General features: G+C 73.8%; 46 protein-coding genes and 1 pseudogene (1 of these 47 cut by a window edge). 10 read left to right on the top strand and 37 right to left on the bottom strand.

What is annotated here, in order from left to right; genetic code table 11:
- The 3 genes and pseudogenes from ACIA6B_RS18315 to ACIA6B_RS18305 form a co-directional block, all read right to left on the bottom strand.
- Nucleotides 1-8, bottom strand: a pseudogene (locus ACIA6B_RS18315) (ATP-binding cassette domain-containing protein); its annotated part reaches 70 nt to the left of the window's first position; the annotation flags it as partial.
- A gap of 54 nt (nucleotides 9-62) precedes the next feature.
- Nucleotides 63-206 carry a hypothetical protein gene (locus ACIA6B_RS18310; protein WP_396774695.1) on the bottom strand — a complete coding sequence of 48 codons (144 nt, stop codon included), beginning with the start codon at nucleotides 204-206 and terminating at the stop codon, nucleotides 63-65.
- Entirely contained in the window at nucleotides 203-1,330 is a 1,128-nt protein-coding gene (locus ACIA6B_RS18305) for an asparagine synthase-related protein (RefSeq protein ID WP_396774693.1), read from the bottom strand. Before ACIA6B_RS18305 ends, ACIA6B_RS18310 begins: the two co-directional genes overlap by 4 nt.
- A 599-nt stretch (nucleotides 1,331-1,929) precedes the next feature.
- On the opposite strand from ACIA6B_RS18305, the gene ACIA6B_RS18300 reads away from it, so the two are divergent.
- From ACIA6B_RS18300 to ACIA6B_RS18290, 3 genes are all read left to right on the top strand, one after another.
- A complete protein-coding gene (locus ACIA6B_RS18300) occupies nucleotides 1,930-2,937 on the top strand; it encodes an AraC family transcriptional regulator (RefSeq protein ID WP_396774691.1) in 1,008 nt (335 codons plus the stop codon).
- Nucleotides 2,934-3,902: an AraC family transcriptional regulator gene (locus ACIA6B_RS18295; protein ID WP_396774690.1), complete on the top strand. Its 969-nt coding sequence runs from the start codon at nucleotides 2,934-2,936 to the stop codon at nucleotides 3,900-3,902. The genes ACIA6B_RS18300 and ACIA6B_RS18295 overlap by 4 nt, the downstream gene beginning before the upstream one ends.
- Nucleotides 3,903-3,980: 78 nt before the next feature.
- Complete coding sequence (locus tag ACIA6B_RS18290; RefSeq protein ID WP_396774688.1) at nucleotides 3,981-4,946, top strand: AraC family transcriptional regulator; 966 nt, start codon at nucleotides 3,981-3,983, stop codon at nucleotides 4,944-4,946.
- A 4-nt stretch (nucleotides 4,947-4,950) separates the two neighbouring features.
- On the opposite strand, the gene ACIA6B_RS18285 is transcribed toward ACIA6B_RS18290, so the two are convergent.
- From ACIA6B_RS18285 to ACIA6B_RS18250, 8 genes are all read right to left on the bottom strand, one after another.
- Nucleotides 4,951-5,853 (bottom strand): siderophore-interacting protein, encoded by a 903-nt coding sequence (locus ACIA6B_RS18285; protein WP_396774686.1) that lies wholly within the window; start codon nucleotides 5,851-5,853, stop codon nucleotides 4,951-4,953.
- An 18-nt stretch (nucleotides 5,854-5,871) separates the two neighbouring features.
- A complete protein-coding gene (locus tag ACIA6B_RS18280) occupies nucleotides 5,872-7,971 on the bottom strand; it encodes an iron ABC transporter permease (RefSeq protein ID WP_396774684.1) in 2,100 nt (699 codons plus the stop codon).
- Between the two features lie 4 nt (nucleotides 7,972-7,975).
- Nucleotides 7,976-8,962: an ABC transporter substrate-binding protein gene (locus ACIA6B_RS18275; RefSeq protein WP_396774682.1), complete on the bottom strand. Its 987-nt coding sequence runs from the start codon at nucleotides 8,960-8,962 to the stop codon at nucleotides 7,976-7,978.
- Nucleotides 8,963-8,984: 22 nt separating this feature from the next.
- A complete protein-coding gene (locus tag ACIA6B_RS18270; protein ID WP_396775055.1) occupies nucleotides 8,985-9,785 on the bottom strand; it encodes an ABC transporter ATP-binding protein in 801 nt (266 codons plus the stop codon).
- A 137-nt stretch (nucleotides 9,786-9,922) separates the two neighbouring features.
- The gene (locus ACIA6B_RS18265) at nucleotides 9,923-11,536 is read right to left on the bottom strand and encodes a cellulose-binding domain-containing protein (protein ID WP_396774680.1); all 1,614 of its coding nucleotides are present in this window, start codon (nucleotides 11,534-11,536) and stop codon (nucleotides 9,923-9,925) included.
- A 537-nt stretch (nucleotides 11,537-12,073) separates the two neighbouring features.
- Entirely contained in the window at nucleotides 12,074-12,544 is a 471-nt protein-coding gene (locus tag ACIA6B_RS18260; RefSeq protein ID WP_396774678.1) for a hypothetical protein, read from the bottom strand.
- Between the two features lie 209 nt (nucleotides 12,545-12,753).
- Nucleotides 12,754-13,428 (bottom strand): ABC transporter ATP-binding protein, encoded by a 675-nt coding sequence (locus ACIA6B_RS18255; RefSeq protein ID WP_396774676.1) that lies wholly within the window; start codon nucleotides 13,426-13,428, stop codon nucleotides 12,754-12,756.
- Nucleotides 13,425-14,432, bottom strand: a complete 1,008-nt coding sequence (locus ACIA6B_RS18250; RefSeq protein ID WP_396774674.1) for an ABC transporter permease — start codon at nucleotides 14,430-14,432, stop codon at nucleotides 13,425-13,427. The genes ACIA6B_RS18255 and ACIA6B_RS18250 overlap by 4 nt, the downstream gene beginning before the upstream one ends.
- 219 nt (nucleotides 14,433-14,651) lie before the next feature.
- Between ACIA6B_RS18250 and ACIA6B_RS18245 the strand changes: the two genes are divergently transcribed.
- Both ACIA6B_RS18245 and ACIA6B_RS18240 read left to right on the top strand, forming a co-directional pair.
- Nucleotides 14,652-15,854 (top strand): sensor histidine kinase, encoded by a 1,203-nt coding sequence (locus ACIA6B_RS18245; RefSeq protein ID WP_396774672.1) that lies wholly within the window; start codon nucleotides 14,652-14,654, stop codon nucleotides 15,852-15,854.
- Entirely contained in the window at nucleotides 15,851-16,486 is a 636-nt protein-coding gene (locus ACIA6B_RS18240) for a response regulator (RefSeq protein WP_396774670.1), read from the top strand. Before ACIA6B_RS18245 ends, ACIA6B_RS18240 begins: the two co-directional genes overlap by 4 nt.
- A 37-nt stretch (nucleotides 16,487-16,523) precedes the next feature.
- Here ACIA6B_RS18240 and ACIA6B_RS18235 read toward each other — a convergent pair whose 3' ends face one another.
- The 4 genes from ACIA6B_RS18235 to ACIA6B_RS18220 all read right to left on the bottom strand — a co-directional run bounded on the left by ACIA6B_RS18235 (nucleotide 16,524) and on the right by ACIA6B_RS18220 (nucleotide 20,215).
- Nucleotides 16,524-17,351, bottom strand: a complete 828-nt coding sequence (locus tag ACIA6B_RS18235; RefSeq protein ID WP_396774668.1) for an ABC transporter permease subunit — start codon at nucleotides 17,349-17,351, stop codon at nucleotides 16,524-16,526.
- Nucleotides 17,348-18,268, bottom strand: a complete 921-nt coding sequence (locus ACIA6B_RS18230; protein ID WP_396774666.1) for an ABC transporter ATP-binding protein — start codon at nucleotides 18,266-18,268, stop codon at nucleotides 17,348-17,350. The genes ACIA6B_RS18235 and ACIA6B_RS18230 overlap by 4 nt, the downstream gene beginning before the upstream one ends.
- A gap of 91 nt (nucleotides 18,269-18,359) precedes the next feature.
- Entirely contained in the window at nucleotides 18,360-19,037 is a 678-nt protein-coding gene (locus ACIA6B_RS18225; RefSeq protein WP_396774665.1) for a response regulator, read from the bottom strand.
- On the bottom strand, nucleotides 19,034-20,215 hold the full coding sequence (locus ACIA6B_RS18220) for a sensor histidine kinase (protein ID WP_396774663.1): 1,182 nt from the start codon (nucleotides 20,213-20,215) through the stop codon (nucleotides 19,034-19,036). Before ACIA6B_RS18220 ends, ACIA6B_RS18225 begins: the two co-directional genes overlap by 4 nt.
- A 149-nt stretch (nucleotides 20,216-20,364) precedes the next feature.
- Here ACIA6B_RS18220 and ACIA6B_RS18215 point away from each other — a divergent pair, with 149 nt between their 5' ends.
- Nucleotides 20,365-21,258, top strand: coding sequence for an SDR family oxidoreductase (locus ACIA6B_RS18215; protein WP_396774662.1), 894 nt, complete (start codon nucleotides 20,365-20,367; stop codon nucleotides 21,256-21,258).
- Complete coding sequence (locus tag ACIA6B_RS18210; RefSeq protein ID WP_396774660.1) at nucleotides 21,255-21,824, top strand: TetR/AcrR family transcriptional regulator; 570 nt, start codon at nucleotides 21,255-21,257, stop codon at nucleotides 21,822-21,824. Before ACIA6B_RS18215 ends, ACIA6B_RS18210 begins: the two co-directional genes overlap by 4 nt.
- A gap of 8 nt (nucleotides 21,825-21,832) precedes the next feature.
- On the opposite strand, the gene ACIA6B_RS18205 is transcribed toward ACIA6B_RS18210, so the two are convergent.
- Entirely contained in the window at nucleotides 21,833-22,174 is a 342-nt protein-coding gene (locus ACIA6B_RS18205; RefSeq protein ID WP_396774658.1) for a DUF190 domain-containing protein, read from the bottom strand.
- Nucleotides 22,171-26,400 carry a putative inorganic carbon transporter subunit DabA gene (locus ACIA6B_RS18200; RefSeq protein ID WP_396774656.1) on the bottom strand — a complete coding sequence of 1,410 codons (4,230 nt, stop codon included), beginning with the start codon at nucleotides 26,398-26,400 and terminating at the stop codon, nucleotides 22,171-22,173. Before ACIA6B_RS18200 ends, ACIA6B_RS18205 begins: the two co-directional genes overlap by 4 nt.
- Nucleotides 26,401-26,492: 92 nt before the next feature.
- On the opposite strand from ACIA6B_RS18200, the gene ACIA6B_RS18195 reads away from it, so the two are divergent.
- Nucleotides 26,493-27,038 (top strand): carbonic anhydrase, encoded by a 546-nt coding sequence (locus ACIA6B_RS18195; protein ID WP_396774654.1) that lies wholly within the window; start codon nucleotides 26,493-26,495, stop codon nucleotides 27,036-27,038.
- Between the two features lie 13 nt (nucleotides 27,039-27,051).
- Here ACIA6B_RS18195 and ACIA6B_RS18190 read toward each other — a convergent pair whose 3' ends face one another.
- The 8 genes from ACIA6B_RS18190 to ACIA6B_RS18155 all read right to left on the bottom strand — a co-directional run bounded on the left by ACIA6B_RS18190 (nucleotide 27,052) and on the right by ACIA6B_RS18155 (nucleotide 35,655).
- A complete protein-coding gene (locus ACIA6B_RS18190) occupies nucleotides 27,052-27,897 on the bottom strand; it encodes a DUF6671 family protein (protein ID WP_396774652.1) in 846 nt (281 codons plus the stop codon).
- A gap of 45 nt (nucleotides 27,898-27,942) precedes the next feature.
- Nucleotides 27,943-29,109: a M20/M25/M40 family metallo-hydrolase gene (locus ACIA6B_RS18185; protein ID WP_396774651.1), complete on the bottom strand. Its 1,167-nt coding sequence runs from the start codon at nucleotides 29,107-29,109 to the stop codon at nucleotides 27,943-27,945.
- Between the two features lies 1 nt (nucleotide 29,110).
- Entirely contained in the window at nucleotides 29,111-29,872 is a 762-nt protein-coding gene (locus ACIA6B_RS18180; protein ID WP_396774649.1) for an amino acid ABC transporter ATP-binding protein, read from the bottom strand.
- Entirely contained in the window at nucleotides 29,869-30,726 is an 858-nt protein-coding gene (locus tag ACIA6B_RS18175) for an amino acid ABC transporter permease (protein ID WP_396774647.1), read from the bottom strand. The genes ACIA6B_RS18180 and ACIA6B_RS18175 overlap by 4 nt, the downstream gene beginning before the upstream one ends.
- A gap of 113 nt (nucleotides 30,727-30,839) precedes the next feature.
- Complete coding sequence (locus ACIA6B_RS18170; RefSeq protein WP_396774645.1) at nucleotides 30,840-31,781, bottom strand: transporter substrate-binding domain-containing protein; 942 nt, start codon at nucleotides 31,779-31,781, stop codon at nucleotides 30,840-30,842.
- 92 nt (nucleotides 31,782-31,873) lie between these two features.
- Nucleotides 31,874-32,758, bottom strand: coding sequence for a MurR/RpiR family transcriptional regulator (locus ACIA6B_RS18165; protein ID WP_396774644.1), 885 nt, complete (start codon nucleotides 32,756-32,758; stop codon nucleotides 31,874-31,876).
- A 71-nt stretch (nucleotides 32,759-32,829) separates the two neighbouring features.
- A complete protein-coding gene (locus ACIA6B_RS18160) occupies nucleotides 32,830-34,257 on the bottom strand; it encodes a hypothetical protein (protein WP_396774642.1) in 1,428 nt (475 codons plus the stop codon).
- A 132-nt stretch (nucleotides 34,258-34,389) separates the two neighbouring features.
- The gene (locus tag ACIA6B_RS18155) at nucleotides 34,390-35,655 is read right to left on the bottom strand and encodes a cyanophycinase (RefSeq protein ID WP_396774640.1); all 1,266 of its coding nucleotides are present in this window, start codon (nucleotides 35,653-35,655) and stop codon (nucleotides 34,390-34,392) included.
- 201 nt (nucleotides 35,656-35,856) lie between these two features.
- Between ACIA6B_RS18155 and ACIA6B_RS18150 the strand changes: the two genes are divergently transcribed.
- Nucleotides 35,857-37,335, top strand: coding sequence for an arabinofuranosidase catalytic domain-containing protein (locus ACIA6B_RS18150; RefSeq protein ID WP_396774638.1), 1,479 nt, complete (start codon nucleotides 35,857-35,859; stop codon nucleotides 37,333-37,335).
- A 64-nt stretch (nucleotides 37,336-37,399) separates the two neighbouring features.
- Nucleotides 37,400-40,156, top strand: coding sequence for a beta-L-arabinofuranosidase domain-containing protein (locus ACIA6B_RS18145; RefSeq protein WP_396774636.1), 2,757 nt, complete (start codon nucleotides 37,400-37,402; stop codon nucleotides 40,154-40,156).
- A gap of 473 nt (nucleotides 40,157-40,629) precedes the next feature.
- Here ACIA6B_RS18145 and ACIA6B_RS18140 read toward each other — a convergent pair whose 3' ends face one another.
- From ACIA6B_RS18140 to ACIA6B_RS18085, 12 genes are all read right to left on the bottom strand, one after another.
- On the bottom strand, nucleotides 40,630-41,619 hold the full coding sequence (locus ACIA6B_RS18140; protein WP_343446789.1) for a LacI family DNA-binding transcriptional regulator: 990 nt from the start codon (nucleotides 41,617-41,619) through the stop codon (nucleotides 40,630-40,632).
- A gap of 361 nt (nucleotides 41,620-41,980) precedes the next feature.
- Nucleotides 41,981-43,483, bottom strand: a complete 1,503-nt coding sequence (araA, locus tag ACIA6B_RS18135) for an L-arabinose isomerase (RefSeq protein ID WP_396774633.1) — start codon at nucleotides 43,481-43,483, stop codon at nucleotides 41,981-41,983.
- Between the two features lie 26 nt (nucleotides 43,484-43,509).
- The gene (gene yjfF / locus ACIA6B_RS18130; protein ID WP_396774632.1) at nucleotides 43,510-44,502 is read right to left on the bottom strand and encodes a galactofuranose ABC transporter, permease protein YjfF; all 993 of its coding nucleotides are present in this window, start codon (nucleotides 44,500-44,502) and stop codon (nucleotides 43,510-43,512) included.
- Nucleotides 44,499-45,572 (bottom strand): ABC transporter permease, encoded by a 1,074-nt coding sequence (locus tag ACIA6B_RS18125; protein ID WP_396774630.1) that lies wholly within the window; start codon nucleotides 45,570-45,572, stop codon nucleotides 44,499-44,501. Before ACIA6B_RS18125 ends, yjfF begins: the two co-directional genes overlap by 4 nt.
- Nucleotides 45,569-47,110, bottom strand: coding sequence for a sugar ABC transporter ATP-binding protein (locus ACIA6B_RS18120; RefSeq protein WP_396774628.1), 1,542 nt, complete (start codon nucleotides 47,108-47,110; stop codon nucleotides 45,569-45,571). Before ACIA6B_RS18120 ends, ACIA6B_RS18125 begins: the two co-directional genes overlap by 4 nt.
- Nucleotides 47,111-47,184: 74 nt before the next feature.
- Nucleotides 47,185-48,180: an ABC transporter substrate-binding protein gene (locus ACIA6B_RS18115; protein WP_396774626.1), complete on the bottom strand. Its 996-nt coding sequence runs from the start codon at nucleotides 48,178-48,180 to the stop codon at nucleotides 47,185-47,187.
- A 91-nt stretch (nucleotides 48,181-48,271) separates the two neighbouring features.
- Complete coding sequence (locus ACIA6B_RS18110) at nucleotides 48,272-48,955, bottom strand: L-ribulose-5-phosphate 4-epimerase (RefSeq protein ID WP_396774625.1); 684 nt, start codon at nucleotides 48,953-48,955, stop codon at nucleotides 48,272-48,274.
- Nucleotides 48,952-50,634 carry a ribulokinase gene (gene araB, locus ACIA6B_RS18105; RefSeq protein ID WP_396774623.1) on the bottom strand — a complete coding sequence of 561 codons (1,683 nt, stop codon included), beginning with the start codon at nucleotides 50,632-50,634 and terminating at the stop codon, nucleotides 48,952-48,954. The genes ACIA6B_RS18110 and araB overlap by 4 nt, the downstream gene beginning before the upstream one ends.
- A 629-nt stretch (nucleotides 50,635-51,263) precedes the next feature.
- Entirely contained in the window at nucleotides 51,264-52,514 is a 1,251-nt protein-coding gene (mmsB, locus tag ACIA6B_RS18100) for a multiple monosaccharide ABC transporter permease (RefSeq protein ID WP_396774621.1), read from the bottom strand.
- Nucleotides 52,511-54,049, bottom strand: a complete 1,539-nt coding sequence (gene mmsA, locus ACIA6B_RS18095; RefSeq protein WP_396774620.1) for a multiple monosaccharide ABC transporter ATP-binding protein — start codon at nucleotides 54,047-54,049, stop codon at nucleotides 52,511-52,513. Before mmsA ends, mmsB begins: the two co-directional genes overlap by 4 nt.
- Nucleotides 54,050-54,134: 85 nt before the next feature.
- Entirely contained in the window at nucleotides 54,135-55,274 is a 1,140-nt protein-coding gene (gene chvE / locus ACIA6B_RS18090; protein ID WP_396774618.1) for a multiple monosaccharide ABC transporter substrate-binding protein, read from the bottom strand.
- 196 nt (nucleotides 55,275-55,470) lie between these two features.
- The gene (locus ACIA6B_RS18085; protein WP_396774616.1) at nucleotides 55,471-56,796 is read right to left on the bottom strand and encodes a PHB depolymerase family esterase; all 1,326 of its coding nucleotides are present in this window, start codon (nucleotides 56,794-56,796) and stop codon (nucleotides 55,471-55,473) included.
- Nucleotides 56,797-56,926: the final 130 nt, after the last annotated feature.

Below are 56,926 nucleotides of genomic sequence, written 5' to 3'. Positions count from 1 at the left end.
ACCTCCAGGTCGAGGCCCGAGAAGATCGGACGCCCACTGAAGGCGCGCCCGGCACCGTGCAGTCAGTCGCAGCATGTCGGGCCCGCGCGGTCCAGCGCGACGTAGGCGGACTTCCCGACGTCCAGCAGCACCGTCTCGTCCCCGCTGGTCCGCCACGCGACCCGGTCGCCGCGGACCCGGTACGACACGGACGGTTCACCTGTCATCTCGGTGCCTCCAGATCGGGTCGTCCCTCGGGGGCCGACAGGCTGGCCAGCCACACCTGCTGCACCAGCGCCGCGGTGCGTGAGTCGAACCGCCGGCGCGACCACTCCCGGCGCAGCGCCGCCACGTCGACGAGCGAGTCGTCGACACCGCTGCCGTCCCAGGCGCTCACCAGCTCGCGGGTGGGCGTCCGGAGGAACACCTCGTCGAAGGCGGTCTTGGGGCGCGGCGTGATGATCACCGGGGGCAGCGCGGCGTCGGCGATCGCCGCGAGCAGCTCCCGACGCGACGGGGACCGCATCCGGCCGTGCCGGGCGAACAGCGCGGCGGCGAACCGCTCGTCCAGCAGCGGGGTCACGGCCAGCACGTCGTGGTCGGCGGCGATCGCGGCGAGGCCGACCCGGGTCATGGTGAGGTCCCGGCGGCGCAGGTGCCAGGCGATCCGGGCGGCCAGCCGGTGCGGTTCGGCACGCTGCTCGGCGGTGAACGCGCGGCGCGCCTGCCGGGCCACGTCCGGGCGCAGCCAGGGCAGCAGATCCGGTGGCCGGCGTCGCAGCCCGGTCCGGAGCCGGCCGAGCCGGGCCCGCAGCGAGCCGGGACGCTGCCGCCAGCCGGCGAGGATCTGGTTCCCGCCGACGCCGGTGAGCAACGCGCCGCCGCGAGCCAGCTCCACGATCGGCAGGTGCAGGTGCCGGCTCGGCGGGTGCATCTGCCCGTACCGGGTCAGCAGTCGGCGGGCGACCGGTCCGACCAGGTCCAGGTCGTCACCGGCGTGGAGGATCTGCCACTGTCGGGTCAGGTCCAGCTCCGCAATGATCTTGGCTTGCCAGGGCGTCTCCCGCGCGCGGGGGGCGTCGGTGAACCGCCAGGTGACCGGCACCGGGTCGGGCAGCCCCTCCCATCGGGCCACTCGGGTGGCGATGGCCAGCACCGGCGAGGAGTCCAGCCCGCCGGAGAAGCTGACCAGGCAGGGCGGCCGGCGCAACGCCGGCAGCACGGCCCGTTCCAGGGCCGCCAGCGGCGGCAGCGCCGAACCCGGCCGGGCGGTCGGCGCGGGCGGGTCCAGGCCCAGCACGACGCCGTACGCCACGTCGCGGGCGGTGGGACGCGGAATGAGGTCAGTCACGGGGGAGCACCCCGCTACGCCCGGCCACCCGACACCGGGACGGCACATCGCCGGCAGCCGGATTTCCGGGTACGGCGACAGCCGCCTCGACGCCTCTCATCCGCACCTCCTCCCGGCATGGCCACCCGACCTCGGTCCGCGACCCGTCGCGGGTGCGGGGACCGGCCGACCGGGGTCGGCATCGTCGCCTGACTCCGGTCGGCCGGCCGTCTGCGCCCGGCCGGGTGCAACGGCTCGGACAGGGCAGACGGTAGAGCCGGGAGACGGCACCGACCGGGGAGGTTTGGACAGTCAACTACCCGACAGTTTCGCTCGCCGCGTCGCGTAACCACCCGGACGTACTTCTTGGACCGAACCGATTCGGTGCCGAAAAGCCGACACCGTGACCGCCGTTTTGTTGCCAGTCGATGAACCGGCATGGCGTCCCGCGTCGCGCGGTGTTCGCGAATCGACCAGTCAATTGCGGAAAGTGGATGGGCTGTTTTGGTCGGCGTGTCGCCCCCGGCTCGAACGTCCGCGACAAAACCGTTGCCGGTCGGCAAGTGACCCGTTTCATCCACGGGTACGAGCCCCGGAATCGGCGCAGTGGGAGGTGACACGTGTCCGTGCGGCGGACCGGCCGATCGGAGTCGGCCGACCACGACGTGGTGGAGACGGACGACCCCGAGCACGCGCACCACCTCATCGCCCGACGGTACGGCGACCACCGGGTCCGGATCTCCGGGTCACGGGACCGCTTCCGCTACCGCCGTTCCACCGTGACCGCGGACGAGCTGGAGATCGACGAGCTGCGGTACACGTTGGGGACCCGCACCGCCACGCCCCCCTATCCCGGCTTCGCCGCGGTGACCGTGACGCACGGCCGGTACGGCTTCCACACGCCCGACGAGGAGCTGCGCCTCAGCCCCGGCACCACCGGCCGCTATCCGAACGATCCGGCCACCCTGCTCTCGGACGACGTGGCAGCCTCCGTCGTCCGGCTGCCGATGCCCCGGATCGCCACGGTCGCCGCCACCCGCACCGGGCTGCCCGTCGCCGCGTTCCGCTTCACCGCGCTCGCGCCGCTCTCCCCCGCCATGGCGGCCCTGTGGCGGTCGACCGCGGCCTACCTCCGGCACCAGCTCACCGACGACGCCATGCTGGCCAGCCCGCTGACCCGGGCCGGCCTGGTGGACCTGGCCGCCGCCACCGCGCTGGCGGTGTTCCCGAACACCACCATGACGGCGCCCTACCTGCCCGCCCCGCCGGCCGTCCGCCCGGCGTCGGTGCGCCGGGCCGCCGAGTTCATCGAGGCCCACGCCGCGCGTCCGCTGACCCTGGCGCAGATCGCGGCAGCCTGCGACGTCGGCCCACGCGCGTTGCAGGCCGCGTTCCGCAAGCACCACGGGCAGAGCCCGATGGCGTTCCTGCGCGCGGTCCGGCTCCGGCGGGCCCACCGGGACCTGACGCAGGCCCGACCGGGACAGACCGTGGCCGGCATTGCCCGGCGCTGGGGCTGGGCCCACCCCGGGCGGTTCGCGAGCGCGTACCGCGAGACGTACGGCTGTCACCCCGGCGACACGCTGCGCGCGGCGGGAGTGCCGGCACCGCCGGAGCGGGAGCGGTGACGGACGACCGTCCGGCACAGCGGTTCGAGCTGTCCACCCGGGACCCGGACGTCGCCCGCCGGGCCATCGCCGAGGCGTGCGGCGAGCACCACCCGCGCTTCCGGGGCACCCGACGCGAGTTCCACTTCGCGTGGCGGGGGGTGCAGGCCGGGCCGCTCGGCCTCACCCGGGCCGCGCACTCCATGGACGCCACGGCGGAGATCGGACCGTACCCCGACTTCCTGGCCGTACACGTGGTCCGGGGCCGGTTCCGGTTCGTCGACGACGACGACGAGCTGCTGCTGCCGGCCGGCGGCGTCGGCCGGTATCCGCTGCGCCGGGCGGTGCTGTCCTGGACCGACCCGCTGACCACCACGATCCGGCTGCCGATGGACCTGGTGGCGCGCGTCGCGGCCACCCGGGCGGAGACGGCCCCGCACACGTTCCGCTTCCTCGGCCTCGCGCCGGTGTCGCCGGCCGCGGCCCGGGCCTGGGCGCACCTGTCCGCGTTCCTGTGCCGGATGGCCGCCATCGGCGACGACGGCCTCGACCAGCCGCTGATCCAGGCGTCGCTGGCCGACCTGACCGCGGCCACCGCGCTCACCGCCTTCCCGAACACCACCATGACCAGCAGTTACGTGCCGCAGCCCCGCCGGGTCGCGCCCTCGGTCGTCCGGCGGGCGCAGGCGTACCTGGACGAGCACGCCGCCGCACCGGTCACCGTGGCCCAGGTCGCCGCCGCCTGCGGCGTGGGACCACGCGGACTCCAGGCCGCCTTCCAGCGGCACCTCGGCTACAGCCCGCTCACCTACCTGCGTCAGGTCCGTCTCGCCCGCGCCCACCGCGACCTGCTGACCGCCGACCCGGCCGGTGGCGCGACGGTCGCCGGCGTCGCCCGCCGCTGGGGCTGGACCAGCCCCGGCCGCTTCGCCGCCGCCTACCGCGAGGCGTACGGCCGGCCGCCGCGCGAGACGCTGCGCGAGTGACGCCGACGACCCGTTGCGGATCGACGGCTCGCGCGTTCTTACCGGGAGGAGTTCCGACCGGACGGAGGCACGGCCCCCATGACGACCGGAGCGGGCACCGAGGTGCACCGACACGAACTGGTGACCCGGGACCCGGACGTCGCCCACCACGCCATCGCCCAGGCGTACGCCGAACACCGGCCGCGGTTCGCCGGCTCCCTGCACGGCTTCCGCTTCGCGCTGCGCACCGCGCAGGCCGGGTCGCTCGGGCTGGACCGGATCGTGCACTCGATGGACGCGCGGGCGCGCACCGGCCCGTACCCCGATTTCATGACCGTGCACGTGCTGCGCGGCCGGTTCCGGTTCGCCGACGGCGACGAGGAGCTGCTGGCCCCGGCCGGCGCGGTCGCCCGCTATCCGCTGCGCCCGTCGGTGCTGGGCTGGACCGACGTGGTCGGCACCATGATCCGGCTACCGCACGAGCGGGTGGCACACGTCGCGGCGATCCGGACGGACACCGCGGCGGCCGACTTCCGGTTCCTCGGCCTCGCGCCGGTGTCGGCGGCGAAGTCCCGGGCCTGGGCGCAGCTCTCGGCGTACCTGCACGGGTTGGGCGACGAGGCGCTCGCCCAGCCGATCCTGCGGGCGTCGCTTGTCGACCTGACCGCGACCACCGCGTTCACCGTGTTCCCGAACACCACCATGACCGCCGGCTACCTGCCGCAACCGCGCCGGATGACACCGGCCGTGGTGCGGCGGGCGCGGGCCTGGCTGGACGAGCACGCCGCCGAGCCGGTCACCGTGGCCCAGGTCGCCGCCGCCTGCGGCGTCGGAGCGCGCGGATTGCAGGCGGCGTTCCAGCGGCACGACGGCCGGAGCCCGACCGCCTACCTGCGCCGGGTCCGGCTGGACCGGGCGCACCGGGACCTGCTCGCCGCCGAGCCGGGCGGCACCGAGACGGTCGCCGGCATTGCCCGCCGCTGGGGCTGGGCCAGCCCCGGCCGCTTCGCCGCCGCCTACCGGGAGGCGTACGGCCGGCCGCCGCACGAGACGCTGCGTGGGTGACCGGTCAGCTCTCGGCCCGACCGGCCCGCCAGTAGCCCATGAACGCCACCGCCCGACGGTCGAGCCCACGGTTGGTGACCAGGTGCCGGCGCAGCCCTCGGATCACCGCCGCCTCGCCGGCCAGCCAGGCGTAGAGCGCGGCGTCGGTCGGCCGCTCCGGCACCTCCCAGAGGACCTCCCGGTCGACGTCCACCTCGGCCGGCGGCGGGCCGGCCGGTGACCCGGTCGGCGGCAGCAGCCGGGCGGCGAGGGCGGTCACCGCCTCGGTGAGCCGGCTGCCGTGCGGAGCGCCGCCCCGGGGCAGCCAGGTCACCGTCATGCCGGCCGGGACGCGGCACGGCAGTTCGTCCCCCACCGTCGGCACCTCCACCACGGCGTGGCCGTGCGCGTCGGCCGGCAGCCGGTCCAGGATCGCGCAGATCGCCGGCGCGGCGGTCTCGTCGCCGGCCAGCAGCAGCGTGGCGCCGGCCGGCGGCCGGAACTCGACGCCGCCGTGCGCGCCCGGCCAGCCGGCGTCCGGGCCGACGAGCGCGAGCCGGTCACCGAGGCGGGCGCGGCGGGCCCACCGGGTGGCCGGGCCGCCGTCGCCGTGCAGCGCCACGTCCACGTCGATCTCGTACGCCGCCGGCCGGGCCGCCCGGACCGTGTAGGTGCGGATCGGGCTGCGCTCGTCCGCCGGCAGGTCCCGCCACCGCTGGTACCAGTCCGGCCCGGCGGGCAGTTCCGCCGCGCCGCCGTCCACCAGCGGCAGCGCCAGTTTGATCCGCTGGTCGTAGCCGTTGTCGGCGAACCGGTCCAGGTCCGGTCCGGTGAACGTGACGCGCAGGAACGACGGGCCGAGCCGGCGCAGCGCGCGGACCTCGACGGTGAACACGCGCCACGGCGCGGCGGCCAGGGTGCTGGTCATGGTGACTTCCTCTCGGGCTCAGCGGACGCCGGCGGCGGCGCGGGAGCGCCACAGCAGCCAGACGAAGTAGGGGGTGCCGATCAGCGCGGTGACCAGGCCGGCGGGCACCTGCGCCGGGGCGATGACGGTGCGGCCGAGCGTGTCGGCGAGGCTGACCAGCGTGGCGCCGAGCAGCACCGCCACCGGCAGCACGCGGGTGTGCCGGCCGCCGACCAGGGCCCGCGCGGCGTGCGGCGCGACCAGGCCGACGAAGCCGATCACCCCGACCGCCGACACGGCGGTGGCGGTGAGCAGCGCGGCCAGGCCGAGCGCGACCAGCCGGGCGCGTTCCAGCCGGACGCCGAGCACCCGGGGCGTGTCGTCGTCGAGCGCCAGCAGGTCCAGTTCCCGGCGTACCGCGGCCACCACCGGCACGGAGACCAGCAGCGCCAGCGCCACCGGCAGCACCTGCGGCGCGGTCCGCCCGTAGGTGGAGCCGGACAGCCAGGTCAGCGCCTTGCCGGTGTTCCACGGGTCGGAGGAGACCACGATGAACGTGATGACCGCGGCGCCGCCCTGCCAGACCGCGAAACCGATCAGGACGAGCCGGTCGGAGTTCAGTCCCCGACGCCGTGCCAGCCCGTAGACCAGTGCGAACGCGGCGACCGCGCCGAGTCCGGCCGCGCCGGAGAGCGCCAGCACGCCGGCCGTCGGGGCGAACGTCAGCAGCGCCACCGCGCCGATCCCCGCGCCGCCGGTGATGCCGAGGATGCCCGGCTCCGCGAGGGGGTTGCGGCAGACCGCCTGCACGGTGGTGCCGGCCAGGGCGAGGGCCGCGCCGGCCAGCAGCGCCGCCGCGACGCGCGGCCACCGGGCGTCCAGCACGAAGGTGTACGCCGGCCCGGTGCGCCCCTGGAGCCAGTTGACGATGTCGCCGAGCAGCACCCACGTGTCCCCGGCGAGCATGCCCACCACCAGCGCCGCGACGACCGCGATCGCGCAGACCGTGACGACCGAGGTGTGCACGGCGCGGGAGCGCACGGCGGCGTGGCCGGCCGGAGGTTGCCGGGTGGGCCCGGCGTCGCGGTGCCGGCGGGCCAACCAGACCAGCAGCACCGCGCCGAACAGCGTGGTGACCACGCCGGTGGGCACCTCCACCCCGGCCTGGCCGCCGAGCACGGCGCGCAGCAACACGTCGGAGCCGAGCACGATGATCACGCCGACCAGGCCGGCCAGCGGCAGCAGCACCCGGTGCCGGTGCACCTCGGGCACCCACCGGCCGAGCAGCCGGACGATCACCGGCGCGCCGAGCCCGACGAAGCCGATCGGGCCGGCGAGGGTGACCGCCGCGGCGGAGAGCAGCACCGCGAGCAGCACCACGACGAGCCGGGTCCGGCGTACGTCCAGCCCGAGCACGGTGGCGGTGTCGTCGCCGAGGGCGAGCAGGTCCAGCCGGTGCCCGAGCGCGACGAGCAGCAGCGCGGCGAGCACGATCACCGGACCGAGCTGGGTGACCGCCACCAGGTCGCCCTGCACGAGCGAGCCGTTGCCCCAGGCGAACAGCCCGATGGTGGCCTGCTCGAACAGCAGCAGGAGCAGCATGGTGAGCGAGGCGAGCGCCATCGCGGTGGCCGAGCCGGCGAGGATCAGCCGGGTGGTGGCGGCCTGGCCGCCGGCCGACAGCAGCATCACCAGCGCGGCGGCGGCCAGCCCGCCGCAGAACGCCAGTCCACCGGCGGGCAGCGCCGGCAGCGCGATGCCGAACGCGGCGGTGGTCACGATCGCCAGGTGCGCGCCGGCGTTCACGGCGAGCGTGTCCGGCGAGGCGAGCGGGTTGCGGGTGGTGGACTGGAGCGCCGCGCCGGCGAACCCGAGCGCCACGCCGACCGCCAGGCCGGTGAGCAGGCGCGGCAGCCGGGAGGCGACAAGCACCCGGGCGGTCTCGTCGTCCGCGCCGGTGAGCAGCCGGAGCAGGTCGAGCGCGCCCACCGACGACGTGCCCTGGGTGAGGTGCATCGCGGTGACCGCGACCAGCAGCGCGGTGGCGAGCAGGAACGCGCCGGCGACCCGGCGGCGGGCCGGTGGCGGCCCGACCGGAGCCGGCCGGGTGGCCGGCTCCGGTACGGCGGTGGCGATCATCGGCTCAGGCCGTGTAGACGGCGACGAGCTGGTCGACGTACTGCTTCGCGGACAGGGTGCCGCCGAACGTCCAGATGCCGTTCGGCATCTTGTGCAGCTTGTTCTGCTGCACGAACGGCAGGGAGCGCCAGATCGCGTTGCCGGCGAGGCCGTCGGCGAAGACGTCCTGCCCGTCCGAGGCGTTGTAGAAGAAGTGCAGGTCCTGTCCCTTGAGGACGTTGAGTCCCTCGACGTCGGTCTGGCCCAGGCCCCACATCTCGTCGGTCTTGCCGGTCCAGGCGTTCTTCAGGCCGAGCTGGATGCCGAGCTGGGAGACGAGCGCGCCCTGGCCGAACATCCGGATGGAGACCGTGCTGCCCTCCTTCCAGCCGTCGGCGAAGGCGAACTGCCGGCCGGCCGCGCCGGCGTCGGCGATCTTCTTCCGCCCGTCGGCGAGCGCGGCGTCGAAGTCGGCGAGCAGCTTCTCGGCCTGCGCGGTACGGCCGGTGGCGGTGGCGATCATGGTGAGGTCGGACCGCATCCGGGCGAGGTTGTCGGCGGCGTCGCTGCCCTTGGTGACCAGCACCGGGACGTACTTCTCCAGTTGGGTGACGATCGCGGCGCCGCGCTCGGCCTCCATCACCACCAGGTCCGGCTGGAGCGCCACGATGGCGTCGACGCTCGGCTCGCCCCGGGTGCCGACGTCCTTGACGCCCGGGTCGAGCGGGGCGGCGGTGACCCAGGTGGCGTACCCCTTGGGGTCGGCCACGCCGACCGGCATCACGCCGAGGCCGACGAGCATCTCCACCTCGCCCCACTCCAGGCCGACCACCTTGGCGGCCGGGTTCTTCAACGTGATCGCCTTGCCGCGGCTGTCGGTGACGGTGACCGGGCCGGTGGCGGTGGCGTCGGAGGGGGACGGCGCGGCGGCGGGCGTCTCGGTGGTGCCGCAGCCGGCGATCAGCAGCGCGGTCGCGGCGGCGGCCAGCAGGGTCAGACGGGTACGCAACATTGGCTTTGTTTCTCTTCTGTCGTCAGGACTTGTGGTGTTTGCCCACCGGGCGGGTGGAGAGCAGGCCGGTGACCGGGTCGGCGGTCACCTCGACGCGGATGCCGTACGCCTCGGTGAGCGCCGCCTCGGTGAACACCTCGCGCGGGGTCCCGGCGCCGCGCACCCGACCCTCGTGCAGCAGCACGACCTGGTCGGCGACGGCGGCGGCCTGGTTGAGGTCGTGCAGCACCACGCCGACGGCCACGCCGGCGGTGTCGGCGAGGTCGCGCACCAGGTCGAGGATCTCCACCTGGTAGCGCAGGTCGAGGAACGTGGTCGGCTCGTCCAGCAGCAGCACGGCGGTGTCCTGGGCCAGGCAGGTGGCCAGCCAGACCCGCTGGAGTTCGCCGCCGGACAACGCGTCGACGGGTCGGGCGGCCATGGCGGCCACGCCGGTCACCGTCATGGCCCGGTCGATCGCGGCCGGGCCGTCCGGGTCGCCGGCCCGCCACCGCTGCCGGTACGGGTGCCGGCCGTAGCCGACCACGTCCCGGACGGTGACGCCGCTCGGGGTGGGGCGGCTCTGCGCCAGCAGCGTGACCCGGCGGGCGAAGTCGCGCGCCGACAGTGCCCGGGCCGGGGTGCCGTCGGCGAGCACGATCTCGCCGTGCTGGAGCGGGTGCAGCCGGGCCAGCCCGCGCAGCAGCGTGGACTTGCCGCTGCCGTTCGGCCCGACCAACGCGGTCACCGCCGCCGGCCGCAGCGTGATGGCCGCGTCGTGCACCACGGTGGTCCCGTGGTAGCCCAGGCGCAGCTCACTGCCCCGCAGGCCGTCGGCCCGCATCGTTCCGCTCGTCACGAAGGTTAGGCTAACCTAACCGCTGATCACCCTGTCAAGCCGGGTCGACATCCGTCCGGGTGCGTTCGTTGTCGCCGGGACGACAACGAACGCACCCGGAATCGCGCCGGCGGCGGAACGGATCAGAGGGAGACGACCCGGCCGCCGAGCGTGACGACCAGCCGGCCGTCGGCGGCGAAGGACCAGCCCAGGGCGCCGGCGTAGGTGGCGCAGCGGGAGCCGTTGGCGCCGGACCAGAACTGGTTCGAGCCGTCCACGTTGCCGACCGTCTTGTCGGTCGACCCGCTGCCGCTGCGGCAGGACGTGTTGGCGCGGAAGACCGAGGTGCCCGCGTCGAACGAGAAGTTGCGCTCGGTGTTGTCGATGCTCAGGTTGTTGGAGATCGTCATCGAGCCCGGGTTCCGGTTGTAGGTGAACCCGTGCTTGCCGTTGCGGTACGCGATGGTGCGCCGGACGGTGTGGTTGACCGCGATGTCCTCGCCGCCGAGCTTGAAGCCGTTGCGGTCACCGTTGGCGTTCTGCGTGCCGTTGCTCAGCGTGCCGTTGCCGTAGGAGAGGGAGTCCTCGATGGTCACCGGGCCGATCGCGCCGGTGTCGGTCTTGGTGTACAGGTCCCAACCGTCGTCGATGTTGTGGTGGGACACCGCGTACCGGAAGACGTTGCCGGTGCCGACGGTGAGCTTGGCGGCGAACCCGTCGGCGTCCTCGCCGTCGGAGTCGGCGTTGTCGTGCGACTCGACGCTGACCATGAGGTTGTTCGACGGCCACTGGTCACGCGGGGTGCTGGAGGCGATCCGGGACAGTTGCAGGCCGCTGTCGCGGTTGAACCGGGTCACCGTGCGCTCGATGACGTTGTTGCTGCCGCCGACGAAGATGCCGTTGTCACCGGCGCGTTCCACCACGACCCCCCGCACGTGCCACCAGGACGCGTTCAACGCGAGCCCCCGGTTGGCGGGGTCCTCGGTCATCGCGGAGAAGTTGAGGATCGGCGTCTCGCCCGGGTACGCGTACAGGTTCTTGCGGGCGCTCGCGGTGCCGTTGTTGCCGGCGGCGACGGTGACGGTCTGGGCCAGGTTGTAGGTGCCGCCCCGCAGGTAGACGGTGCCGCCCGCGCCGACCCGGGTGATCGCGGCGGCGATCGTGGTGGGGTTGGCCTGGGTGCCGGCCGCGCCGGCGGTGCCGTTCGGCGCGGCGTACACCGCGCCACTGGTCGGCGGCGGCGTGGTGGGCGACGGTGGCGGCGTGGTGGGCGAGGGCGGCGGGGTCGTCGGCCCGGGCGGCGGGGTGAGGGTCCCCCCGGGGTCGGTGGGGATCGCCCCGCCGCAGAGGACGCCGTTGACCGCGAACGAGGCGGGGACCGGATTGCTGGTGTTGTTCCAGCCGCCGTTGAAGCCGAACGACGTGGTCGCGTTCGTGCCGAGACTGCCGTTGTAGCTGACGTTGGCGGCCCGGACCGACGCGCCGGTCTGGGTGATGTCGACGCCCCATGCCTGGCTGACGGTCTGGCCGCCACTGAAGTTCCAGGTGACGGTCCAGCCGTTCAGCGGGTCGCCGAGGTTGGTGAGGTTGACGTTCGCGGTGAAGCCGCCGGACCACTGCGCGGTCACCGCGTAGTCGACCCGGCAGCCGGCGGCGGCCCGGGCGGGGTTCGCGCCCATCGCCAGGCCGGCGGCGGCGAGCGTGGCCGCCGCGATCGTGGACGTCCACAACGCCGCGCGGCGGTGTCGGTTGATCATGGAAATTCTCCTGCGGGTGGTGGGTTCGGTGCCGCGCCGACGTCGACACCGATGCCCGGTCGGTGCCGTCGGCGGGCCTTCCTGCTGCCCGGACGCCCGTGTGCGCGACGAGCCCGTCACGCCTCCCGCTGTGAAAGCGCTTTCAGCGCAGTCTACTGACACGCGTCGATGTGGTCAATCTCCGCCCCGGCACTGGACGATCCGCCAGCGCCGGCCGTACCCACCCCCGACCGGGACATCGTCCGGAACCGCGATGCCCGAGCGGCACGAGAGGCGATTCCTGCGTCTCACTTCGCACCGTGGAGCGGCGGCGTGGCACACGCCGCCGCGACCCTCCAGGTCGACCAAAGGAGAGGTGCATGGCCATGGGTACGCGCAACAACGCGGTCCTGAAAATCGGTGGGGTGGGGGCCCTCGCGGCACTCCTGCTCGCCTGGACGCGCTGGCCGGCTGCGGCCTGAACTGAGGTGATTGCCGGGGCCTCTTCCTATCGCCCGGGCGTTAGGAAGAGGCCCCGGCAAACCCCCGGGCGGGCGGCTAGACCTCGGTGGGGGCGTCGTGCGCCCGGAGCGTCGCGCGCACCACGGCGCGGACCCCACCGGCGACCAACAGGCCGAAGCCGGTGGCCATCAGCGGCAGCCCGACCCCGAACGGCAGGTCCGCGATCCAGTTGATGCTGCCGCGCTCCCGAAACTCGGCGAAGCTCGCCGCGACCACGGCGAGCGCGAACGTCAGCGCGCCGACGGCCGCCGTCAACGCGGTCAGCGCGGCGCCCGGATACGCCCGCGCCCAACCGCCGGCCACCAGCGCCACCAGCAGCCAGCCCAGCGTCAACAGGGTCCAGCCGCCGCCGGTGCTCAACGACGCGTACGCCCAGCCGGAGAAGGACCAGGAGTAGCCGGCCGAGACGCGGAACCACGGCGACAGATAGCCCACGGTGGCCACCACCGCGCCGAGCACCACGACGGCGTCCGGCGCGAACGATGGCCTGATGTCCTGCGTCGTCACGCCGGCCACCGTAGCCGACGCCGGCCACCACAGGTGACGGTCCCGAACCGTTCCGCTCGCCGCCGGCGCGCCGACCGTGCTGACCTCCACCGCCCCGGGCGTGCCCGCCGCGTCCGCCCGCCCACCCGGGCCGGGCGACCCGACGTCGTCCAGCAGCACCTCGACCGGCTGGTCGCGCCGGCGGCGGAAGGTAGCGCCTGCCGTACCGCTCAGGTCGCGTCGTGCAGACGGCCGTCACGCATCGCCATGATCCGGTCGGCGGCGGCGAGGTGGTCGCGGTCGTGGGTGACCAGCACCGTGGCGGTGCCCCGCTCACGGGTGAGCCGACCGATCAGGTCGATGACGGCAGCGCCCCGCTCGTGGTCGAGCGCGCTTGTCGGCTCGTCGACGAGCAGAACGACCGGGTCGTTCATCAGGGCGCGGGCGATGGTGACCCGCTGGCGCTGGCCGCCGGAGAGCTGGTGCGGGCGCCGGCCGGCCTGGGCGGCGAGCCCGACCGCGTCGAGCAGCTCCCGCGCCCGGTCCCGGGCCCCGGCCGGCGACCGGCCGGCGAGGGCGGCCATCACCTGGAGCTGCTCGACGGCGGTCAGCGACGGCAGCAGGTTGGGCTGCTGGAAGACGATGCCGATCGCGCGCCGGCGCAGCGCGGCGAGCGCGCCGCGGCCCATCCCGGTGGTGGCGACGCCGTCGACGTGGACGGTGCCGGCGTCCGGGGTGACGAGCGTGGCGGCGACCGCGAGCAGGCTGGACTTGCCCGACCCGGACGGGCCGACCACGGCGGTCAGGTCGCCCTTCCCGACCTGGAGCGTCACGTGGTCGAGCGCGGTGAGCCGGTGCTCGCCGTCCGGGTAGGTGAGCGTGACGTCGGTCAGGTCGAGGCTCATCGGGCGCTCCCCAGTGCGGTGAGCGGGTCGACGGCAGTGATGCGGCGCACGGACAGGGCGGCGCCGAGCATGCCGAGGACGACCGTCACGGTGGCCGGGACGGCGACGGTGGCCGGTGTCAGCACGAACGGCACGTCCGAGCCGGCTACCAGCACGCCGAGGCCGGCGGCCAGGCCGGCGCCGAGCGCGGTGCCGCCGACCAGCAGGACACCGGCCTGTCCGAGCGCGTCGACGAGCAGCGCGGCGGTGGAGGCCCCGAGGGCCTTCAGGACCGCGACGTCGCCGCTGCGCTGGATCGTCCACACCGTGAAGAAGGCGCCGATGACCAGGGCGGAGATGGCGAACAGGAAGCCGCGCATGAGTTGGAGCGAACCGTTCTCCGAGCGGTACGAGCCGATCGCGGCCAGCGAGTCGCCGGTGCGGACGGTCCGGGTGCCGGCGGCCCGGTCGGTGGCGGCCACGTCCACGCCGGCGGCGGTGCGCAGCGCGATCACGGTGGCGGTGTCCGCGTCGGCGACGCCGGTCCGCCGCCACGAGTCGAGGCTGGTCCACACCACCGGGGTGTGGCTGAAGGACGCGTCGCCGCGGACCGCCGCCACGGTCAGCTCCCGGCCGGCCACGGTGAGGCGGTCACCGACGCGCAGGCCCAGGTCGGCGGCGGCCGGGGTGGACAGCACCGCCGTGCGGTCGTCGAGGTCGCCGGGGGCGAGGCGGGAGCCGGCCCGGACGCCGAAGACGGAGACGGCGGCGCTGCGGCCACCGGCGGTGACCCGGGTGGTGCCGATGCCCAGCGGCTCGGCGGCGGTGACGCCGGGCGTGTCGGCCCAGCGCTGCCACTGCCGGCGCGTGACGGTCGAGTCGGCGTACGACGGCTGCGGGCCGCCGAAGGCGATCCGGTCGGCGGGCAGGCCGGTGATCGCGGAGGTGTTCTGCCGGCCCAGCCCGGCGGTCAGCCCGGACAGCAGGCCGACCAGCAGGGTGATCAGCACGATGACGGTTCCCATCAGGGCGAAGCGCCCCTTGGCGAACCTGAGGTCTCTCCAGGCGACGAACACGGGCGACACGGTCCTTTCGGCGGCGGGGTGGTCGCTCCCACGGTCGTCGCCGGAGGCCGGCCCGGGCATCCGGCGGTGGACGGCACTTCCCGGGCGGAACGGCGGGGGGCCGGTTACACCTTTCGACAGATCCCCGCCGACCTGCGCCTCCTCTACGCTGAAAGGGCCGTGACCACCGTTCCCGCCCTGACCTCCACCGCCCGCGTGCTGGCCTGGTGCCTGCACCTGCTGGTGGGTGTCCTCTTCGCGCTCGCCGGCCTCCGGGCCGTCGTCACCGGGCAGCCGCACGCGCCGGTGATCGCCGCGGTGGCGGCGGCGGGCCTGCTGACGTACGCGGCCGGAGCGCTGCGGCCCGGCGTCCACCGCTCCCGACGGGCCGCCGGCTGGTGGCTGGCGGCGGTCGGCGTCGGGTGGCTGGCGCTGACCGCGCTCACCGTGGACGGGCTGTGGCTCGCGTTCCCGCTCTACCTGCTGCAACTGCACCTGCTGTCCCGGCGGGCCGGCCCGGTCGCCGTCGCGGTGACCGCCGTGGTGGCCGTCGTCGCCTTCGCCGCCCATCGCGGCACGGTGAGCGTGGCCGGCACGGTCGGGCCGGTGCTCGGCGCCGCGGTCGCGGTGGCGGTGGTCCGGGGCTACCAGGCGCTCTACCGGGAGAGCGAGCGCCGCCGGCGGCTGATCGAGGAGCTGACCGCCACCCGCGCCGACCTGGCCCGGGCACAGCACGAGGCGGGGGTGGCGGCGGAACGCGAACGGCTGGCCGCCGAGATCCACGACACGCTGGCGCAGGGCCTGACCAGCATCCAGTTGCTGCTGCGCGCCGCCGGCCGGGTGCTGCCGGACCGGCCGGACACCGCCGCCCGCCACGTCGAGCAGGCCCGGCAGGCGGCGGCGGACAACCTCGCCGAGGCCCGGCGCTTCGTCGCCGCGCTCACCCCACCGGCGTTGGACGACACCACGCTGGCCGACGCGCTGCGACGCCTCTGCGCCACCACCGGCGCCCGGCACCGGCTCGCCGCCCGGTTCGCGGTCACCGGGGCCCCGGTCCCGCTGCCGACCGCGTACGAGGTCGCGCTGCTGCGCGTCGCCCAGGCGGCGCTGGCCAACACCGTGCGCCACGCCCGGGCCACCACCGTCGAGGTGACGCTCGGCTACCGCGCCGACCGGGTGACCCTGGACGTGATCGACGACGGCGGCGGTTTCGACCCCGAACGGCTGCCCGGTCCGGGGCCCGACGGCGGTGGGTTCGGCCTCGCCGCCATGCGGGCGCGGACCCGCGCGCTCGGCGGCGCGCTGACCGTGGCCGCCGCGCCCGGTCGCGGCGCCACCGTGTCGGCCCGGCTTCCCCGCACCCCGCCCGGCGGACGGCCGTGACCGGCACGCCGGTCCGGCTGCTGATCGCCGACGACCACCCGGTCGTCCGGGCCGGGCTGCGCGCCGTGCTGGAGACCGAGCCGGGCCTTCTCGTGGTGGCCGAGGCGGCCACCGCCGAGGAGGCGGTGGCCCGCGCCGCCGGCGGAGACGTCGACGTGGTGCTGATGGACCTGCGCTTCGGCGCCGGCCCGAGCGGGGTCGACGCGACCACCGCCATCACCGCCCGACCGCACGCGCCCCGGGTGCTGATCGTCACGACCTACGACAGCGACGCGGACACGCTGCCCGCGATCGAGGCCGGCGCGACCGGCTACCTGCTCAAGGACGCCTCGCCGGACGAGCTGGCCGCCGCCGTGCGGGCCGCCGCCACCGGCCGTACCGCGCTGGCTCCGACCGTCGCGGACCGGCTGGTGAACCGGCTGCGCACGCCGGACACGGCGCTGACCCGCCGGGAGACGGAGGTGCTCGGCCTGGTCGCGGACGGGCTGTCCAACCAGGCCGTCGGCCGCCGCCTGCACCTGACCGAGGGCACGGTCAAGTCGCACCTGTCGCGCATCTACACCAAGCTGCGCGTCGACTCCCGCACCGCGGCGGTCGCCGCCGCCGTCGACCTCGGCATCCTCCGCCGCTGACCGGCCGCGCGGTGCCGCGACCGGTCGGCGGCGTCGGTCAGGCGTCCCGGCGGCGCAGCAGGACCAGGGCGGCGCCGAGCAGCACGACCAGCCAGGCCGCGAGGACGGCCGCGCCGGCGCCCGGGGAGAGCAGGTCACCGCCCCCGCCCACGCTCATGAACGCCTGACCGGCGTTGGACGGCAGGTACGGCGAGATCCGCTCCGACCAGCTCTCCGGCAGCAGCGACACCACTCCCGGCACGACCAGCAGCAGCGCGACCACGCTGGTCAGCGCGCCGGCGGTGGTGCGCAGCAGCGAGCCGAGCGCCGCGCCGAGCACACCGACGGCCGCGAGGTAGCCGGCCGTGCCGAGCACCGCGCGCAGCACGCCGTCGTCGGAGAGGGAGATGCCCTGGTCGCCCAGGATCGCCTGCCCGCCGAGGAAGGTGAGCAGCGTGGTCGGCACCAGCACGGCCAGCACGACACCGGCCAGCACGGCGACCTTGCCGGCGAGCACCGGCCAGCGGGTCGGCACCGCGGCGAGGGACGAGCGGATCATGCCGGTGCCGTACTCACCGGCGGCCAGCAGCACGCCGAGCGTGCCGACGAGCAGTTGCGCGAGGTTGACGCCGCCGAGGCTGGCGCCGAGCGGGTCGAGCGACGACGGCCCGCCGGGCGGCGCCGGGGTGCCCGGCTCGATCGTGGCGTCGGCCAGGAACGCCGAGAAGCCGAGCCCCAACGCGGCGAACACCACCACGGTCGCGGCCAGCATGATCAGCGATGAGCGCAGCGAACGGAACTTGATCCATTCGCTGCGGACCACCCGGGGGACGGTGATCCGGGCATCGGTCGGCACGGTGGTGGCGGGTGGGGCCGCGGTGGTCATCGGTCAGCTCCTTCGGTGGCGCCGACGTACTCGACGGCGTCGCGGGTCATGGTCATGAACGCCTCTTCGAGCGACGCCTCGGTGGGGGTCAGCTCGTGCAGGGTGAGCCCGGCGGCGGCGGCCCGGTCGCCGATCGCCTCGGGGCGCAGCCCGCTGACGTCCAGCACGCCGGGCTCGCCGCCGGTGATGGTGACGTCCGGGCCGGCCAGCAGGTCGCGCAGCGCCGTGGCCTGGGGCGAGCGCACCCGTACGGTGCCGCGGGAGGCCCGGCGGGTGAACTCGGCGAGCGACACGTCGGCGATCAGCCGGCCCCGGCCGACCACGATCAGATGCTCGGCGGTCTGGGCCATCTCGCTCATCAGGTGCGAGGAGACGAAGACCGTCCGGCCCTCGGCGGCGAGTCCCTTGAGCAGGCCGCGGATCCACCGGATGCCGTCCGGGTCGAGGCCGTTGACCGGCTCGTCGAGCATCACCACCGCCGGGTCGCCGAGCAGCGCGCCGGCGATGCCCAGCCGCTGCCCCATGCCGAGCGAGAACCCGCCGGCCCGCCGGCCGGCCACCTCACGCAGCCCGACCAGGTCGATCACCTCGTCGACGCGGCGGCGCCCGATGCCGTGCGTGGCGGCCACGGCGAGCAGATGGTTGCGGGCGGAGCGGCCGGTGTGCACCGCCTTGGCCTCCAGCAGCGCGCCGACCTGGCGCAGCGGGTCCCGGTGCTCGACGTAGCGGCGGCCGTTGACCCGTACGGTCCCGGCGGTCGGCGCGTCCAGGCCGAGGATCATCCGCATGGTGGTGGACTTGCCGGCGCCGTTGGGACCGAGGAAACCGGTCACCACGCCGGGCCGGACGGTGAAGGTCAGGGCGTCGACGGCGAGCTTGTCGCCGTACCGTTTGCTCAGGTCGTGGGCTTCGATCATGTGCTCAACCCTGGCCCGCGTACCCCGGTCGGCGCGTCGGCCGGACGCGGACACCTGCGCGTACCGCGAACGCGGTACGCGGGCGGTCCGGCTACCGCGCCGGTGGGTCGGCCCGGACCAGGCCGCTCTGGTAGGCGATCACCACCAGTTGGGCCCGGTCCCGGGCGTCGAGCTTGGCCATCGCGCGGTTGACGTGGGTCTTGGCGGTCAGCGGGGAGACCACCAGCCGCTGGGCGATCTGCTCGTTGCTCAGCCCGGCGGCGACCAGCGTGACCACCTCGCGTTCCCGTTCGGTGAGCACCCGCAGCCGCGCCGGGGTGGCCCCGGGCCGCGGGTCGGGCTGGGCCAGGAACCGGGCGATCAGCCCACGGGTCGCCTTCGGGGACAACAGGGCCTCCCCGGCCGCGACGGTACGGATCGCGTCGAGCAGCTCGGCCGGCTCCACCCCCTTGCCGAGGAAGCCGCTCGCGCCGGCGCGCAGCGCCTCGAAGACGTACTCGTCGACCTCGAACGTGGTGAGGATCAGCACCCGTACGCCGGCCAGGTCCTCGTCGGCGGTGATCTCCCGGGTGGCGGCCAGGCCGTCGAGGTCGGGCATCCGGATGTCCATCAGCACCACGTCGGCGCGGGTGGCGCGGGCCCGTTCGACCGCCTCGCGCCCGGTGGCGGCCTCCCCCACCACACACAGGTCCGGCGCAGAGTCGACGAGCGCGCGGAAGCCGGCGCGGATGAGGGTCTGGTCGTCGGCGAGCAGCACCCGGACGGTCATGCCACCTCCTGCGGGATCGGGGCGGGCAGTTCCGCGCGGACCCGGAAGCCGCCGCCGGGCCCCGCGCCGGCCTGGAACGCGCCGCCCACCGCCTCGGCCCGCTCCCGCATCCCGAGCAGGCCGAGACCGGTTCCCTGGTCGCCGGCTCCGCTCGGGCCGGGCCCGTCGTCGCGGATCTCCACCACCACGCCGGCGCCGGTGTACGTGACGCCGACGGTGACGGCCGCGCCGGGCGCGTGCCGGTGGGCGTTGGTCAGCGACTCCTGGACGATCCGGTAGGCCGCCACGTCGACCGTGCTGGGCAGCGGCCGGGGCCGGCCGGTCAGGGTCCAGCGCACCGGCTGGACGGCGGCGAAGCCGTCGACGAGGGCGTCGAGGCGGCCCAGGCCGGGCATCGGCTCGGTCGGCGCGTCCGGCTCGCCGCGCCGGAGCAGGCCGAGCAGGGTGGCCAGCTCGTCCAGCACGGCGCGGGTCGCGGACCGGACGTGCCCGAGCGCCTCCTCGGCCGCGTCCGGCCGCTCCCGCAGCAGGTGCCCGGCCACCCCGGCCTGCACGTTGATCAGCGCGATCTGGTGGGCCACCACGTCGTGCAGCTCCCGGGCGATCCGGAGCCGTTCCTCCACCACCCGGCGGCGGGCCTCCTCCTCGCGGGTCCGCTCGGCCCGCCGCGCCCGCTCCTCCAGCACCGCCACGTAGGCCCGCCGGCTGCGGACCGCGTCGCCGGCCGCCACCGCGACGCCGAACCAGAGCAGCAGCACCACGACCGCCGGGTCCAGCCAGCCCACCCCGAGCGCGACGACCGCGCCGCCGCCGAGCACCAGGCCGCTCGCCGCGCCGGCCGCCACCGCGGTCCGCCGGTCGGTCCGGGTCGCCACCGTGTACGCGGCCAGCGCCACGGTCAGCACGAACGGCCCGCGTGCCTGTTGCACCAGCAGCGCGGTGGCCGCCGTGGCGGTGACCAGCGCGAGCACCGGCAACGGGTGGCGGCGGCGTAGCACCAGCGCGCCGCAGCCGGCCAGCGCGAGCAGCACCGCGCCGACGGTCAGCGGGTCGCGCGGGGGCCCGCCGGGCGGGTTCACCGGGAGCAGGCTGACCACGAAGAGCAGCGCGGCCAGCAGCGCATCGGTCACGGTCGGGTGCGCCCGGGCCACCCGACGCCACCGCGCGACGCGTCCCATGCGGTCACCGTACGACACGGGTGGTGCGGCCGAGCCGGCGGCGATCATGATCGACGACCTCCACTCCTTTTCGCTACGCAAGCGTAGCGTTAGGGTGTGGGTATGCGATCCTCCCCCCGACCGGCCCGCCTCGACGTCGGCGGCGCCGCGTGACCGGTCCGGTCCTGGTCACCGGCGCGACCGGGAACGTCGGCGGCGCGGTCGCCCGGTCGCTGCGGGCCGCAGGCGTACCGTTGCGGGTAGCCGGCACCGACGTGGCGCGCCTGCGGACGTGCTTCCCCGACACCCCGGCGGCCCGCCTCGACTTCCGCGACCCGGGCACCTTCGACGCCGCGCTGGACGGCGTGGCCGGGCTGTTCCTGCTCCGCCCGCCGCAGATCGCCCGGGTGGGCCCCACGCTGAACGCGCTGGTCGACCGCGCCGTGCGGCACCGGGTGGCGCACGTGGTCTTCGCCTCGGTCGCCGGTGCGGAGAGCAACCAGGTGGTCCCGCACCACCGGGTCGAGCGCCACCTGCGGGCCAGCGGCCTGCCGAACACGATCCTGCGACCGGGGTTCTTCGCGCAGAACCTCGCCGACGCCTACCGCCGGGACATCCGGGAGGACGGCCGGATCTACTTGCCCGCCGGTGACGGCCGGGTCGCCTTCGTCGACACCCGGGACCTCGGCGACGTGGCGGCGACGGTCCTCGCCGATCCGACCGCGCACCGCGGCGCCGCCTACCTGTTGACCGGGCCGCAGGCGCTCGACTTCACCGAGGTGGCGGCGCTGCTCACCGAGGTGCTCGGGCGCCCGGTCCGCTACCGTGCCGCGGGCGTCGCCGGCTACCTGCGGCACCTGCGCCGGCGGCGGGTCCCGGTGACGCAGGCGGTGGTGCAGACCGTGCTGCACACCGGTCTGCGCCGGGGGCAGGCCGAGCGGGTCGACCCCACGCTGCCGCTCCTGCTCGGACGCCCGGCCCGGACCCTGCGCGAGTACGTGACCGAGCACCGCGACGTGTGGCGGTGGACGCCGGGGCCGGAGCGGCCGAAGATGGGCGGATGAGCCCGCCGACCGACCCGCGGGTGCGGCGCACCCGGGCCGTCGTCCTGGAGACCGTGCTGGATCTGCTCGCCGAACGCGGCGTCGCCGGCACCACCGTCGAGGCGGTCGCGGAACGCTCCGGGGTGGCGAAGACGACCATCTACCGACACTGGGACGGGCAGGCGGCGCTGGTGCTCGACGCCTTCGCCGGCGTACGACGCCCGCCCGAGGACCCGGACACCGGCACGCTCCGGGGCGACCTGACGGCCCTGGCCACCGGGCTGGCCGGCGCGGTCTCCGCGGGTCCCGCCGCCGGGTTGTGGTTCGCGCTCGTCGACGCCGCCGAACGGGACCCGCGCCTGGGGGCGCTGCACCACCGGGAGGCCGAGCTCCGGCACGCGGTCATCCTGCGGGTGGTCGAACGGGGCGTCGGGCGGGGCGAGCTCCCCGACGGGACGGATCCCGCCGAGGTGCTCGACCTGCTCGCCGGCCCGATCTTCTACCGTCGCGCCGCCACCGGCGCCACCGTCGACCGGCGGTACGCCGAGCGGCTGGTCGACCGGGTGCTGCGCGCGTACCGGACCTGACAGGGGCGTCAGTCCGGTTGCCGGTCGGCGCCGAAGTACTCGGGTCGGCTGACCCAGGCGTCGCTGACGAACATCACGCCGGGCCGCTGGGCCAGGATGTCGCGCAGCCCGGTGACCACCGGCTCGGCCCGGCCCGGCGGGAGCACGGCGATGACCATGACGAGTCCGGCCCGGTCGTTGAAGAGCAGCCGCCCCTCGTGGGTGCCGTGGTGGCCGAAGCCGGAGACGCCGCTCAGGCTGGTCCAGCCGCTCACCCCGGAGGCGTGCAGCAGGGTGCGGACCGCGTCGGCGTCGTCGGCGCGCGTGACGACCTCCACCTTGACCATGCGGGTCAGTCCCAGTTCGTTCATGCCGTGTACTCCTTCTCCGTCGCGGACGCCGGGTGGCGCGCGGGCGGCTCGGTGGCGGGTGCGGTGACGTGGCGCGGGGCGGGCAGCGCCCGCCACGATCCACCCGACGCGGGCTCGGACCACGCGCCGGTGCCGGGGTCGACGACGGTCAGCGACAGCCACCCGCCGTCGACCAGGTGGCGCAGCCCGGGGTTACGGCCCAGCACCGCGTCGACCAGGTGGTGCGGGGCGCGGACCACCGCGAGCAGCCGCACCGGCTCGTGTGCCGGCCGGGTGCCGTCGGCGACCGACTGGAGCGGCAGACCGGGGCGCAGGTCGCCGCCGGATCCGGAGAGGACGCCGAGCGCGTCGCCGAGCACGGTGTGCACGGTCTTGGTGCCCGCGCCGAGCCGCTGCGGGTCGACAGTGGAGAAGTAGTACTGGAGGTTGATCCAGGCGGCCACCACGAGCGGGCCGGTCATGATCGCCTCCAGCGCCGCCGCGTCCCGGTCGCCGGTCCAGTCGTAGGAGTGCAGGAACGTGCGGCAGCCGAGGTCGACGCCGGCGGTCAGCTCGCGGGGCGCGGCGATGAACGCGGCGTTGCCGGCCAGCGCCCACTCCGGGCGGACCTGCGCCCAGTCCCCGGCCCGCCGGGGCAGGCGGCGCGGACGCGGCCGGCCGGGCAGTCGCGCGGCCCGTTCCGCGCGCAGCCGCGCGCCCGCCCCGGCCAGCCGGCCGGTGAGTTCCTCGACCGCCGGTCGCAGCCCGGCGGGCACGGCGTCCACGTCGAACAGCCGCACCTCGTCGGTGACGGTGTCGTGCTCGCCGGCCAGCACGTGCGTGCCGTCGGGCAGGTGGATGCCCCGGTCGGCGAGGGCCGCGCGCACCTCGGGCCGGTTGAGCATCCCGGCGGCGAGACGGGCGCTCACCCCGCCCCGGTTGCCGCCGCAGGCGCCGCAGTCCAGCGCGGCGGCGTACGGGTTGTTGGCGCTGGTGGCGCCGTGCCCGCAGAGCAGCACCAGCGGCGCGAAGCCGGCGGTGAGCCCGATCGTGCGCAGCGTCGCCTCGGCGTAGTAGACCTGTTCGTCGAGGCTCATGGCGGTGGTCAGGTCGGCGACGGTCGGTGCGGTGTGGTCGACGGGCGGCACGAACCGGCCCGGCGCGGCGGCCCGCAGGAGCAGGGCGGCGGTGGCCAGCACGCCGGCGACCTCGACGAAGGCGAACGCGCCGACCGGGTTCGCCTTGGCGGCGGCGTAGGCGCGTCGCCAGGCCTGCCGCGAGCGCCCGGCGTGGCCGGCCCCCGCCGCCTCGACGGTGGCCACCGGTCGCATGAGGACCGGGCAGCGGTCCCGCCCGCGCCGGGCGCCGGCGGTCACGGTACGCACGGGCAGGCCGAAGAAGCCGGCGAAGCCGTACGTGTCGACCGGCCCGGCCGCCTCCAGGTGGCGGCGCAGGCCCTCGCTGCGCACGTCGATGCAGAACACCGCCTGGGCGAGCGCCGGGGCGTCGACGGCCGGCCGGTCCACGCGCCGGTCCAGCCGGTGCCGCAGCCGACGCCGGTACGCGTGCTCGGCGGCGGCGAGCCACACCTCGGACTGCCGGGACGGGGTCAACTGGCAGGCCACGTCCCGCAGCGTGGCCACGGTCTCCCCGGGCAGGCAGGCCAGCGTGGCGACGTCGACGTCGAGCGCGCCGGCGAGTCGGGCGAGCGCCTCCGGGGTGATCCCGGCGGACCTCGGGAGCGTGGCGGGTGTCGCGGCGGCGATCGAGTCCAGCACCGGGGGCAGCTCCAGGTGGCGCTGGGCGGCGGCGCCGGCGAGCGCGTACTCGTAGGTGAGGCGCACGGCGAGCAGGTCCAGTGGGCTCAGTGCCGGCCCCTGTCCGGGATTGGCCTGGGCCCAGCGGGCGTGCCCGGCCCAGCCGGGCAGCCGGAGCAGGGACCGGGACAGGTAGGTGGACCAGGCCGCCGGCGGCACCCCCATCGCGCGCAGGAGCACCGCGACGGCCTGCTCGGGCGCCTCGGGCAGGGCGTCGACGAGCGTCGCGAGGCCGGTGACGCCCCGCCGGGCCAGGGCCGGATCGGCGCCGGCCATCCGCCGCCAGCGCGCCCAGCAGCCCGCGTCCGTCGGGCCGGGGACCGGCCAGAGCGCCGCCGGGCGTCCGCTGTGCGCCGCGCACCAGGCGGCCACCAGGTCGTCGACGTCCGCGGTGGTCCGGGTGCCCAGCGCCCGGTCGAGCGTCTCGGCGAGCGTGTGCGGTCCGGTCTCGCCCGGGGTGCGGGGGCGGGGCCGCGCGGGCAGCTCGGCGAGCCGGCGCCGCGCGACCGCGAGCAGGTCGGCCGGTGGGGGCGGCCCGTCGTGCACCGGGTGGCTCAGCACGGCCACCTGGAGGTCGGTGACGTCGATCCGCCGGTGGCCGAGCAGGACCGCGCCGGCGGCGCGCGGTGGTGGCGGGAGCACAGCGGCGAGGTCGGCCTCGGTGATCCGGCCGTCGTGCAGCCGCTGCCGGTACTCGGCGGCCGGCAGGTGGGTCCGCGTGCCGGCGAGGCCCCGTAGCTCGGCGGTGGCCCGGGCGAACGGCACGCGTTCCCGGCCGGCGAGCGGGTTCACCGCGACGAAGGCGTCCAGGGGGCCGACGGCGGCGACGTGGTCGGCGGCGGCGGTCGCCGCGGCGACGGCCCGGGCGCCGTCCGAGCGGTCGAGCAGGCCGGGGCGCGGCACGGTGAGCGCCGCGGGGGTCGGCCCGCCGGGCGGGGCCGTCCGGTGGGCCCGCGGCACGGCGACGCCATCGTGCCAGGCCCACCACCAGAGCGTGGCGCTGGGCCGGCGGCGCAGCACGGCCCCGGCGACGGCCACCACGGCGAGCACGCACGCCACGGCGACGACGCCGACGAGGCTCGTCCCGGTCGGCAGCGCCAGCCAGCGGTCGACCGCCCGCCCGGCGACGAGGTGTCCGCCGGCCAGCGCGGCCACGGTGCCGGTGAGGGCGACGGCGGTACGGGCCGGCAGCGCGCGGTCGGCGAGGGCGGACCAGACGGCGGCGAGCGCGGCGGCGGCGACCAGCGCGGCGCTGAGCGCACCGCTCGCGGTGGCGCCGAGCAGCAGCTCGGTGGCGAGCACGGTGACGAGCACCGTCGCGGCGGCGAGGACGCGGGACCGGGTCGGCGGCGGGCCCTCCGGCCGGGGCGTGCCGGCGGCACGGGCCTGCGCCTGGAGCGTGCCGCCGGCGGAGAGGAACGCGTACGCCTTGTAGACGGCGTGCCCGACCAGGTGCACGGCGGCCAGTCCGAACGCGCCGAGCCCGCACTGGGCGAGCATGAACCCCATCTGCGCGACGGTGGACCGGGCGAGCGTGCCCTTGACGTCGGTGCGTACCGCGGCGAACAGCAGCCCGGAGACGGCGGTGACGAGGCCGACGAGCACCATCGCCGGCATCATCCCGGGCGCGGCGGTGACCACCGGCGCCAATGTGATCATGAGGAACCCGGCCACGTTGACCATGCCGGCGTGCAGGAGCGCCGAGACCGGGGTCGGCGCGTCCAGGGTGGACGGCAGCCAGCGGTGCGCCGGCACCTGCGCGGACCGGACCATGGCGGCCGCCAGCAGCAGCGCGCCGGCGGTGGCGAGCAGCCACCCGGGCCGGTCACCGGCCGTGGCGCGCACCGCGGCCAGGTCGGCGTCGCCGGCGGGCGTGACCAGCAGCGCGAGGCCGGCCACCAGGGCGACGTCGCCGGCGAGGAACAGTCGCCGGGTCCGGCGGACGGCGGCCCGCACCCGGGGCTGGTCCCGGTAGTGGCCGATGAGGCCGACCAGCAGGTGCCCGGCCGAGATCCAGCCGACGGCCAACTGCACCAGGCTGGGCGCGGTGGCCATCACCAGTGTCGCGGTGCTGGCCGCCGCCACCCGGGCCTGGAGCGCGCGGGCGCCCGGCTCGCCGTCGAGGTAGCGGCGCGCGTAGCCGGCGACGACGGCGGCCAGTCCACAGACGAGCAGCACGAACAACGCGGTGAACCGGTCGACGCGGACGCCGACGGAGAACGCCGGCCCGAGCGTGTCGACGCGGGCGAGCACGCCCGGTACGGCCGGGTCGGCCGCCACCCGGACCAGCAGCGCGGTGGCCGCCACCGCGCTCAGACCGAGCAACGCGCCCACCACCCGGGCGGCCCGGCGCGGGTCGGGCACCGCCAACGCGCCGAGCACCGCCGATGCGGGCCCGATCAGGACTCCCAGGACCAGTGCGACGTCCATCGCCACCTCCTTCAGACAAGCGCACTCTATTACACGATTTCAAATTCGTGTATCGTGAGACGCACGACAGTGGCTCGTCACGAGGAGCAGTGATGGACATGACCGGATCGTCGCCGCAGGGATGGCCCGTCAGCCCGAGCTTCGCCCTCGCCCGACTGCGGGCGGGACACCACCGGTTCCGGGTGGGCGCGGCGCCCACGCCGTTCGTCCCGGCCGGCGCCCCGGTGGCGGCGGTCCTCTCCTGCGCCGATCCGCAGCCGGAAGCGGTGACGGTGTTCGGCGGCGCCGACGTGTTCGGGGTCCGCGCCGCCGGTCTGAGCACCGGGCCCTCGGTGCGGGGCAGCCTGGAGTACGCGGTCGGTCACCTCGGCACACCGCTGGTGGTGGTGCTCGGCCACACCGCCTGTTCGCTGCCGCACGGGAGCGGACCCGAACGGGTGCGCGCCACGCTCGCCGCGCTGCGCCGGCACTCCCCCCTGCTCGATCAGGCGGTCCGCGCCGGCCGCTGCGGCCTGCACGGCATGGTCTGGCACGACGCGTCGCTGACCCTCGTCGAGGTGCGTCCCAGCGCCCCGCCGCCGGTCCGGCGCGTCGGCCGCCTGCGACCGCCGAACCGGGCCGGGGCCCGGCTGGCCTGAACCGGGACGGCGCTCAGGGGTTGCAGCGCGGGCAGGTCCCCGGGTCGGCCGCACCGGCCACCGGACGTCGCTCGCGGTACGGGCACCGGGCGCATCCGGAGACCCGCACCGCCACCTGGTGGGTGGTCGTGCCGCAGTCCCGGCAGGGCAGGCCGGCCGCCGTGCCGAGCGGGCCGAACCCGGGCGCGGCGCAGTCCGGGCAGGCCGTGGCGAGCCGGCGGGCCAGGCGCAGCCCGGCGGCGGCGATCACCCGCATCCGGGTCGGGTTGACGTGGGCCCGCAGGTCCGCCGCGAGCACCGCGTCGCCGTCGCCACTGTCGGCGGCTGCCCGACGCAGTGCGGCGAACACGTCGCCGAGGCGGCGCAGGCCCTTCTCCGGCCGGCCCGCGCCGCGCGCCGGCCGGACGACGACGGCGTGGTGCGGGAAGCCGACCCGACGCAGGAAGGCCACCACCACGGTCCGGTCCCGACCGTCGGTGGTGACCTGCGCGTGGTTGGTCTCCAGGCTGACCACGGACTCCACCACGGTCAGGCCGGACCGGTCGTCGACAAGCGCGACGTACTCCACGTCGGCGGGCACGCCGGGCAGCGTCGGGTGCGGACCGAACGCGCCCTCGCTGGCCAGACCGACCGGGCATCCGGTGGCGGACATCCCGAGCCGCGCCTTGCGCAGCACGGTCTCCCGCGCGGTGCCGGGCCGGGGCACCTCACCGGTGAACGTGCCGAGCGCGTCGGTGTCCACCGCCGCCACCCGCAGGCCCACGCCCAGCCGACGGCGCAGCGGCGGGCGGAGCGCCCACTGCTTGCCGTGCATGGTCGCCAACGCCGCCGTCACACCACGGAACGGGGAGCCCTCCACTCCCCGGACCCTACCCGACATCCGAAGCGCAATTCCGGAGTCTGGCTACGTGTCGGCCTGACCGAGCGCGTCGACCAGGCCGGCCAGCAGCGCCACCCGCGGCACCACCGAGTCGAGATCGAGCCACTCCCCCGGGCTGTGGTCGGCGCCGCCGACCGGGCCGAGCCCGTCCAGCACGGTCGCGCCGGCCTCGGCCAGCAGGTTCGCGTCGGCGCAGCCCCCGGTCGCGGTGTGCGACACCGGTACGCCGAGCCCGGCGCCCACCTTCGCGGCCAGCTCGGCCAGCCGGCGTCCGGCCGGGTCCGGCTCCCACGGCGGGGTGGGCGCCTGCACGACCAGCTCGGCGTGCACGCCGGAGACGAGCGGCGCGGCGACCAGCCGGCGGATCTCGGCCAGCGCGGCCTCGTACTCGCCGGTGCGCCAGGCGCGCAGGTCGACAAGCATCCGGGCCCGGTCGGCGACCACGTTGGGCCGGCCGCCGGCCTCCAACGCGCCGACGTTCACCGTCACCCCGGGCCAGCGGCCGTTGAGCTGGTCCAGCGCCACGGTCAGCCGGGCGGCGGCGAGCAGCGCGTTGGCGCCACGCTCCGGCTCGATGCCGGCGTGCGCGGCCCGCCCGCGCAGCGTGACCGCCAGGTCGGCGACACCCTTGCGGGCGGAGACCAGGTCGCCGTTGTCGCGGGCGCACTCCAGGCAGAGCGCCACGTCGGCCTCGGCCCCGAGGGTACGCAGCAGCGGCCGGCTGCCCACCGAGCCGATCTCCTCGTCCGGCGTGCAGACCAGCACCAGCTCGCCGTAGCGGTGCCGGTCCAGCGCGGCGAGCACCTCGACGGCGGCGAGTCCGGCGAGCACGCCGCCCTTGTCGTCACTGACCCCCGGCCCGTACGCCCGACCGTCCTGCACCCGGAACGGGCGGGCGGCGGCGGTGCCCGGCGGGAACACGGTGTCCAGGTGGCCGGCGAGCAGGATCCGGCGGGTGCCGGCGCCCCGGCGGCGGGCGACCAGCACGTCGCCGAGCGGCCGGCCGGCCGGGTCGGCGACCGGTGCCCGCTCGACGGACAGCCCGGCGCCGAGGCACCAGCCCTGCACCAGGTCGAAGACCTCCCGCAGCCCGTCGAACTGGCCGGAGCCGGAGTCGACCGCGACCAGTCGGGCGAGCCGGTCGTGGTACGCGGTCAGCCGGTCACCGGCGGCGCGCAACAGCGGGTCCATGTCAGAGCACCTTGTCGAGGAAGGCGCGGGTGCGCTCGTGGCGGGGTCGGCCGAGCACCTCGTCCGGCGGGCCGGCCTCGACCACCACGCCGTCGTCGAGGAACGCGACCTGGTCGGCGACCTCGCGGGCGAAGCCCATCTCGTGCGTCACCACCACCATGGTCATGCCGTCGGCGGCGAGCCCCTTCATCACGTCCAGCACCTCGCCGACGAGTTCCGGGTCGAGCGCGGAGGTGGGCTCGTCGAAGAGCATCAGTTTCGGGCGCATGGCCAGCGCCCGGGCGATCGCCACCCGCTGCTGCTGGCCGCCGGAGAGCTGGCTCGGGTAGTGGTCCGCGCGCTCGGCCAGCCCGACGCGGTCGAGCAGGCGCATCGCCTCGGCGCGGGCGCGTTCACGCGGGGTGCGCAGCACCCGCACCGGCGCCTCGGTGACGTTACCGAGCGCGGTGAGGTGCGGGAACAGGTTGAACCGCTGGAACACCATGCCGATGTCGCGGCGGCGCACCGCCACCTCGCGGGCCCTCAGCTCGTGCAGCCTGTCGCCCTGGCGGCGGTAGCCGACCAGCTCGCCGTCCACCGAGAGCTGCCCGCCGTCGATGCGTTCCAGGTGGTTGACGCAGCGCAGGAACGTCGACTTGCCGGAGCCGGAGGGGCCGAGCAGGCAGGCCACCTCGCCCGGGGCCACGGTCAGGTCGATGCCCTTGAGCACCTCAACCGGGCCGAACCGCTTGGTCACGCCCTCGGCACGGACCATCGCCGTCATCGCACGCCTCCCCGGGCGAAGCCGCGGCCGAACCGGCGCTCGATCAGCCACTGGCCGACGGAGAGGAGGCTGACCAGGGCGAGGTACCAGATCGCCGCCACCAGGAGCAGCGGGATCACCTTGTAGTTGTTCTGGTAGACGCTCTGCACGGCGGTCATCAGGTCCCGTCCGGCGATGATCGACACGAGCGCGGTCGACTTGAGCATGGTGATGGTCTCGTTGCCCATCGGCGGGATGATCACGCGCATGGCCTGGGGCAGCACCACCCGGCGCAGGGTGAGCGTGGGGCCCATGCCGAGCGCGGCGGCGGCCTCGGTCTGCCCGTCGTCGACGGCCAGGATGCCGCCGCGGATCACCTCGGCCGCGTACGCCATCTCGTTGAGCGACAGCGCGAGCACGGCGGCCACGGTGCCGGTGACCACCACGCTGGTGGGACGGTCGAACAGCACGGTGCCGGTGAACGGCACGGTGAGCGTGATCCGGGGGAACAGCGCGCCGAGGAACCCGAAGAAAATGATCTGCACCAGCAGCGGGGTGCCGCGGAAGACCCAGATGAACGTCCACGAGACGCCGCGCAGCACCGGGTTGTCGGAGAGCCGCAGCACGGCGAGCAGGACGCCGCCGGCGGTGCCGAGCAGCATGGCGAGCAGCGTGAGCCAGAGCGTGGTGACCACGCCGTCGAGCACGTAGTCCTGGAACAGGTAGTGGGCCACGGTGCGGGGTTCGAGGTTGGGGCTGGTCAGCAGCGCCCGCAGGAACATCGCGGCCAGCCCGGCCACGACCAGCGCGGTGAGCCAGCGGCCGTAGTGGCGGACGGGGACGACCCGTACCGTCGGGGGTTCGGTGGTGGTCATCGTGGAAGTGCCTCCGGCAGGGGGTGCGGCGGTCGCCGGGCGCCTTCGGGCCCGCCCTCACGGAGTCGAAAGGGCGCCCGGCGACCGCGGTTCGGGGGGCGGTGGTCCGCCGGTCAGTCGATGGCCTGGTCGACGGTGGCCTTGTCGATCGCGATCGGAGTCTGCTTCCAGCGGGCCAGGATCTTGCCGTAGGTGCCGTCGTCGATCAGGGACTGCACGGCGGCCCGGTACGCCTCGGCCAGCTCCTTGTTCGCCTTGAGGAACCCGAAGCCGTTCGGGCTGGCCAGCCAGCCGTTGGGCGAGGACGGGTCGTCGACCAGCTCGGCCTTGCCGGCGAGCGAGCCGGCGGTCTCCACCAGGTTGACCCGGGTGGCGGCGACCACCTGCACGTTGCCGGCGATCAGCGCCTGCACCGCCTGCGGGTTCTCCGGGTACTCCTTGATCTCCAGCGGCCGGCCGGCGCAGCTCTCCTTGGCGTAGGTGGCCAGGTTCTTCGCCTGGTTGCTGGCCTTCTGCACGGCGACCGTCCGGCCGCAGAGGTCGGCCACCGTCTTCACGCCGAGCGGGTTGCCGGCGGCGACCAGGAACCCGGTGCCGGAGGCGGAGTAGTCGACGAACGTGGCGACCTGCTGGCGTTCCTTCTTGTCGGTGATGCCACCGGCGATGGCGTCGTACTTGGCGGCCTGGAGGCCGGGCACCAGGCCGTCGAACGGCTGCTGGGTGAAGGTGGCCTTGAGGCCGAGCCGGGCCGAGGCGGCCTGGAACAGGTCGGGGTCGAGGCCGACGAACTGGTCGGTGCGGCCCTCCACCTTGAAGTCGACGAACGGCTGGTAGGGGGCGTTGGTGGCGACCGTGACGGTGCCGCGACCGCGGACGTCGGACGGGACCTTGGCGGCCACGGCCTTGTCGGTCTCGACCGGGCCGACACCGTCGATGGTGACCGAGACGGGCTTGATCTCGTCGGTGCCGCCGCCGGTGGCGGCGCCACCGCAGGCGGCGGTGGTGGCGAGCAACGCCGTGGTCGCGCCGACCAGGGCGAGCGAACGGATGCGCATGGGGAGTCCTTCCGGGGGCCGGATCAGCCAGCCCCCGGACTGTAACTCACGTTACGATCTCGGTGGGGTTACAGTTTTTTGTAACGGACGTTTCAGTGGTCGCCGAACGCCTGCTGCGCCCCCTCCATCGCCTTCAGCCGCGCGCCGGCCACCGGGCCGAGCCTGTCGATCAGTGCCGCGACCAGCGTCTCCACCAACGCGAGCGTGGGCACGAAGCTGTCGTACGGCGACGGCGAGTCGACCCGGGCGGGCAGCACCACCTCGGCCAGCCCGGCCACCGGCGACAGCCAGCGGTCGGTGAACAGCAGCACCCGGGCGCCCCGCGCGGTCACCTCCCGGGCCAGCGCCAGCGTCGGTTCCTCGTACCGGCGGAAGTCGAAGAGCACGACGAGATCCCGCTTGCCGACGTCGACGAGCATGTCGGCGCGGGCCACCGGCCCGGGCGGCAGCAGCCGGCTGTTGCCGCGCACCTGCATCAGGTGCAGCACCAGGTAGTTGGCCACCAGCGCGGAGAACCGGCCACCGGCCGCGGTGACCCGGAACTGCTGGTCGGCGAGGAGCCGCACGGCCGCGTCCAACTCCCCCCGGGGCAGGTCGGCGAGCGTGCCGGCCACCGCCGCCGGCAGCGTCGCCGCGGCCCGGGGCAACGCGCCCTCCGGCGGCGTCCCGTCGTGTTCGGCGGCCCGGTAGGCGGTCAGCGGCGAGGTCTCCCGCTCCGCCAACTCGTCGCGCAGCGCGCGCTGGAACTCCGGGTACCCGCCGAAGCCGAGCCGGGACAGCAGCCGCAGCACGGTCGGCGCGCTCACCTCGGCGCGTTCGGCGAGCGCGGCCACCGTGCCCAGGCCGGCGGACGGGTAGGCGGCGAGCAGCGTGCGGGCGACCCGGCGCTCGGCCGGGCTGCACTCGCCGAGCCGCCCACGGATCAGCGCCGCGACGCCCACCACGTGCGGATCGTCGACAGCTTCGGAGTTCGGCACGAGCAGAGCGTAACGGCCCACCGGTCCGTGGGCGGGCGGGCGTCGCCCGCCCGCCCACGAACCCGTTCCGGTCAGGACTTCGTGATCGCGCAGGCGTAGTCGGCGGTGCCGGAGCCGGCGTACGCCTCCAGGTCGAGGTGGTAGGTGGCCGAGCCGGAGGCGGTCCGGGTCAGCGTGACCGACTCGTCCGTCCCGGCGCCGTCGTTCACCGACCGGGTCAGCGTGCTGCCGGTGGCGCTGAGCAGGTACAGGTCCGCGTCGTAGGCGGACGGCACCGCGCAGTTCACGGTCAGCGTCTGTCCACTGCCGAGCGTGAGCGAGAAGTAGTCCCGGTCGGAGGTGCTCTTCATGTCCCCGGTGACGGTGGCCGGGTAGGTCAGTCCGGAGATGTCGTTCGCGGCCGTCCGGGAGTCGTTCGGCTCCACCTCCGCGTAGGACGACCCGCCCGACGGCGGCGGGGTGGACGAGCAGTCGGTCACCGGCGTGCCGCTGTAGAGGTTGCTGTCCGGCACGCCGGCACGCACGCTGCGCAGGTAGTAGCCGCAGGTGGGCCGGTTGGCGAAGTCGTAGCTCTGCCCGTCGGTCAGCTTCCAGATCTTGACACCGGTGTAGGTCAGCGGCTGCCCGGACACCGCCACCTCGGGCTGGTGGTCGCCGAGCACCACGTACGCGCTCGGGCCGCTGAGCGTGGCCCGACCGGCCCGGTCGACGTAGAGCGACGCGCCCTCCTCGACGCCGACGCCCCACGCCTTGCCGCCGGTGACCAGCCCGTCCTTGACCGCGCGGGCCACGAACGCGATGGTCCGGCCCATCCGGTCGCGGGTGACGAAGTGCGAGTCGTTGATCGTGCCGGCGTAGTTCGGCCAGCGGAACATGCCGGTGGTGAACGTCAACGACCTGTCGTACGGGTTGGCCAGCGCGGTCGCCGAGGTGGTGCTCGCGGTGCAGGCGTCGTAGACCACGTCGCTGTTGACGTGGTGCCCGGCGCTGCCGCCGCCGACGCCGCCGCCCTTGGCCACCACCGACTCCACCGACGCCTCCAGCGCGGTGCCCTTCCAGGCCACGTACCGGCACTGGTCGCCGCCGGCGAAGTAGACGAACTCGGCGTTGCGGATGTCCGTGTTGACCTGGCTGTTGTTGCCGTCGTTGGCGGCGGTGAGGGTGAGCGTGGTGCAGGAGTTGACGCCGGCCAGCGGCGTGATCACGTCGCACTCCGGGGTGCCGGAGCCGGAGCCGGCGATGACCACCACGTCGATCGCGCCGGTGCCGCCGCGGATCGCGTCGACCGCCTTGGTCATGGTGGCGGTGACGATGCCGCCGGAGCCGTTCATGGTGTACGCCGGGCCGGACCAGCTCGCCCGGCTGGCATCCGTGGCACTGCCCTGGCGTACCCGGGTGACCTGGGCGTGCGCGGCGGTGACGCCGAGCGGGGCGACGGTGAGCAGCGCGGCGGCGGCTGCCGTCACGGCGAGCCGGCGAGAGTTGCGGGAAGGGGACATGGGCACCTCCGAGGGGCCACGAAGCGATGAAACAGAAGTTACATCCATTAAGTTCACTGCTCAATACGTAACTTCTGTTACATGCCGGTGACGGCAGCGCCGGACACCCGGGCCCGACGCCGCCCCACCGCGTCAGGCCGGTCGGATGCCGACCACCACGTCGGTGAACGTGGTGGCCGTCGCGCCCCGCCACACCGCGAAGCCGGCGCCCCGGGTCAGCCGCGCCTCCCACATCGGGTCCTTCTCGTACGAGGTGCCGCCGACCGCCACGCACCCGGCGCGAGCGGCCAGACCGTCCTCCACCAGCCCGACCATGGCGTAGTCGTAGAAGACGTCCTCGGACGGCGTCGCGGCGCACGCGCCGGCGGCCGGCCGGACGCGCGGCTTGCCGGCGGCCGGCACGAGCCGCCAGCGCGGCGCGTCGTACGCGTCCCCGGCGGTGAGCCGGCTCCACCGCACGCCCTCGATCCCCCACACCCCGTCGTGGTCGGTGACCCGGGCCCGGCGCAGGTCCAGCACGCCGACCCCGCGCTCCCCGAGCACCCGCAGCGACTGTCGCCCACCGCCGACGCCGGTCACCTCCAGCGCGGTGTTCTCGTCCAGGCCGAACACCCGGTCGTGCCCGGTGTCCGAGGCGAGGCGGATCGACCGCGCCTCCCGCCCCCGGCGGGAGAAGTGCGTGTCGACCAGCCCGGCGGTGAAGAACCCGAACCCGCCGCGCGGCAGGTAGCCGAGCACGTCCGGGTCGTCGAAGTAACCCGGCTTCGCGCCGTCGCGCAACCCCGGCTCGGTGGAACCACCGGTGATCATGTCCCGGCCGGCCATGATCTGCGCACCCGCGCTGGTGCCGGCGACCACCGCGCCGCCGCGCAGCTTGCGCCGGATCGCGGCCAACGCCGCGCTGTCCCGCTGCGCCGCGCCCCGGGTCATCGTGGTGACGTAGCGGTACTGGTCGCCGCCGCCGAGGAAGAAGCCGGTCATCGACTCGATCTGCCGGACCACCGCCGGATCGTCGGCGGCGCCCGGGTGGTCCAGGTCGATCGGGATCCACCGGGCGTCGGCCACCCCGTAGGAGCGGAACAGGTCGGCGTAGTAGTCGCCGTTGCAGACGCTGTTGTTGCAGTCCGGCGTGCCGGCGTCGGGATCCTCGGCGGGCACCGGCGCGCCCGCGGTGAGAATGCCGATCCGGGCCTTTCCGGGGCCGCCGGCCAGCCGGACGATGTCGTCGTAGATCTCCCGGTTGTCGTCGGCGAGCGCGCCGCCGACCAGCACCAGACTGCCGCCGTGGCGGTGCGGGTGGGACACGGTGGCCGAGGCCGGGACCGCGGCGGCCGGCACACCGAGCACGACCGCCGCGCAGGCGCCGACCCCCAGGGTCAGCAGGCGGTTCAAGGGCATGGTTGCTCCTCACAGAACCGTGAGGGCGGACCGCGAGCAGAGCGTACGGCATCCGTGTCGCGGCGACAATGTTGAGAGCGCTAACATCGCCTCTCGTTGATCTCCGACGCCAATGAAGCGTTGACAGTAGCCAATGTAAACGCCACGCTAAGGGCGATTGTTAGCGTTAACTTGGTCGTCATCTCCGTCGGAGGAGGATCGATGGACCCCACCACCACCCGTCGTCGCCTGGCGGTCGCGCTCGCCCCCCTGGCCCTGCTGGTCGCCGTGACCGCGTCCGTGATCGCCCCGGACGCGTCCCCGGCGCGCGCCGCCGGCACCGGCCCCTGCGACATCTACGCCGCCGGGGGCACGCCCTGCGTGGCCGCGCACAGCACCACCCGCGCGCTCTACGGCGGCTATGCCGGGCCGCTCTACCAGCTGCGCCGCGCGTCCGACAACACCACCCGCGACGTCGCGCCGCTCGCCGCCGGTGACGTCGCGAACGCCGCCACCCAGGACACGTTCTGCGCCAACACGAGCTGCCTGATCAGCGTCATCTACGACCAGTCCGGCCGCGGCAACCACCTGACCCAGGCGCCGCCCGGCGGGTTCTCCGGCCCGGCGGCCGGCGGCTACGACAACCTCGCCGACGCCACACTCGCGCCGGTCACGCTCAACGGCCGCAAAGCGTACGGGGTGTTCGTGGCGCCCGGCACCGGCTACCGGAACAACAGCACCAACGGCATCGCCAAGGGCGACCAGCCCGAGGGCATGTACGCCGTCTTCGACGGCACCCACTACAACGGCGGCTGCTGCTTCGACTACGGCAACGCCGAGACCAACAGCCGCGACAACGGCAACGGCACCATGGAAGCCATCTACTTCGGCAACATCAAGGTCTGGGGCTACGGCACCGGCAACGGCCCCTGGGTGATGGCGGACCTGGAGAACGGCCTCTTCTCCGGCGTCAATCCCGGCTACAACGCCAACGACCCGTCGGTGAGCCACCGGTTCCTGACCGCGATCGTCAAGGGCGAGCCGAACCACTGGGCCATCCGGGCCGGCAACGCCCAGTCCGGCGCGCTGTCCACGTACTACAACGGGCCCCGACCCAACGCGCCCGGCTACAACCCGATGAAGAAGGAAGGCGCGATCATCCTCGGCATCGGCGGCGACAACAGCCACGGCTCCGCCGGCACCTTCTACGAGGGCGTGATGACCTCCGGCTACCCGACCGACGCCACCGAGAACGCGGTCCAGGCCAACATCACCGCCGCCGGCTACGCGGCGGCCACCGGCGGCAGCCGGCAGAACGTCGAGATCGTCGGCGGCCAGTCGGGCCGCTGCGTCGACGTGCCGAACGGCAGCACCACCAACGGCACCCAGGTGCAGCTCTGGGACTGCTGGGGCGGCACCATGCAGCGCTGGACCTACACCGCCGCCCGGCAACTCCAGGTGTACGGCAACAAGTGCCTCGACGCCGAGGCGTCCGGGACCACCGCCGGCACCCGCGCCATCATCTGGGACTGCAACGGCCAGGCCAACCAGCAGTGGAACCTCAACGGCAACGGCACCATCAGCAGCGCCCAGTCCGGGCTCTGCCTCGACGCCACCAGCCAGGGCACCGCGAACGGCACCAAGGTCGCGCTCTGGACCTGCAACGGCGGCGCCAACCAACAGTGGAACCTGCGCAACTGATCCGGCGGCCGGGCGGGCGACGGCCCGCCCGGCCCACCCCGTACCCCCGTCCCGGAGGCTTCGCATGCCCGCACCCCTCATGAACCGCCGGATGCTCCTGCGCGCGTCCGGCGCGACCGCCGTCGCGGCCACCGCCGGCGCCGCCGTCGGCTCTCTCACCGGCGGTGGCGTGGCCGGCGCGGCGCTGGCCCCGGCCCGCCCGGACATCGGCGTCTCCGCGTACGCGTTCGACCCCGGCCAGGTCCGGCTGACCGCGAGCCGCTGGCTGGACAACCAGAACCGCACACTGACCTACCTGCGTTTCGTCGACGTCAACCGGCTGCTCTACAACTTCCGCGCCAACCACCGGCTCTCCACCGCCGGGGCCGCCGCCAACGGTGGCTGGGACGCGCCGAACTTCCCGTTCCGCACCCACATGCAGGGCCACTTCCTGACCGCCTGGGCGCAGGCCTGGGCGGTGACCGGCGACACCACCTGCCGGGACAAGGCGGTCACCATGGTCGCCGAGCTGGCGAAGTGCCAGGCCAACAACGGCGCGGCCGGCTTCAGCACCGGCTACCTGTCCGGCTTTCCGGAGTCCGACTTCACCGCGCTGGAGGCCCGGACGCTGAGCAACGGCAACGTGCCGTACTACTGCGTCCACAAGACGCTCGCCGGCCTGCTCGACGTGTGGCGCCTGATCGGCAGCACGCAGGCCCGGGACGTGCTGCTGGCGCTCGCCGGCTGGGTCGACCAGCGCACCGGCCGGCTCACCTCGGCCCAGATGCAGGCCATGCTCGGCACCGAGTTCGGCGGCATGAACGCGGTGCTCACCGATCTCTACCAGCAGACCGGTGACGCCCGATGGCTGACCACGGCGCAGCGCTTCGACCACGCCGCCGTGTTCAACCCGCTCGCGTCGAATTCCGACCAGCTCAACGGACTGCACGCGAACACCCAGGTGCCGAAGTGGATCGGCGCGGCCCGGGAGTACAAGGCCACCGGCACCACCCGCTACCGCGACATCGCCACCAACGCCTGGAACATCACCGTCGGCGCGCACACGTACGCCATCGGCGGCAACAGCCAGGCCGAGCACTTCCGCGCGCCCAACGCCATCGCCGGCTACCTGCGCAACGACACCTGCGAGGCGTGCAACACCTACAACATGCTCAAGCTGACGCGGGAACTGTGGCAGCTCGACCCCAACCGGGTCGGATACGTCGACTTCTACGAGCGGGCGCTGCTCAACCACATGATCGGCCAGCAGAACCCGGCCGACAGCCACGGCCACGTCACGTACTTCACCCCGTTGAACCCGGGCGGTCGACGCGGTGTCGGCCCGGCCTGGGGCGGCGGCACCTGGAGCACCGACTACAACTCGTTCTGGTGCTGCCAGGGCACCGGGCTGGAGACCAACACCAACCTGGCCGAGGGCATCTACTACCACAACGGCACCACGCTGACCGTCAACCTGTTCCTGCCCTCGGTGCTCACCTGGAGCCAACGCGGCATCACGGTCACCCAGAGCACCGCGTACCCGGTCTCGGACACCACGACGCTCACCGTCACCGGCTCGGTGGCCGGGTCGTGGACGATGCGGATCCGGATCCCGTCGTGGACCACCGGGGCGACCGTCAGCGTCAACGGCACGGCGCAGGGCATCGCCACCACGCCGGGCAGCTACGCCGTGCTGACCCGCGACTGGACCGCCGGGGACGTGGTGACGGTCCGCCTGCCGATGCGGGTGACCACGGTGGCCGCCAACGACGACGCGGCGGTCCAGGCGGTCATGTACGGGCCGGTGGTGCTCTCCGGCAACTACGGCAACACCACGCTGAGCGCGCTGCCGACGCTTGACGTCGCCTCGGTCACCCGGACCGGGAGCAGCTCGCTGGCGTTCACCGCCACCGCCAACGGCGCCGCCGTCAACCTCGGACCCTTCTACGACGCGCACGGGTTCAACTACACGGTCTACTGGCGGGCCGGCACGGGCGGCGGCGGTGGCGGCGAGGCGAGCTTCCGGCTGGCCAACGCCGCCAGCGGGCTCGTGCTGGGCATCCAGAACATGTCCACCGCCGACGGCGGGCTCGCCCTCCAGTGGGGCGACACCGGCACCGCCGACCACGACTGGCAGCTCCTGGTCGACGGGTCGGCGCTGAAACTCCGCAACGTCAACAGCGGCAAGGTGCTCGGCGTGGAGAACATGTCCACCACCGACAACGCGCGGATCCTCCAGTGGGCCGACAACGGCACCGCCGACCACCTCTGGACCGTGGTCGACGTCGGCGACGGCACCCACAAGCTGCGCAACGTCAACAGCGGCAAGCTGCTCGGCATCTCCGGCGGCTCGACCGCGCAGGGGGCGATGGCGGTGCAGGATCCGGACAACGGCAGCGCGGACAACCAGTGGCGCTTCCTGCCCAACGGCGCCCGCCGGCTCCAGAACCTCGGCAGCGGGCTCGTGCTCGGCGTGCAGGACATGTCCACCGCCGACGGCGGGCTGGTCATCCAGTGGGGCGACTCCGGCACCGCCGACCACCTCTGGACCGCGCTCGTGGACACCGGCGGCTACCTGCGGCTGCGCAACTCGAACAGCGGCCGGGTGCTCGGCGTCGAGGGCGGCTCCACCGCCGCCGGCGCGCGGATCGTCCAGTGGGCCGACAACGGCGCCGCCGACCACCGCTGGCGGCTGCGTCACGGCGGGAACGGCTACTTCCGGATCCAGTGCGCGAACGGCGGTCGGGTGCTGGGCCTGAGCGGCGGCTCCGGCAGCCAGGGGGCACAGGCCGTGCTCGGCGACGATTCCGGCGCCGCCCACCAGCGCTGGCGCTTCGTCTGAGACTCGGGGTACGCGTCGCGGCGCCCGCGCCGCGTACCTCCGTGGTGACGCCGTCGCCGCCGGGCCGGGCGACCCGGCGGCGACGGCTCCGCCCCGCCGCGCGAGCCGGCTGATCGGACGCGCCCGGCGGACGCCCGGTCGGCCGCCCGCCGACGCCCTGCCGACCCAACAGGATCGGCGCACAACCGGCCGCTGACCTCGGTGGCTCCTGTCGAGCGGAGAGCACGAACGACTCGGTCGCCGAAGCTCCGTCACATCACGCGCCGTCACGCCCTCGCCGTGTCCGCCGAGCGTCGGGTCGGCCGAGCGAGGGCGGAGTCGTTCGTGCGCTCAGCTCCGCAGGGCGGACAGCGGCATGCCGCCCGGCGCGATGCGGGACCGGGTAGGCCAAGAACCGCTCGGCGCACCGGGGAGGTCAGCCACGCGGGATAGGGCTCGGCAGGCCCGGGAGGACCAACGCAGCGGGGCGAGGCTCAGCGCAGCGGGGGCGGGCCGACGCTGCGGCGCGGGACCAGCGTCGGCGCGATGGTCTGTCGCAGCGGCCCGACGCTGGCGGACTCGATCTGGGTCAGCAGCAGATCGAGGCTCGCCCGGGCCACCGCCCCGAAGTCGGGGCGCACGGTGGTCAGCGGCGGGATGAAGTAGGCCGCCTCCGGCACGTCGTCGAAACCGACCACGCTGATGTCGTCCGGCACCCGTCGGCCGTGCTCGTGCAGCGCCCGCAGCACACCGAGCGCCAGGTGGTCGTTGGCGGTGAAGACGGCGGTGACCTCCGGCATCCGGGCCAGCATCTGACCGCACCGGTAACCCGCCGCGGCCGACCAGTCCGCCGGGACCAGCGGCGGCACCTCGGCGCCGGCGAGCCGCAACGCCTCGCGCCAGCCCTCGATCCGGCCGGCGCTGTCGAACCAGTCCGACGGGCCGGACACGTGCCAGACCGTCCGGTGCCCGGCATCGAGCAGGTGCTGGGTGGCGGCCCGGGCACCGGCCACCTGGTCCACCGTCACCAGCGGGATCGGCCGGCGCGGATCGCCGTCGACGGTCACCAGCGGCACGTCGTGGGGCAGCCGTTCCAGTGCCTCGCCGGCCGACTCGACCGGCGCGATCACCACGATGCCGGCCACCCGGTGCGCGAGGTGACGCTCCACCGCGGCCGAGATGGACCGGTGGTCGAGGTCGCTGACGCTGCCGACGCTGACCGCGAAGCCGGCCTCGGCGGCGGTCTGCTCCAGCGCGGCCAGCAGCGAGGCCGGGCCGTAGAGCGTGGTGTTCTGTGCGACCACGCCGATCACCTGGGACCGGCCGGTGACCAGCGCGCGGGCCGCGCGGTTGGGTCGGTAGCCGAGTTCGGTGATCGCCGCCTGGACCCGTAGTCGGGTCTGCTCCCGCACATTGGGATGCCCGTTCAGCACCCGGGAGACCGTCTGGTGCGAGACGCCGGCGAGGCGTGCCACGTCCGTCATCGCAGGACCGCGCACGGCCACCTCACTTTCGCCACTGCCCACGTGGCCGAACCGGGTCGACGTCGACCGGACCGGCCCGGGTGGCGACAGTCTACGCCAGTTGTCCCACCGGTCAGGGTACGGTCGATCCACCGTTCGCGTCATCCTGTCGGATTATCGGAGAATTGACGGCGAGCCCATTTCCCATTCGTGGCGACCGCGGGGAAGCCGCAGCTCCGGACCGGTCGGAGGACCGGGGTGGGGCCTTTCCGGCGAGTGCCGGCACCCCACCCCGGGCAATTCTCCGGCGCGTCCGGGGCGGAAAATGGTGACCCGCGTCACGGCGACCGAACCGGTTTCCGGCACAGAACTGCCGGCGCGATCAGAATCCGCGGGCGAGCCGGTAGTACGCCTGGTTCCAGCGCAGCTCGTCGGCGAAGCGGTGCGGCTCGGTGTCGCCGTCGATGACCACCAGCTCGGTACGCGTCATCGAGGCCAGGTCGCGCAGCTCCTCCACGCCCACCGCCTGGGAGAGCACGGTGTGGTGCGGCGCGCCCGCCGTGATCCACGCCTCCGCCGAACCGGACAGGTCCGGCCGGGGCCGCCAGACCGCGCGGGCCACCGGCAGCCGGCGCAACGGCTGCGGCGGCGGCACCACGTCGACCACGTTGGCCACCAGCCGGAATCGCTCCCCCATGTCGGCCATGCCGAGCACCACGGCCGGGCCGGACGCCGCGTTGAAGACCAGCCGGACCGGGTCCTCCCGCCCACCGATGCTGAGCGGGTGCACCTCCGCCGTCGGCACGTCGGCGGCGATGCTCGGGCACACCTCCAGCATGTGCGCGCCGAGCACCAGCTCCTGCCCGAACGTCAGGTCGTAGGTGTAGTCCTCCATGAAGGAGGTGCCGCCCGCCACGCCGACGGCCATCGCCTTCAGCGTCCGGACCAGAACGGAGGTCTTCCAGTCCCCTTCCCCGCCGAAGCCGTACCCCTCGGCCATCAGCCGCTGCACCGCGATGCCGGGGAGCTGGCGCAGGCCGCCCAGGTCCTCGAAGTTCGTGGTGAACGCGCGGAAGCCACCGGTGTCCAGGAACGTGCGCAGACCCAACTCCTGGCGGGCGGCGTACCGCAGCGCCTCGTGCCGCTCGCCACCGGGACGCAGCGCCGCGTCCACCCGGTAGGTGTCGTCGTACTCCTTGACCAGGTCGTCCACCTGCGCGTCGGCGACCTGGTCGACCGCGTCGACCAGGTCGTTCACACCGTAGGTGTTGACCGAGACGCCGAACCGCAGCTCCGCCTCGACCTTGTCCCCCTCGGTCACCGCGACGTCGCGCATGTTGTCGCCGAACCGGGCCAGCCGCAGCGTCCGCATCGACGACCAGCCGACCGCCGCGCGGGCCCAGGCCGCCACCCGGTCGACCACCCGCGGGTCGGTGACGTGGCCGGCGATCGTCTTGCGGGCCACCCCGAGCCGGGTCTGGATGTACCCGAACTCGCGGTCGCCGTGCGCGGCCTGGTTCAGGTTCATGAAGTCCATGTCGATGGTGTCCCACGGCAGCGCCACGTTGGCCTGCGTGTGCAGGTGCAGCAGCGGCGTCTGCAACGCGTCCAGCCCGGCGATCCACATCTTCGCCGGCGAGAACGTGTGCATCCAGGCGATCACCCCGACCGCGCCCTGCACGGCCGCGTCCCGGCACACCGCCAGGATGTCCGCGCTGGAGGTCAGGACCGGCTTCCAGCACACCCGGACCGGGAGGTCCGGCGAGGCGTCCAACCGGGCGGCGATCTCCCGGGACTGGTCGGCGACCTGCCGGAGCGTGTCCTCGCCGTAGAGGCCCTGGCTGCCGGTGAGGAACCAGACCTCGGGCTGGGGGTGAGTTGCCATGTTGTTGCCTTCCGCGCTAGGAGCCGTCACTTGAACCGGATGCCGATGAGGCGCTGGAGGAGGATGAACGCGAAGAGCAGCCCGCCGATCACGATCTTCGTCCACCAGGAGTTGAGGCTGCCGTCGAACGTGATCAGCGTCTGGATGACACCGAGCACCAGCACGCCGAGGACGGTGCCGAAGACGTAGCCGGACCCGCCGGTGAGCACGGTCCCGCCGATCACCACCGCGGCGATCACGTCCAGCTCCATGCCGACGCCGATCAGCGGCGCGCCGGAGAGCGTGTAGAACGACAGCAGGATGCCACCGATCGCCGAGCACAGCCCGCTGATGGTGTAGACGGCGATCCGGGTGCGCCCGACCGGCAGGCCCATCAGCAACGCCGACTGCGCGTTGCCGCCGACCGCGTACACGTTGCGGCCGAACCGGGTGTACGCCAGCACGTACGCGGCCACCAGGACCACCGCGAACGCGATCAGCACACTTATCGACACGAAGTTCCCGGCCGGATTGCCGATGCGCTCCTGGGACATGCCGGTCCAGAAGCCGTCGGTGATGGAGATCGAGGCGCCGCTGATGAACGTGCACATGCCCCGGGCGAAGAACATCCCGGCGAGCGTGACGATGAACGGCTGGATGTCGAAGAAGTGGATCGCGCAGCCCATCAGGAACCCCAGCGTCGGGCCGATCAGCAGCGCGATGACGAGCACCAGGGCCGCCGGCATCCCGTCGCGCAGCAGCGCGGCCGACACCATCGTGGTCATCGCCACCACCGAACCGACCGACAGGTCGATGCCGCCGGTGAGGATCACGAACGTCATGCCGACCGCGACCACGAGAAGGAAACCGTTATCGATGAAGACGTTGAAGACCACCTGGACGTTGGAGAAGGCGCGGTACTGCGACACCCCGATGCCGTACATGACCAGCAGCAACGCGAGTGTGGCCAGCACCGGGACGTGTCGCCGGGGCAGGCTGGGCCGCCAGGACCGGACGGTGGACAACGACGTGCTGGTCATGCCGGCACCTGCTCCTTCTCCCGCTGCGGCGTCGCCGGACCGGGCTCGACGCCGCGCCGGCGCCGCCACCGGAACCGGGCCCGGAAGGCAGGGGCCTGGATCAGGCAGACGGCGATGACGACGACGGCCTTGAACAGCAACGACGTCTGCGGCGAGATGTTCATGGCGTACACGGTGGTGGTCAGCGTCTGGATGATCAGCGCACCGAGGACGGTGCCGCCCAGCGAGAACCGGCCGCCGGCCAGCGAGGTGCCGCCGATCACCACGGCGAGGATCGCGTCGAGCTCGATCCAGAGCCCGGCGGCGTTGCCGTCCGCGCTGGACACGTTCGCGGTGACCATGAAGCCGGCGATCGCGGCGCACGCGGCGCTGACCACGTAGACGAGGAAGACGATGCGCCGGGACCGGATGCCGGCCAACCGGCTGGCCTCGGCGTTGCCGCCGACCGACTCCACGATCAGCCCGAGCGCGGTACGCCGGGTGAACGCGGCCACCAGCAGTGCCGCGGCGAGCGCGATCAGGATGGCCAGCGGCAGCGTCAGGACGTGCCCGACCCCGATGGCCCGGTAGGGCTCGGAGTTGATCGTGAGGATCTGCCCCTCGGTGACGAGCTGGGCGATCCCCCGGCCGGCCACCATGAGGATCAACGTGGCGATGATGGGCTGGATGCCGATCACCGCGACCAGCACCCCGTTCCACGCGCCGAGCACCAGCGCGACGCCGAACGCCAGGGCGAGCGCGGTGAGCACGGTGGACAGGCTGTTCGGGTCGGCCGCCTCACTGATGTGCAGGCAGGCGATCGCGCCGCTGATGGCACAGAGCGAGCCGACGGACAGGTCGATGCCACCGGTAGCGATGACCAGGGTCATCCCGAGCGCGACGAGGATCAGCGGCGCGCTCAACCGGAGGATGTCGATCGGGGTGCCGTACAGGTGGCCGCTCTTGACCTCCACGGCGAGGAAGCCGGGCCGGTAGGCGGTGTTCGCGGCGAGCATCACCACGAGCACCAGGACCGGCCAGAACAGGCGGTGCCCGGTCAGCGGGCGGAGGCGTTCGGTGACGGTGTTCATCGGTTCACCTCCTCCCGGGGGGTTCCGCTGGCGATGGTGCGCATGACGCGGTCCGCGTCGAGCGAGTTGTCGTTGTCGAGCTGGGCGACCATCTCGCGGTCCCGCATGACCGCGACCCGGTGGCTCAGGCGCAGCACCTCCTCCAGCTCGGCGGAGATGAACAGCACCGCCATGCCGCCGTCGGAGAGCTGCACCACCAGCTTCTGGATCTCGGCCTTGGCGCCGATGTCGATGCCGCGGGTGGGCTCGTCGAGGATGAGCAGGCGCGGCTCGGTGATGAGCCAGCGCGCCAGCAGCACCTTCTGCTGGTTGCCGCCGGAGAGGTTGCGCACCGGCAGCTCCGGGTTCGCCGGCCGGATGCTGAGCGCCTGGACGTACTTCTGGACCAGCTCGTCCTGCCGGCGGCGCGGGATCGGCCGCAGCCAGCCGCGGGCGGCCTGCATCGCCAGGATCATGTTCTCCCGGACCGACAGCTCCGGAACGATGCCCTCCGCGCGGCGGTTCTCCGAGCAGAAGCCGATGCCCCGGTCGATGGCCTGGATCGGGGTACGCAGCGGCGCCCGGCCGCCGTCGACGAGGACCTGGCCGTGGTCGGCGCGGTCGGCGCCGAAGAGCAGCCGGGCCACCTCGGTGCGGCCGGAGCCGAGCAGGCCGGCCAGGCCGACCACCTCACCGGCGTGGATGCGCAGGCTGAACGGGGCGACCGCGCCGCGGCGGCCCAGCTCGGCGGCGTCCACCAGCGGCGCCCGCCCGTCCGGTGCGACGGTGGCGCGCTTCTGCTGCTCCTCGAGCCGTTCCAGCACGTCCAGCTCCTGGCCGATCATCTTCTCCACCAGGCTGAACTGCGGCAGCTCCTCGGTGCGGTACTCCCCCACCAGGGTGCCGTTGCGCAGCACCGTGATGCGGTCGGCGATGTCGTAGACCTGGTCCAGGAAGTGCGTGACGAACAGGATCGCGATCCCCTCGTCCCGGAGCTGGCGCATGATCCGGAAGAGCTGGGCGACCTCGCCGGCGTCCAGGCTGGAGGTCGGTTCGTCGAGGATGAGCACCCGGGCCCGCACGTCGATCGCCCGGGCGATGGCGACCATCTGCTGCACGGCGAGCGAGTACGTCCCGAGCGGCGCGGCGACGTCCAGGTCGAGGTCGAGCCGGGCCAGGAGCGCCCGGGCCCGGCGACGCATCTCGCCCCAGTGCACGGCGCCCAGCCGGCGGGGCTCCCGGCCGATGAAGATGTTCTCCGCCACCGACAGGTTCGTGCAGAGGTTGATCTCCTGGTAGACGGTGCTGACGCCGGCCGCGGCGGCCTGCATCGGCCCGCTGAACGACACCTGGTCACCGGCGAGCGTGACGGTGCCGGCGTCGGTGTCGTAGACGCCGGTCAACACCTTGATCAGGGTGGACTTGCCGGCGCCGTTCTCGCCCATGAGGGCGTGGACCTCGCCCGGGAACAGCCGGAAGTCGACGTCGTGGAGCGCGCGGACCCCGGGGAAGGTCTTGCTGATTCCGGTCATGGTCAGGACCGGACGGTCACCCGTCATACCATCGGACCTCTTCTGGAAACGGTGGTGGCACGGGGGCCGCCGTCGGTGTGACGGCGACCCCCGGGTGTGGCTCAGTACTTGCGGTTGGGCAGTGCCTCCTTGGCCTGCTCCTGGGTGAAGGTCGTCTCCTGGGTCTCGATCCGGGCCGGCACCTCCTCACCGGCCTTGACCTTCTTCACCAGGTCCATCAGCTGCGGGCCGAGCAGCGGGCTGCACTCCGCGATGAAGTTGAACTTGCCGTCCGCGAGCGCCTGCATGCCGTCCTTCACCGCGTCGACGGTGATGATGGTGATGTCCTTGCCGGGCACCTTGCCGGCTGCGGTGATCGCCTCGAGCGCGCCCAGGCCCATGTCGTCGTTGTGCGCGAAGAGCACGTCGATCTTCGGGTTGGCCTTCAGGAACTGCTCCATCACCTGCTTGCCGCCGGCGCGGCTGAAGTCGCCGTCCTGCGACGCGATGATCTTCAGGTTGGGGTTGGCCGCGATGGCCTCGCCGAAGCCCTTCTTCCGGTCGTTCGCCGGGGCCGAGCCGGTCGAGCCCTGAAGCTCGACGATGTTGACCGGGCCGGTGGCCGACTTCTTCTGCTCCACCAGCCACTCGCCGGCGAGCCGGCCCTCCTTGACGAAGTCCGAGCCGAGGAACGTCTTGTAGAGCGACTTGTCCGGCGAGTCGACCGCGCGGTCGGTCAGGATCACCGGGATCTTGGCGTCCTTGGCCTCCTTGAGCACGGTGTCCCAGCCGGACTCGACCTTCGGCGAGAAGGCGATGACGTCGACCTTCTGCTGGATGAAGTTCCGGATCGCCTTGATCTGGTTCTCCTGCTTGCCCTGCGCGTCGTCGAACTTCAGCTCGATGCCGGCCTGGCCCGCCGCCTCCTTGATGGAGGTGGTGTTGGCGGTCCGCCAGCCGCTCTCCGCGCCGACCTGGGAGAAACCCAGGACGATCTTGTCGTTGCCGCCGCCGGAATCGCCGCCGGTGTCGCTGTTGCCGCAGGCGACCATGCCGCCGGCGAGCAGCACGCCGGTCAGGGCCGCGATCACCGTGCGGGCCGTACTCCTGGTTCGCATCGTTCTCCTCGGGGTGGGGTGATCCGGGCGCGCGACCGGCGGGGCCGGGGCGACCGGTTGTGGTGGTGGGATGAGGTGGTGCTGGTCCGGGTCACCCGGCGGGCGGGCGCTGGCCGTACACGTTCTGGTAGCGGTCGTGGAGCGAGTCGACGTCGGCGGACGCGATCGGCAGCGGCGGCCCGAGCGCGCGGGCCAGGTGCGCGGTGCGGGCGACGTCCTCGCACATCACCGCCGCCTTGACCGCCGCGCGGGCGTCCCGGCCGATGCTGAACACGCCGTGGTTGCGCATGAGCACCGCGGGCGAGCGGTGCCCGGACAGCGTGCTGACGATGCCCTTGCCGATGTCGTCGCCGCCGATCAGGGCGAACGGGCCGACCGGGATCTCGCCGCCGAACTCGTCGGCCTGCGCGGTCAACCAGCACGGGATCGCCTCGCCCCGGGCCGCCCAGGCGGTGGCGTAGCCGCTGTGCGTGTGCACCACGCCGCCGACCTCGGGCATCGCGCGGTAGACGTAGGCGTGCGCGGCGGTGTCGCTGGACGGCGAGCCGGCGCCGTCGACCACGACCCCGTTGAGGTCGCAGACCACCATGGCGTCGGCGGTCAGGTCGTCGTAGTCCACGCCGCTCGGCTTGATCACCATCAGGTCCTGACCGGGGATGCGCGCCGAGACGTTGCCGGCCGTCCAGGCCACCAGGCGGTAGCGGGTCAGCTCGCCGTGCAGGCGGGCCACCGTCTCGCGGAGCGCGGTGACCTGCCGGGCGATGTCGGGGTTCATCCGACCACCTCCAGGGCCGGGTCGGCGGGCGTCCCGGCGGCGTCCACCGCCGCGTTCCGGATCGCCCGCAGGCGGAGCATGACGTCGTTCGCGCCGCGACCGAAGTGGTCGTGCAGCGCCCGGTACTCGGCGTAGAGCGCGTCGTACGCCCGCACGTTCTCCGGGATCGGCCGGTAGACGGCCTCGTCCACCCGCCCCATGGCCGCCGACGCCTCGTGGATCGACGGGTACGCCCCGGCGGCGACCGCCGCGTGGATGGCCGACCCGAGCGCCGGCCCCTGGGCGGAGCCGATGATGCCCAGTTTCCGGTTGGTGACGTCGGCGTAGATCTGCATCAGCAGGCGGTTCGAGGTGAGCCCGCCGGCCACCACCAGGTCGTCGACCGGCACACCCGCCTCAGCGAACGCCTCGACGATCATCCGGGTGCCGTACGCGGTGGCCTCCAGCAGCGCGCGGTAGACGTCCGGCGGCCGGGTGGCCAGCGTCAGCCCGACGACCAGCCCGCTGAGATCGTGGTTGACCAGCAGCGAGCGGTTGCCGTTCCACCAGTCCAGCGCCACCAGCCCGTGTGCGCCGACCGGCTGGGCGGCGGCCAGCTCGGTGAGCCGCTCGTGCGAGTCGAGGCCGGCCGGGGCGGCGTGCCGCACGAACCAGCCGAAGATGTCCCCCACGCCGCTCTGCCCGGCCTCGAAGCCCCAGGCGCCGGGGCTGATGCCGCCGTCGACCACGCCGCACATGCCGGGGACCTCGGCGGGGTGGGTGCCGTTGAGCACGTGGCAGGTGGAGGTGCCCATGATCGCCACCAGCCGGCCCGGGCGCAGCGCCTGCGCGGACGCGGCGGTGACGTGCGCGTCGACGTTGCCGACCGCGACCGCGATGCCCTCGGGCAGCCCGGTCCAGGCGGCGGCGCGGGCGCTCAGCACGCCGGCCCGGTCACCCAGCGGCAGCAGCGGGCCGTCCAGCTTGGCCACGAAGTCGGGGAAGCCGGGGTCGAGCGCGGCGAGGTACTCCGGGGACGGGTAGCGGCCGTCCTGCCGGATTCCCTTGTAGCCGGCGGTGCAGACGTTACGCGTCTCGACGCCGCACAGCTCCCAGACGATCCAGTCGGCCGCCTCGATGAAGCGCTCGGCCCGCCGGTACACCTCGGGGTCCTCGGCCAGGATCTGCAACCCCTTGGCGAACTGCCACTCGGCGGAGATCTTGCCGCCGTAGCGGCCGATCCACGGCTCGCCGCGCTCGTGCGCGAGGGCGTTGATCCGGTCGGCCTGCGGCTGCGCGGCGTGGTGCTTCCACAGCTTGACCCAGGCGTGCGGCCGGTGGCGCAGCTCCGGGACCTCGCACAGCGGCGTGCCGTCGGCGAGCGTCGGCAGCACGGTGCAGGCGGTGAAGTCGGTGCCGACGCCGACCACCCGGGCCGGGTCCACCCCGGCGGCGGCCAGCGCGGCCGGCACCGCCTCGCGCAGCACGTCGCGGTAGTTGTCCGGGTCCTGCAGGGCCCAGTCCGGGGGCAGCGCCGGGCCGCCGTCGGGCAGGGCCGTCTCGATCACCCCGTGCCGGTACTCGTGCACCGCGGTGCCGAGTTCGGCGCCGTCCCGGACCCGCACCACGAGCGCCCGCCCGGACAGCGTGCCGAAGTCGACCCCGACCACGTACCGGTCGGTCGCCTCCACGTCGCTCATCTACACCTCCACCGCGTCACGGAGTTAGTGTTAGCGCTCACATATACATCCGTCAAGACACCTCCGCGCAACGGCTGCGTAACGGAGCCGACGGCGACGCTCCGCCCTCCGCCGTCGGCGCGGGGACCGGCCCGCCCAGGCCGACGGGAGATCCACCACGGACGCCGGCGACCGGCGGCCGACACCCCGACGAGGCGCGTTGTTAACGACAACAATCGATGCCCTGAGGGTCGCTGAGCGAGCGGACCGGGCAGCGACCCGAAGGGATGTCCAGAGGCCCGGCGCGATGCCCGTAGAGGGGCTCTCAACGGCCCGTTTCCGACCCGACCGACGGCCGTAGGGCCACCCGGGCGGCCGTGCCGCGACGGGCACGGTGATGCACACAGTTTGATGTCAGCGATAACATTCGGACCGTGCCCGTGCCGCTGCGCGCCTCCGGACGGACGACCCGGGCAGCGCCCCGGAGAGACGGCCGGGCCGCGCGGAGTGGCCGGTCCGGTCGGGCGCCGGCACGGCCGTGAACCGTTGACATCGGACGCGGCACGACACGACAGATGGCCGGTCGCCGCGACGTGCACGACGGCGACCGGATGACCGGCCGGACGGCGCACCCCCGTCCGGCCGGCCGCTCACCGGCTGCCCGCGGCCCGGCGCTTGTTCCAGATGTCGAACGCCACCGCGGCGAGCAGCACCAGCCCCTTCACCACCGACTGGATCGACTGGTCGATGCCCATGAGCTGCATGCCGTTGCTCATCACCGCCATGATCAGGCCACCCACCATCGCGCCGACGACGGTGCCCACCCCGCCGGTGACCGCCGCGCCGCCGATGAAGGCCGCCGCGATCGCGTCCAACTCGAACATGTTGCCCGCCGCCGGCTGGGCCCCGTTGGAGCGCGACGAGTAGATCACGCCGGCCACCGCGGAGAGGAAGCCCATGTTGACGAAGACCCAGAAGTTGACCGTCTTCACCCGTACGCCGGACAGCGTCGCCGCCGGCAGGTTGCCGCCGATCGCGTAGACCTGGCGACCGAAGACGGTACGGCGGGTGAGCAGGCCGTAGACGAGCACCAGCACGGCCAGGACGATCAGCACGATCGGCAGGCCCCGGGCGTGCGCGAGCTGCCAGGCGAACCACATGACGACGGCGCCGACCACCACCACCCGCAGCACGAAGAGCGGGAACGACTCCACCGGCTGCTCGTGGCGGACCCGGGCCAGCCGGGTCCGGAACACGCTCGCCGCGTACCCCACCACCGCGAAGACGCCGATGAACAGCGTGAACGCGTCGAAGCCCTGCCCGCCGAGCAGGCCGTTGAGGAAGCCCGCCGCGACCCGCTGGTACTCGGCCGGGAACGGCGACAGCGAGATGTTGTCCAGCACCCGCAGCGTCAGGCCACGGAACAACAGCATGCCGGCCAGCGTGACGATGAACGCCGGAATGCCGGCGTACGCGACCCAGAGACCGTGCCAGGCGCCCACCGCGACGCCCACGGCGAGCGCGGCGAGGATGCCGACCCACCACGGCATGCCCTCCCGGATCACCAGCACGGCCGAGACCGCGCCGGTCAGCGCCACCACCGACCCGACGGACAGGTCGATGTGCCCGCCGATGATCACGATGACCATGCCGATCGCGAGCACCAGGATGTAGGAGTACTGAAGAACGATGTTGGTGAGGTTGCCGGGGCTCAGCGAGACGCCGTCGGTGAGGATCGCGAACAGCGCGACGATCACCACCAGGGCGATGTAGATGCCGCTCTGCCGCAGGTTGCCGAGGATCAGCGTCCGCGGGTCACTGGTCCCGGTCTTCAGGGTGGCGGCGGCGCCGGTGTCGGGCGCGTCGACCTTCGGGGAGGTGGCGGGCTTCGTGCTGGTCATCCGACGAGATCCCTGTCCTTGGTCATGAGTTCCATCAGGTTCTCCTGGGTGGCGTCGCCCACCGGCACCTCGCCGGTGATCCGACCGGCCGCCAGGGTGTAGATGCGGTCGCACATGCCGAGCAGCTCGGGCAGCTCGGAGGAGATGATGACGACGGCCTTGCCGTCCGCCACCAGGCGGTTGACGATCGTGTAGATCTCGAACTTCGCCCCGACGTCGATGCCCCGGGTCGGCTCGTCGAGGATCAGCACGTCCGGATCGGTGAACAGCCACTTCGCCAGCACGACCTTCTGCTGGTTGCCGCCGGAGAGCTTGCCCACCACCGACATGACGCTCGGCGCCTTGATGTTCATGTCGCGCCGGCCCCGCTCGGCGACCGTGATCTCCTCGTTGCCGTCGATCCAGCCGTTGCGCGCCAGCTTGCCGAGCGCGGCGGCCGAGATGTTGCCCCGTACGTCGTCGATCAGGTTGAGGCCGTAGTGCTTGCGGTCCTCGGTGGCGTACGCGATGCCGGCGGCGATCGCCTCGGCCACCGTGCGGGGCCGCACCTGGCGGCCGTTGACGAAGACCCGCCCGGTGATGTCCCGGCCGTACGCGCGGCCGAACACGCTCATCGCCAGCTCGGTGCGGCCGGCGCCCATCAGGCCGGCGATGCCGACCACCTCGCCGGCGCGGACCGTGAGCGAGGCGTGGTCCACCACCAGCCGGTCCTGGGTCGGATGGCGCACCGTCCAGTCCTCGATCCGCAACACCTCGGCGCCGGGCGTCGACGTCCGGGTCGGGTAGAACGCCGCGAGGTCGCGGCCGACCATGCCGCGGATGATCCGGTCCTGGGTCGCCGTGCCGTCGCCCATGTCCAGCGTCTCGACCGTGCGGCCGTCCCGGATCACGGTCGTCGAGTCCGCGACCGCGGTGATCTCGCCCAGTTTGTGCGAGATCATGATGCAGGTGATGCCCTGGTCGCGGAGCCGCCGCAGCAGGTCCAGCAGGTGCGCCGAGTCGACGTCGTTGAGCGCCGCGGTCGGCTCGTCCAGGATGAGCAGCCGCACCTTCTTGGACAGCGCCTTGGCGATCTCCACCAACTGCTGCTTGCCCACCCCGAGCTGGATCACCGGGGTCACCGGGTTCTCGTGCAGCCCGACCGAACGCAGCAGCGCCGCGGCCTCCGCGTTGGTGCGGTGCCAGTCGATCAGCCCGGCGCGACCACGGCGCTCGTTGCCGAGGAAGATGTTCTCGGCGATCGACAGGTACGGCACCAGCGCCAACTCCTGGTGGATGATGACGATGCCGTGGGACTCGCTGTCCCGGATGCCCCGGAAACCGACCGGCTCACCGTCGAGGACGATCTGCCCGTCGTAGCTGCCGGTCGGGTACACCCCGGACAACACCTTCATCAGGGTGGACTTGCCGGCGCCGTTCTCGCCGCAGATCGCGTGGATCTCGCCGCGCCGGACGGCGAGCGAGACGTCCTGGAGCGCGGCCACTCCGGGGAAGGTCTTCGTGATGTTCCGCATTTCGAGGATGTGATCGCTCATGGAAACCGTCCTGCTCGGGGCCGTCGCGTCGGTGCGCCGGCGGGCCCGGCGACGCGGTGCGTCACCGGACCCGCCGGAGAGCGGCTCAGCCGGCCCGGCCGGCGGCGACCTCCTGGGCGGTCAGGTAGCCGGAGTCGATCAGCGCCGACTTGATGTCGTCCTTGTAGACGGTCTGCACCGGCAGCAGGAACGCGGGCACGACCTTGACGCCGTTGTCGTACGCCTTGGTGTCGTTCGCCTTGGGCTCCTGCTTCTTCAGGAACGCCTCGGCGGCGACCACGGCCTGGTCGGCGAGCAGCCGGGTGTCCTTGAAGACGGTGGAGCTCTGGATGCCGTCGTTGATGAGCTTGACGGAGGCGACCTCGGCGTCCTGGCCGGTGACCACCGGCATCTTCTTGGCCCCGCCGCGGTAGCCGGCGTTCTGCAGGGCGGTGATGATGCCCCGGGACAGGCCGTCGAACGGCGACAGCACGCCGTCGACCTTGCTGCCGTCGTTGTAGCTGGAGGTGAGCAGGTCCTCCATGCGCTTCTGCGCGGTCTCCTGCTGCCAGCGCAGGATGGCCACCTGCTCGATCTTCGTCTGGCCGGACTTCACCTTCAGCGTGCCGGCGTCGAAGTACGGCTTGAGCGTGTCCATCGCGCCGTTGAAGAAGAAGTGCGCGTTGTTGTCGTCGAGCGAGCCGGCGAACAGCTCCACGTTGAACGGGCCGGTGGCGGTGCCCTTCGAGCCGTCCTTGTTCTGCAGCCCGAGGCCGACCAGCAGCGCGTTGGCCTGCGCCACGCCGACCTTGTAGTTGTCGAAGCTGACGTAGAAGTCGACGTTCGGGCTGTTGCGGATGAGCCGGTCGTAGGAGATGACCGGGATCTTCGCCGCCGCGGCGGCCTGGAGCTGCCCGCTGAGCGCGGTGCCGTCGATCGGGGCGATCACCAGCACGTCCGCGCCCTGCGTGATCATCTGGTCGATCTGCTGCGACTGGGTGGGGATCTCGTCGCCGGCGTACTGCAGGTCGACCTTGTAGCCCTTGGCCTGGAGCTTCTCCTTCACCGAGTTGCCGTCGGCGATCCACCGCTCCGAGGTCTGGGTCGGCATCGAGACGCCGATGGTCAGGTCGCCGGGCTTGGCCGAGCTGGTGTCCCCGCCGCCACCCGCGCCCTCACCACTGCATGCGGCCAGGCTGACGGCGATCGCGACGCCACCGAGCGCGGCCAGAAATCGTCTGCGCACGAGCTTCATCTCCCCTGCGTACTCACGGACCCACGGATAACCCTCCCCGGAGTGTTAACGCTCACAAGATTCACCGTCAACCGATGACGGGAAATGCGCATGTCTCGGTCTCGTAACAAGGCTCGGCTACGGCCGGCCGGTTCGTCCGTGGTGTCCGACGGCGCGACGACGGATCGTCGCGCCGCCGGAGACGGGCTCAGAGGGCGGCGCAGGTCGGGGTCAGCCCCGACGCGCTACCGGTGCCCTGGAACCCGAACTCGGTGCTCTGACCGGCCCCGAGCTGGCCGTTGTAGTCCACGTTCGCGAACCGCACCGTGCCGGTGCTACCACTCGCGGTCGCACTCCACGTGTTCGTCACACTCGCCCCACCGGGCAACGTCAGACTCACCGCCCAGCTCCGCGTACCGGCCGAACCCGCCGTCACCTTCACCGTCGCCACGAACCCACCGGTCCACGAGTTCAGCGACACCGACGCCGAACACGCACCCGGCACCGGCGGCGCCGGCGTGGTCGGACTCGGCGGCGGCGTGGTCGGGCTGGGCGGCGGCGTGGTCGGGCTGGGCGGCGGCGTGGTCGGGCTCGGCGGCGGGGTGGTCGCCCCGGTGCCGTCGAAGCCGAGGAACCGCACCGCCTGGGCGGCGTCGAACGGAATCGAGTGGCCGTAGCCCTGGAAGCTGATCGCCTCGACCGGTGGCGTCCCGCCGGTGCCGCCGTAGCGGGTCCGGGTGGCGCTGGCCTGCGGGTAGTCCGTCATGCTCGGGGTCTGTGAGACACCCAGCACGTTCGTCCACTGCTTGATCTGCTCGCCGAAGTTGACGTAGCTCAGCGTGGTGTCCGTGGTGCCGTGCCAGATCTGCATGCGGGGACGCCGGCCGGTGTAGCCGGGGTACGCGTTGCGGACCAGGTCCCCCCACTGCTGCGGGGTCTTGGTGATCCGCCCGCCGGAGCACTCGCTGTTCCACTCCGAGCCGTTGGTGGTGGCGAAACAGCCGAACGGCACGCCCGACGAGCTGACCCCGGCGTGGAAGACGTCCGGGTACACGCCGGCCATCACGTTGGTCATCATGGCGCCGGACGAAGCGCCGGCGACGCCGATGCGGGTCGGGTCGACCGGGTAGCGGCCCGTCACGTAGTCGATCATCGACTTGAGACCGACCGGGTCGCTGCCGCCACCGCGCCGCAGCGCCTGCGGCGACGACACGTCCCAGCACTTGCTGCTGCGGGTCACCGACGGGTAGATCACGATGAACCCGTAGCGGTCGGCCAGCGGGCTGTAGCCGGAGCCGGTGTGCATGGCCGGACCGCTGCCGGTGCAGTAGTGCAGGACCAGCAGCAGGGCCGGCCGGGCCGGAAGCCGGTCCGGCACGTACAGGTGCATCTGTAGGTTTGTCGGGTTGGTGCCGAAGTTCGTCACCTGGGTGAGCGCGGCGGCGGACGCCGGACCGGCGGCGCTGACGACGGCGACCGCCGTCGTCAGCGCGGTCGCCAGCACGGCCGCGAACAGCGCGATCTTCGCTCTCATCGACGGTTCCTCCAAGGCGGGGGGACGGGCGGGAGGCCGCCGGCCCGGCCCGCGGTGCGCGCGGGCCGGGCCGACGACGGGCTCAGAGGGCGGCGCAGGTCGGGGTCAGCCCCGACGCGCTACCGGTGCC

The sequence above is a fragment of the Micromonospora sp. NPDC051141 genome, assembly GCF_044455765.1.
Classification (GTDB): Bacteria; Actinomycetota; Actinomycetes; order Mycobacteriales; family Micromonosporaceae; genus Micromonospora.
The sequence above is the reverse complement of the archived record's forward strand: the minus strand, read 5'-3'. Positions and strand labels throughout refer to the sequence as shown.

What these genes read in the sequence shown, in the direction of transcription:
- mmsB (WP_396774621.1), bottom strand. Translation starts at nt 52,514, where the DNA reads ATGACCAGCACGAAGCCCGCCACCTCCCCGAAGGTCGACGCGCCCGAC.
- ACIA6B_RS18310 (WP_396774695.1), bottom strand. Translation starts at nt 206, where the DNA reads ATGACAGGTGAACCGTCCGTGTCGTACCGGGTCCGCGGCGACCGGGTC.
- ACIA6B_RS18200 (WP_396774656.1), bottom strand. Translation starts at nt 26,400, where the DNA reads ATGGACGTCGCACTGGTCCTGGGAGTCCTGATCGGGCCCGCATCGGCG.
- ACIA6B_RS18290 (WP_396774688.1), top strand. Translation starts at nt 3,981, where the DNA reads ATGACGACCGGAGCGGGCACCGAGGTGCACCGACACGAACTGGTGACC.
- ACIA6B_RS18235 (WP_396774668.1), bottom strand. Translation starts at nt 17,351, where the DNA reads ATGACCACCGCGGCCCCACCCGCCACCACCGTGCCGACCGATGCCCGG.
- ACIA6B_RS18250 (WP_396774674.1), bottom strand. Translation starts at nt 14,432, where the DNA reads ATGGGAACCGTCATCGTGCTGATCACCCTGCTGGTCGGCCTGCTGTCC.
- ACIA6B_RS18185 (WP_396774651.1), bottom strand. Translation starts at nt 29,109, where the DNA reads ATGGACCCGCTGTTGCGCGCCGCCGGTGACCGGCTGACCGCGTACCAC.
- ACIA6B_RS18265 (WP_396774680.1), bottom strand. Translation starts at nt 11,536, where the DNA reads ATGATCAACCGACACCGCCGCGCGGCGTTGTGGACGTCCACGATCGCG.
- ACIA6B_RS18110 (WP_396774625.1), bottom strand. Translation starts at nt 48,955, where the DNA reads ATGAACCCCGACATCGCCCGGCAGGTCACCGCGCTCCGCGAGACGGTG.
- ACIA6B_RS18220 (WP_396774663.1), bottom strand. Translation starts at nt 20,215, where the DNA reads ATGGGACGCGTCGCGCGGTGGCGTCGGGTGGCCCGGGCGCACCCGACC.
- ACIA6B_RS18160 (WP_396774642.1), bottom strand. Translation starts at nt 34,257, where the DNA reads ATGTCCCCTTCCCGCAACTCTCGCCGGCTCGCCGTGACGGCAGCCGCC.
- ACIA6B_RS18085 (WP_396774616.1), bottom strand. Translation starts at nt 56,796, where the DNA reads ATGAGAGCGAAGATCGCGCTGTTCGCGGCCGTGCTGGCGACCGCGCTG.
- ACIA6B_RS18210 (WP_396774660.1), top strand. Translation starts at nt 21,255, where the DNA reads ATGAGCCCGCCGACCGACCCGCGGGTGCGGCGCACCCGGGCCGTCGTC.
- ACIA6B_RS18230 (WP_396774666.1), bottom strand. Translation starts at nt 18,268, where the DNA reads ATGATCGAAGCCCACGACCTGAGCAAACGGTACGGCGACAAGCTCGCC.
- ACIA6B_RS18140 (WP_343446789.1), bottom strand. Translation starts at nt 41,619, where the DNA reads ATGACGGACGTGGCACGCCTCGCCGGCGTCTCGCACCAGACGGTCTCC.
- ACIA6B_RS18275 (WP_396774682.1), bottom strand. Translation starts at nt 8,962, where the DNA reads ATGTTGCGTACCCGTCTGACCCTGCTGGCCGCCGCCGCGACCGCGCTG.
- ACIA6B_RS18255 (WP_396774676.1), bottom strand. Translation starts at nt 13,428, where the DNA reads ATGAGCCTCGACCTGACCGACGTCACGCTCACCTACCCGGACGGCGAG.
- ACIA6B_RS18155 (WP_396774640.1), bottom strand. Translation starts at nt 35,655, where the DNA reads ATGCCCTTGAACCGCCTGCTGACCCTGGGGGTCGGCGCCTGCGCGGCG.
- ACIA6B_RS18120 (WP_396774628.1), bottom strand. Translation starts at nt 47,110, where the DNA reads ATGACGGGTGACCGTCCGGTCCTGACCATGACCGGAATCAGCAAGACC.
- ACIA6B_RS18145 (WP_396774636.1), top strand. Translation starts at nt 37,400, where the DNA reads ATGCCCGCACCCCTCATGAACCGCCGGATGCTCCTGCGCGCGTCCGGC.
- ACIA6B_RS18225 (WP_396774665.1), bottom strand. Translation starts at nt 19,037, where the DNA reads ATGACCGTCCGGGTGCTGCTCGCCGACGACCAGACCCTCATCCGCGCC.
- yjfF (WP_396774632.1), bottom strand. Translation starts at nt 44,502, where the DNA reads ATGACCAGCACGTCGTTGTCCACCGTCCGGTCCTGGCGGCCCAGCCTG.
- ACIA6B_RS18205 (WP_396774658.1), bottom strand. Translation starts at nt 22,174, where the DNA reads ATGAACGAACTGGGACTGACCCGCATGGTCAAGGTGGAGGTCGTCACG.
- ACIA6B_RS18125 (WP_396774630.1), bottom strand. Translation starts at nt 45,572, where the DNA reads ATGAACACCGTCACCGAACGCCTCCGCCCGCTGACCGGGCACCGCCTG.
- araB (WP_396774623.1), bottom strand. Translation starts at nt 50,634, where the DNA reads ATGAGCGACGTGGAGGCGACCGACCGGTACGTGGTCGGGGTCGACTTC.
- ACIA6B_RS18150 (WP_396774638.1), top strand. Translation starts at nt 35,857, where the DNA reads ATGGACCCCACCACCACCCGTCGTCGCCTGGCGGTCGCGCTCGCCCCC.
- ACIA6B_RS18175 (WP_396774647.1), bottom strand. Translation starts at nt 30,726, where the DNA reads ATGACCACCACCGAACCCCCGACGGTACGGGTCGTCCCCGTCCGCCAC.
- ACIA6B_RS18280 (WP_396774684.1), bottom strand. Translation starts at nt 7,971, where the DNA reads ATGATCGCCACCGCCGTACCGGAGCCGGCCACCCGGCCGGCTCCGGTC.
- araA (WP_396774633.1), bottom strand. Translation starts at nt 43,483, where the DNA reads ATGGCAACTCACCCCCAGCCCGAGGTCTGGTTCCTCACCGGCAGCCAG.
- ACIA6B_RS18195 (WP_396774654.1), top strand. Translation starts at nt 26,493, where the DNA reads ATGGACATGACCGGATCGTCGCCGCAGGGATGGCCCGTCAGCCCGAGC.
- ACIA6B_RS18180 (WP_396774649.1), bottom strand. Translation starts at nt 29,872, where the DNA reads ATGACGGCGATGGTCCGTGCCGAGGGCGTGACCAAGCGGTTCGGCCCG.
- mmsA (WP_396774620.1), bottom strand. Translation starts at nt 54,049, where the DNA reads ATGAGCGATCACATCCTCGAAATGCGGAACATCACGAAGACCTTCCCC.
- ACIA6B_RS18285 (WP_396774686.1), bottom strand. Translation starts at nt 5,853, where the DNA reads ATGACCAGCACCCTGGCCGCCGCGCCGTGGCGCGTGTTCACCGTCGAG.
- ACIA6B_RS18115 (WP_396774626.1), bottom strand. Translation starts at nt 48,180, where the DNA reads ATGCGAACCAGGAGTACGGCCCGCACGGTGATCGCGGCCCTGACCGGC.
- ACIA6B_RS18270 (WP_396775055.1), bottom strand. Translation starts at nt 9,785, where the DNA reads ATGCGGGCCGACGGCCTGCGGGGCAGTGAGCTGCGCCTGGGCTACCAC.
- ACIA6B_RS18170 (WP_396774645.1), bottom strand. Translation starts at nt 31,781, where the DNA reads ATGCGCATCCGTTCGCTCGCCCTGGTCGGCGCGACCACGGCGTTGCTC.